We start from the raw sequence: 57,671 nt of genomic DNA, 5'->3' as shown, positions 1-57,671 counted from the left end.
TCACGCCGGGGGCGCTTCGGTCCTGGCCGGTCAGGAGCCGGATGCCGCCCGCGAGCCTGGCGCGCTCCACGCGGCCGCGCCCCGCATCGAAGGGATCCCGGGAGATCGAAGCGAGCGGCTGGTCGATGCGCGCGCGGCGCTCCTCATCGGTGCTCGCCGTGGCGAGCGGGCCGCTGCGGTAGGTGCCCTGGTACAGCGAGAGCTTCTCCTGGAACCGTTTCGGGAACTCCTTGGCGATGCCGAGGCTGTCGGCCGTGCGCCGAGACATCATCTCGACGACGGCGCCGTTCTTCCAGTCGAGATACTTGCGCGCGACTCCGGACAGGTCCTCGGGCCGCACCGCGCTCACGCGCTGCGCGTACACCTCGTCGGCGCCGGGACGCCCCTGGTAATAGGCGAGCGCGGTGGCGCGCCCCAGTCCCCAGAGCTCCGAGCGCGACATCAGCTCGCGCGTGAGAATGGAGCGGATGGCGGCCTGGCACTCCTCGGCCGTGACCGGCTGCGCGCGAATCTTCTCGATCTCCTGAACCAGGATCCCCTCCGCATCGGGCATCCGCGCGGGGTCTGCCGAGAGGACCAGGGCCACCGACCCCGGATCGGGTCCGAACGAGCGCTGGGCCGCGGCCGCTCCGAAGTCGTTGCCCCCCTCGCGCAGCCGGCGCTCGAGCCGCGAGCCGGGAGCGTCGACGAGCACGGCGAGCAGGACGTCGAGCGCGGTTGCGTCGGCGGTGCCCCAGAGCGGTGCGCGGAATCCCGCGGCCACGACCGAGCCGTCGGCGTCGGGCGGGTTGGGCACCGAGCGCACGATGGGATCCTTGAGCTCCTTGGGCGGGGCGACGCGCGGGTGCGGGCGCGACTTGCCGGTGGGCACGTCCTTGAAGGCCGCCGCGATCTGATCGGCCACGGGTTCGGCCTCGATGTCGCCGACCACGACCACCGTGATCCTGTCGGCGACGAAGTTCTCCTTGTAGTAGCGCTGGACGATCGGGAGCGTGAGCGCCGCCACCTCCAGCTCGGGCGCATGGAGCGGCGTCCCGGGAGGCGTGTCGCCGTAGAGCGACTCCCGGAGCGTGTTCAGGCTGACGCCGCCGGCCGCGCTCAGGACGCCGCGGGACTCCCGGCGCGCCTTGGCCACCGACTGCTCCAGCGTGTACTGGTTGAAGGAGGGATGGAGGACGGCGTCGCTCAGGATATCGACCGCCCGGCTCAGGTACCGCGCGGGCACCGTCATGTTGTAGATGATGCTGGAGTAGCCCGACTCGCTTCCCAGGGTGCCGCCGAAGGACTCCGCTTCCTTGTGGACTTCGCCGCGCTTCCGGGCGGAGGTCTCCTCGTACGGAAGATACGAGAGCACCGAGGCGGCCCCCCGCTCGCTGCGGGTCTCGTCGCGGCTTCCCGCGTCGATCCAGACCTGGACCGTGGCGAGCGGGCGCGAACGGTTCTCCCGGACGATGACCGTCATCTTGTTGGGAAGGGTGCGGATCAGGTTCGGCGCGGCGACGGCGGGACCGGCGGGTCCCAGGGCGGCGGTCGCGATCAGGACGGCAGCCGTGGTCAGGGCGATGGGAGCAAAGCGCATTCGGTTTCGAATCCTCCGGCGAGATGGTTGGGGGTACCCGAAAACTCTACTCTATCCGCGCCAAAAAACGAACCCCGGCGGGAGCGCGCCGGGGTCCTGGACCATCGTCGTCGTGCGGCGGGGCTTCCCCCGCCGGCCTTCTAGTGCTGCACGCGGACCACGTTGGTGGCCTGCTTGCCTCGGTTCTGATCCTCCGTCGGGTCGAACTCGACGACCTCTCCCTCGTTCAGCGTGCGGAAGCCGTCGGCGACGATCGCGGAATGATGGACGAAGAACTCTTCTCCCGAATCCTCCTGAATGAACCCGTAACCCTTGGACTCGCTGAACCACTTGACTGAGCCGCGGTGTCTCAAGTTCGGGGCCCCTCCTTTCGGCGTGAAAACGATCGGGATGAGGGTATGACGTGGGTGAAAGGTCGTTCGCCTAGACGTTCATGCCTCGCGTGGACCGGACGTTCTGAAAGCAGTCCCTGCAGTATACCGGCTTTCCCGGGGTGGGACGGAATGGAACCTGCGTCATCTGGCCGCAGGACGAGCAGACGGCCTCGTGGAACTCCCGAGGGGCCGCGTTCGACACCGGGGCAGCCGATACCGGACCGCCGGAGGCGCGCTTCTTCTCGTCCCGGCAGCGGCGGCACCGCGTGGGTTCGTGCTGAAAGCCACGATCCTTGTAGAAGTTCTGCTCCCCAACCGTGAAGACGAACTCTTCACCACAGTCGCGACATTTGATTACCTTGTCCACGTCAGCCATGAAGCCTCCGAGACGCACTCACTGCTGGATGAAACAAAAACGCCCCCACCGGGTGAGTACCGTGGGGGCCTCCTGCGGGAACCGTGGGCTTTTGGCGTACGGAAGCATGACGGGAGTTGGGGAGATGACTGCATTGTCACTCGTAGCTGCCGATACTCCGCCGAGCACGGACCGACTGAGCCTTGCCAACTGTAACTATAGGGAGAGGCGCGACTTGTGTCAAGCCATTTGAGGCGTTTGCCCGCAGCCGGAACTCCGTATCGCTGCTTAATTTTCGGGTTTGCGCTGACCGCCGCGGCCCTGATTGCCGCGGCAGCGCCGGGCGCGGCCTTGCCGGAATCCCCCCCGCGCCCCATCGCGGACTCGCTCGTCGTGCTCCATTCGAACGACGTGCACTCCCATCTGCTCCCCTTCCATCGCAGCGAGGCGACGCTGGTCGGCGGAGCGGCCGCGCGCGCGGCGCTGATCGAGCGCGAGCGGATGCGCGACCCGGACCTGCTCCTGCTGGACGCGGGCGACATCGTCCAGGGGACGCCCGCCTATAACCTGTTCCGCGGCGTCCCCGACACCCGCGCGATGTCCGCAATGCGCTACGACGCGGTCGCCCTCGGCAATCACGACCTCGACGACGGCCCCGCGGCGTGGCTCGCCCTGCGCCCGCTCGCCGAGTATCCGGTCCTGAGCGCGAACGTGTTCGCCGCGGCGGACAGCAGCTGGGCGTCGAGCCTGGGAGACGCTCCGCCCCCCGAGGTCCGCCGGGGCGCGCGCTGGATCGGGGGCGCGCCCGTGTCGAGCACGGCGTCGCTCCGGTTCCTGGCCAAGCCCTACCTCATCCGCTCGTGGCGCGGGAAGCGGATCGCGATCCTCGGCCTCACCACGGGGAGCCTCGTCAACATCGTGCGCATCAGCGCCAACCGGGGCGTCGCCGTCTCCGATCCGATCGAGGCCGCGCGATGGTTCGTGCCCCTCCTTCGCGGGCAGGCGGACTACGTGATCGCCCTGACGCACCTCGGCGTGGACGCCGACCAGGAGCTCGCGCGGCGCGTCCCCGGCATCGACCTCATCGTGGGGGGGCACAGCCACACGCGCCTCGACGAGCCGCTCTTCGCCGGGAACGGAACGGCTCCCGGACTCGCGGGCGTGCCGATCGTGCAGACCGGGGCCTGGGGCGATCGTGTCGGACGAAGCGTCCTCTACCTCGCCCAGGGGCGGCCCGCCGGGTTCTCCTACGAGCTCCTGCGGGTGCGGCCCCAGGATGGCGAGGATTCCACAATCGCGGCGCTCCTCCGGCCGGTGGCCGACTCGGTGACCGTGGCGATGGGGGCCACGGTGTACGAATCGAGCGTGCGGGTGCCGACCCCGCAGCGCGACGACGTGGAGACCGCGATCGGGAACTTCGCGGCCGAGGTCCTTCGCGAGACGGCGGGCGCCGAGGTCGGCATCATGAACACGGGCGGGATCCGCGCTCCGATTCCGCGGGGGCCGGTCACCGTGGCGGACGTCTACTCCACGTTCCCCTTCGACAACACGATCGTCGTCGTGCCGATGCGCGGCGACGACCTCCGGCGGCTCCTGGATTTCGCGGCGCGGCGCCTGGGCAAGAGCGACTTCGCCCAGGTGAGCGGCGTGCGGTTCTCGATCAGCGGCGACTACGCGTCGGACATCCGCGTGAACGGCCATCCGCTCGACGACGACCGCATCTACCGGGTCGCCACGATCGACTTCCTCTACGAAGGGGGCGCCGGCTATACCCTCTTCCGGAAGGCGGGTCCCGCAGAACCCACGGGGGTCTTCCAGAACGAGGCCGCGGTTTCCTTCCTGCGCCGCCATCCGCGCTACCAGTTCCGCACCGACGGGCGCATCGCGTGGGAGGGCGCCGCCCGCGGTCTGCGCTCCCTCCAGACGCGTTGAAGACGCATCGCGATACGCGCGCGCCGGTGGGTCCGCTCGAAGTCGAAACTTTCGGTTTGACAGCCCCGGAGGGCGGGTCTACGGTCCGTCGCGTCCGGGCCCTTGGCGCGGCCCGGCAGGACAACGCTTTGAAATCCTGCATCAGTGTTGCCTCGCACTCGTCATCCGGCTTCAGCGCTGGCACGCGGCACGATTCAAAGCACGACCCGGTGCACGAACGCTGAAGCGAAATCCGAAGGACGCACCGAAGACGACTAGGCTGGCCGACGGTCCGGAGCCGTCGCGGGGGGATACGGCTGTGCCCCGCGACGGCTCCTGGCGTATTCGGCGCGGCGCAAGGGGCGCTTCCGCGTCCCTCGGAGGGAGGTGAACGCTCGATGCGCAAGCGGGGAACGGTGAAGTGGTTCAACGAGGCCAAGGGATTCGGATTCATCCAGCAGGCCGGCGGCGAGGACGTCTTCGTCCACTACTCGGCGATCCAGGGTGAGGGCTTCAAGACCCTGTCCGAGGGGCAGGTGGTGGAGTTCGAGATCGTGGAGGGGCCCAAGGGAAAGCAGGCCGCCAACGTGACTCCGGTCTGAGCCGAACGCCCCCTGTAACCTGACGCCCCGACGCGGGTAGCGCCGGGGCGTGTTTTTATGAGCCCGGCGGGTGTAGGATTCGCCGCTTATATATGCCCGAGCAACCCCACCAGGAAGAACCGGACCCGGGACACCAGATCCCCGCGCTGCCGCCTGAGCCTCCGGTCGGCACGATCGTCGAGCCGGCGCCCATCCGTTTCGCCAAGCGCTTCTTCGCGGCCATCATCGGACCCGCGCGCGCGTTCACCGACCCGGCGCTGTTCCACAAGATCTCCCTTGCCGCCTTCCTCGCCTGGGTCGGACTGGGCGCGGACGGCCTCTCGTCGTCGGCGTATGGCCCCGAGGCGGCGTGGCTCGCGCTGGAGGGGAATGTCTTCCTGGCGATCCCCCTGGCGCTGCTCACCGCGTTCACCGTCTTCGTGATCGCGGCCAGCTACCAGCGGATCATCGAGCGCTTCCCCGCCGGCGGCGGCGGCTACGTGGTCGCGACCAAGCTGCTCGGACCGGGGGCCGGGCTCGCCTCCGGAAGCGCGCTCCTCGTGGATTACGTGCTCACCGTGGCGATCTCGCTGGCCAGCTGCAGCGACCAGCTCTTCAGCGTGCTCCCCACCCAGTACCAGTTCGTGAAGCTTCCCTTCACGTTCCTGCTCCTCGGCGCGCTCACGCTCCTGAACCTGCGCGGCGTCCGGGAGTCGGTGTCGCTGATCTCGCCGATCTTCCTCCTCTTCATCGTGACCCACGCCGCGGGTCTGGTGACGGGGATCGTCTCGAGCGCGCACCAGGTGCCGATCGAGTGGAACCACCTCCACGAGCAGTCCTCGGTGGCGGTCCAGCAGATCGGCTGGGTGGGTCTTCTCATGATCCTCTTCCGCGCCTTCACCCTGGGCGGCGGCACGTACACGGGGATCGAGGCGGTCTCGAACGGCGTGCCGATGCTGCGCGATCCCAAGGTCGAGACCGCGAAGATCACGATGCGCTACATGGCGGTCTCGCTCGCGCTCATCGCGGGCGGGATCCTGTTCGGCTACCTGCTCTACCAGGTGCGGCCGGTGCCGGGCCGAACCCTCAATGCGGTTCTCTTCGCCGCGATCTCGGGCCAGGTCTTCCCGCCGGGGAGCAGCCTGGGCCATGCGCTGGTCGCGATCACGCTGATCTCCTCGGGCGCGCTCCTCTTCGTCGCGGCGCAGACCGGCTTCCTGGGCGGGCCGCGCGTCCTGGTCTACATGGCGTTCGACCGGTGGGTACCCTCGCGGTTCTCCAGCCTCTCCGAGCGGCTGGTCACCTCGAACGGCGTGCTCTTCATGGCCATCTCCGCCGCGATCGTGCTGGCCGCGACCCAGGGGGCGGTCCACCTGCTGGTCGTGCTCTACTCGATCAACGTCTTCCTGACCTTCTCGCTCGCGCAGCTCGGCATGTGCCGGGACGCCCTGAATCTCCGGCGCGAGGGGCAGTCGTGGAAGCGCGCCCTCTTCATCAGCTCGCTGGGCTTCGCGGTGACCGGGCTCCTCCTGTGCGGCACCGTTTACTTCAAGTTCACCGAGGGCGGCTGGGCCACGCTGCTCACCACGGCGATTCTGGCCATGGGGTGCGTCCTGATCCGCCGCCACTACGTCCGTACGAACCAGAGCCTGCACCGGCTGGACCAGGCGCTCACGACCGTGCCGCTGCCCGCGAGCGAGCCCACGCAGGCGCCGCTGAAGAAGAACGCGAACACCGCGGTGCTCACCGTGACCTCGTTCGGCGGGCTGGGGATTCACACGCTCCTGAACCTGTTCCGGGTCTTCCCAGGGCAGTTCAAGCAGGTGATCTTCATCTCGGTCGGCGCCATCGATTCCGGCCAGTTCAAGGGCGCCGAGGAGATCGAGGCGCTTCGCGCCAGCACGGAGGCGGAGCTCCGGAAGTACGTCGAGTTCGCGCGGAAGCTGGGCATCCCCGCCGAGCAGCGCCTGGCGCTCGGCACCGACATCGTGGACGAGCTGGAGCAGCTCTGCATCCAGGTCCAGGAGCAGTTCCCGCGCAGCGTCACCTTCGCCGGCCAGCTCGTGTTCCAGAAGGAGGGGAGCATCGTTCGCTGGCTCCACAACCAGACCTGCGTCGCCCTCCAGCGGCGTCTCGCGTTCCACGGACTGGCGATGGTGATCCTGCCGGTGCGCGTGTACTGATCCACCGCGGCCAAAGGCCGCGGAAGCGGGCGTGAGCCGCTGATCCCGGATTTGATCGCGGCGGGGCCCAGGCGTGATGGCTGGTGGAAGGTGGGACCGGACCCTCGCCGCGCGCTGCCCCCGCGCGGACTCCCTCGGCGCAAGGCGGCAGGGCAAACCCATCCCGCGAGCCTCCGTCCCTCGGCAGAGCCTCCCGGTTGCGGCGCGCGATCCCTTGCGACGCGAGCCGCTTCCCCAATCCAAGCCGCGATGCCGCCGTTCCGGCGGGTCGCGCCGTGCCGTACGCGCAAGCAGGGGCGCGTCGTGGCGACGGAGCGAGCGGGACGGAAAGCAATCGACGGGCCAGTGGCGGTACAAGGTAGCGGCAGGGTTTAGCGGGAGAAACGAAGACGGCGGGGTCCCGACGTCGAGTCGAACCTTCGACGACGTCGGCCCCGCCGCTTCGGCGTCAACGGACGGATACGGTTACTTGGCGGCTTCCTTGGCGTTCCGCGGATCCTCGGAAGGATTCAGGTAGGTGATCGAGAACGGCCCCATGCCGTGGATCTGGACCGTGGCGCCCTTCTTGGTCCAGGCGAAGTGGTGCATGCCGGCCGGAAGCGACGTGAAGCCGCCCGAGCTCATGACATCGCCCTTCGCCATGTCCAGGGCGTCGCCCATGCCGATCCCAAACTCGCCGGCGATCACGGTGACGTTCTCATCGGCGGCGTGGAAGTGCGCCGGGATCTTGTAGCCGGCGGGGAACATCGCGCGAATCGTGTAGATCCCCGGCGCCATCGGGTTTCCGGCGAGAACCGTGAACTTGGCGCCCGCGGGGAGACCCGGGGGGCCATCCATCCACTTGAGGTCCTTGGCGGCGTAGACCACGTGCTGGGCCGCGGCCGGCTGGGCCATCTGGGCTGCGTTGTCCGGCTGGGCCGGGGTGGCGGCGTCGTCGGCCAGCGCGGGGGCCGCCGACATGGCGAGAGCGAGGACTCCCAATGCAAGCAGATGGCGTTTCATGGGGGAAGACTCCTTCCGGGTTGTGGGGTGACGCGATCGTACTTCGATGGAACGAGGACCTGCCGTGGTTCCTGGGTTGCCGAGATTCGGTACGCATGAAAGGATAATGTCGTGACCGAGTCGATCCAACTCCAAACCGAGCGCCTCTTCCTGATCGCCTCCACCCCGGCCATCGCCCGGGCGGAGGCGGCCGACCGCGCCGAGCTGGCCCGTCTGCTGGGGGCCGAGATCCACGGGGCCTGGCCCCCCGGGGAGAACGACCAGGAGGGGCGCGACTTCCTCTGCCGCCGGCTGGAGGAGCACCCCGAGGCGGTCGGGTTCCTGGGCTGGTCCTGGCTGGTGCGGCCCCAGGCGGGCGCGCCGGAGCGGCGGCCGCTCCTGATCGGAGGGGGCGGCTTCAAGGGACCGCCCGACCCCCGCGGGACGATCGAGATCGGGTACTCCATCGTGGAGGAGTACTACGGGAGAGGGCTGGCCACGGAGGCGGTGGGGGCCACGCTGGCGTGGGCCTTTAGCGACCCGCGCGTACGCCGCGTCGTCGCCGAGACGCTGCCGGAGGGGCGCCCTTCCCAGCGGGTCCTCGAGAAGAACGGCTTCGTGCGGGCGAACGAGGCCCCGTCCGATCCCGGCTCGCTCCGCTTCGAGCTCACGCGCGAGATGTGGGGCGCGCGAAGCTCCTCCTAGGGACCCCGTCCCGCTCCTCTCCCGCTCCTCGATCACTCGCTCGCGTCGCCGCTCTCTAGTAGATCCCGACATCCGGGTCGAAGATGACCGGCGTCAGCTCCACCATCGCGACCACGTCGAGCAGGTTGTGATGGAACACCGGAAGCAGCCGGTGGGCCTCGCCCCGCTTCACGTAGTCGTGGTAGAGCCCGGGGATCTCCGATCCTCCCACGTCGCCCGCGCGCCTCCGCCGGAGCACCCGCCATTCGATCGTCTTCAGCTTGCAGTCCGGAAGGAGATCCTTCCAGCGCCGGCGCGCCATCCAGAGCAGGTCCAGGTGGGGCATCGCGATCGGCGGATCGAGGCGGTGATGCACGGCGCGGTCGCGAAGAAAGGGCACGTCGAACGCCTTGCCGTTGAAGGTCACGAGGAAGTCGTGCTCCCCGGCCAGGCGCTTGAGCTCCACCAGGAGCGCCCGCTCCTCGGCGTAGTCCCGCGCGAAGAGCTGGCGCAGGATGAGATTCCGCTCCCCCACCATGCAGAGCCCGACCAGGAACACCGGCGCCGCCGAGAGCCCGCACGTTTCGATGTCCAAGTAGAGCACGCGCCGGTATCCGAACCGGCGAAACATCCCCTGCTCCGGAGGGTCGTGAAGGCCCGTCGCCTCCGCCAGATCCCGCGGCCGGCGCCGGCGCGCGCGCGCGCGTTCCGGGAGCGCGGGATAGGGGCAGTCGACGCCGGGGATCTCGACCCAGTGTGGACCCGTTCCATGGCGCTCCGGCGCGCACCCGGGGTAGGCGCAGAGCTCGGCCAGCCGGCGGAGGAGGGGTACGGGACGCTCTCCCAGATCGGTGTAGAGCCGCTCATGCGCGAAGACGGTCCCCTGCGCGGTCTCGATCACGCCGCCGGGAAGGATCTCCTCGATCCCCGTCGCGACGAAGTGGCGACGCGGCTCGGGGGTGAACAGCGGGGGCGCGGCCGCATGGCCATTCGAATCTCCGTTCCCGTGCGGGACCGGAATGTCCAGAGCGCCTTGCCGGAGCAGCCCCCCGATCCTGTCCCGGAGTGTCTTGGAGAGCATCGGGCCTGTCTCCGGCGCGCGGCGCGGCGCGCGTCAGGCCCCGAGAAGGCGCCGGAGCAGCGCCTCCGTGGCGGCCTTGTTCGGGATGGGCCAGCCGCCGTGCAGGTCGTAGTCCTGCTGCTGCGCGGGGCGGAGGACCGGGAGGCCGACGCACGAGGGACACCCGATCTCGCAGGGGCAGTCCTCGATCATGCGGAGCGTCGCGCGCAGGAGGTCGTCCACGATGGCGTAGCCGCGCTCCGCGTAGCCCAGCCCGCCCGGGTAGCGGTCGTAGAGGAAGATCGCCTGCTCGCCGAGGTTCGCGCTGTCGAGGACGCCTCCCAGGTCCGGCCGGTCGCACATGGCGTGAAGCGGAAGCAGCGTGACGAGCAGATTGCGGAGTCCCGACATCCCCTCGGCGGGATTCATCCCCTTCACGCGCACCGCCGCGCGCGCCGACTCGTCGGGGCGGATCCAGAGCGCCACCGTGTCCAGGTTCAGGCGGGGGAGATCGAGCGGGTGATAGCCGATGGCATCGAGACTCCGAAAGCGGATCTTCTTGAAGGCGACGGTGGCCCAGGAGACGTTCGCTGTCCCCAGGCCCACCTCGCACTCGCCGCAGCGCTTCGTTTCGCGGGTCTCGGTCAGCCGCAGCCGCGTGTCCAGCACCGGCTGCGTGTAGTAGTCCACCTCCTGCCGCTCGACGTAGGCGACCTTCTGCTGCAGGTCCAGCTCGCGCACGAACCAGGTGTCTCCCTCGTGCAGATAGATCGCCTCGGGGTAGATCAGCTCCGGCGCGCTGATCGCGTCCACCGTGGCCAGGGTCCTCGCCTCCGCTTCCGGAGCGCCGGGCTTCCGCTCGAGGATGGTGTAGGTGTCGTCGGAGATGGTGCGCAGGTTGACCCGCCCCGCCGGATATTCGGACGAAGACCAGTAACGGAGGCCGTCGAGCGACTTGACGGTGCCTTCCTCTTCCAGCAGGCGCCCGAGCGCCTCGGCCCTCGGCCCGAACCAGACCTCGTCGGCGCGCGAGAGCGGCAGCTCGTGCGCGGCGCAGGCGAGGTGCGACGCGAGCACGTAGGGGTTGGAAGGATCCACGACGGCGCTCTCCGGCGATTGCGCGAAGAAGTACTCGGGGTGGCGCATCAGGTACTGATCGATCGGATCGTCGTAGGCGACGACGATCGCGAGCGACGGCGCCTGCGAGCGGCCCGCGCGCCCCGCCTGCTGCCAGGTGCTCGCGATGGTGTTGGGGAAGCCGACGAGCACGGCCGCGTCCAGCGACCCGACATCGATCCCCAGCTCGAGCGCGTTCGTCGAGATGACGCCGAGGAGGTCCCCGTCGAAGAGGCGGCGCTCGATGGCGCGCCGTTCCTCGGGAAGGTAGCCGCCGCGGTAGGGACTCAGCCGGTCGGCGAGCGGGACCGCCCCGCCCTCGGCCTTCTCGGCGCGGCGGCGCCCCCGCTCCTCCAGCTGCTCGCGCGCGTAGCGGTAGATCAGCTCGGCGGAGACGCGCGACCGCGTGAACGCGATCGAGGCGACCTGCCGCCGGATGAGCGAGACCAGGATGCGCTCGGCTTCGATCGACGTGGAGGTTCGCGCGCCCGCCTGCTCGGGACCGGCATGTCTGGGATTCCAGAACGCGAAGAGCTTGGGTCCGCGGGGCGCGCCATCCTCGTCCACGACACGGACCGGCTCCCCGACCAGCGACTCCGCCAGCTCGCGCGGATTTCGAATGGTGGCGGAGCTCAGAAGAAAGCGGGGATCGGCGCCGTAGTGGCGCGCGATCCGCTTCAGCCGTCGGAGCACGTTGGCGACGTGGGACCCGAACACGCCGCGATAGGTATGCATCTCGTCCACCACGACGTAGCGCAGGTTGGAGAAGATCCGGCTCCATCGGGAGTGGTACGGGAGGATCCCCTGGTGGAGCATGTCGGGGTTCGTGAGGATCGCGTTGGCGCGCTCGCGGAGCTTGCGGCGCGACTCGCCGGGAGTGTCTCCGTCGTAGGTGCCGGTCGCGAGCGCGCGCCCGAGCGCTGGAGACGCCGCGGCGAAGCGCAGGAGGCCGCGCAGCTGGTCCTGGGCGAGGGCCTTGGTCGGAAACAGGTAGAGCGCGGTGGCGCCCGGCTGGAGGAGGAGCCGCTCGAGGATCGGCAGGTGATAGGCGAGCGACTTCCCCGACGCGGTGCCCGTTGCGACGGCGACGTTCGCGCCGGAGCGCGCGAGATCCACCGCCTGGGCCTGGTGGGTGTAGAGGCGTTCGATGCCCGCCTCGCGTAGCACGCCCTGGAGCGCTTGCGGCAGAGGCTCGGCGAGGTCGCCGTACACGGCGGGCCGGGCCGGGAGGCGCTCCAGGTGCACCAGCTCGTTCGGACGGCGGCGGAGCCCGTAGGGACCGTGGACAAATCGACGGTCCCGCGAGGTGAGCGCCTGCAGGAGCGCCTCGTACTCGTCCAGGGTCTCGGGAGCGCCGGAACGCGGCCCGCGCTCGCCGCGCTCGGCGTCGAAGAGTCCCGGCCCGTGGACGAAATCGCTTCCCCCCGCGACACCCCCGCCCGTCATGTCCCCGCTCCGCTCGCGCCCCGGCTCACAGCATCCCCTCCCCCTCGAGCAGCTTCCGCATCAGCTTGGCGCTGGTCGCCGCCTGCCCCACGTGGCAGTTGTTGAAGAAGACGAACGTCTTCTTGGCCTGCTGCGTCATCTCACGGATCTTGTCCATCCACTCGCGCAGCTCCTCTTCGGTGTAGGACCAGTCGTAGCGCGTGCTGGACGTGCGCGGCTCGGAGGCGGGCGGAGCCGGCAAGGGTGGCGCCTCGGCGGGATGGTCGGGAGTGCCGCTGAAGAGCGGGCCCAAGTCCGCACCGGCGCGGACTCGCGTGCGGGCCTTGCCCCTGTCATCGGGCGTTGCGCTCTTCGCGGCATCCCGCTTCACTCCCGGCCCGTCGGGCGCCCCTCGATCGCGCGACTCGGCCCCCCACCACTTCTCCTTGTTCCGGCCATGAAAGCGGACGTACCCGATCGGCCCCGTGCGGCGCGCGATCGGCGGGACCAGGCCCGGAAGGTCCGGCTCGTCCACGCTGACGTAGCCAAGGCCCTCCTTCTGGAGATCCTGAAAGACGGCGTCGTCCACCCAGGACCGGTGGCGGAACTCCACGAAGAGCGGTACCCATCGGCCGAGGAGGTCGGGCAGGGCGTGAAGAAACTCCTCGTTTTCACGCGTGCGCCGGAACGCGTAGGGGAATTGCGCGAGGATCCCCGTGAGCTTCCCCGCCTCGAGCAGCGGCTGGATGGAGCGCTCGAAGTCCCGGTAGAGATCGGGCTCGCGGGAGCGCAGGTGCGTCATGTCGTGGTGCGTCTTCACGACGATCTCGAACCCGGGAGGCGTCTTCTTCGCGATCGCCTCGAACGTGCGCCAGTGCGGAATCCGGTAATAGGTGGAGTTCACCTCGACCGCCTGGAACTCGCCCGCGTAGTAGTCCAGCATGTGCGCCCGATTCGTGCCGGGCGGATAGAAGGGCCCCACCCAGTCCTTGAAGGACCATCCCGAGGTGCCGAGCACGATCTTGGGTCGGTCGCTCATCGTCGCTCGTCGGCGAGGACCCGGACGAGACTCCGACTGGCTCCCTCACGAGAGAGGCGCTGCGTGTCGCCATGATCCAGCGCTCCCGCCCGCACCAGGACCGCGTCCCCGAACTTGTTCCGCAGCGAATCCGCAGCCTCGGTCATTCTTCGCCGGCGCTCGTCGGTGGAGAAGAGATCGTGCTGATGGAATCCCTGCGCCGAGACGAGGTCCGACACCGAGACGCCGACCAGGCGCAGCGGCTTTCCGTCCCAGTTCTCGTCGAGGAGGATGCACGCGGTGCCATAGATGACGTTCTCGTCGTCGGTCACCTCGGCCAGCGCGCGCTGGCGGATGGTGGTCTTGAAGCGCGCATTGCGGAACTTCACCGCGATCACACGGCCCAGGTATCCGTCGACGCGAAGGCGTCGGCCCACCTGATCGCTCAGGCGGAGGAGGTGCGCGCGGATGCGCTCGCGATCCGACACGTCCTCCGGCAGCGTGTACTCGTGCCCCATCGACTTGACCGGCACCCCTTCGAAGTAGGGCACCACCTCGGATTCGTCGTCGCCCCGCGCGGCATCCTGCATGTGATCGCCGCTCAGCCCGAAATGATAGGTCAGGAACTCCCGGGGAAAGCGGGCGAGCTGCCCCGCCGTGCGGATGCCGAGTGTGGCGAGCGAAGCCGCCGTCTTCTCTCCGATCCCCCACAGCTCGTTGACCGGCTTCGATTCGAAGATCTCGCGAAAGCGGCGGATCGAGAGCACCGTGAGCCCGTTCGGCTTCCGGAGGCCGCTCCCCATCTTGGCGACGTACTTGTTGGGGGCGATCCCGATCGAGGCCGTCAGCCCCACGCGCCGATGCACCGCGCGCTGGATCGCCTGGGCGAGCGGGATCGCCGCGTTCAGGCAGGTCTCGTGGTCGCCGTCTTCCGTTCGAGGACGAAGACGCTCCACCGCGGTCAGGTCGAGGAACGCCTCGTCGATGCTGAACGGCTCGACGATGGGGGTGAAGTCTTTCAGCGTGTCGAGGATCTGGAGAGAGATGTGAACGTACTTCCTGGGGTCGCCTTCGATGAAGGCCGCTTCAGGACAGAGGCGCACCGCCTCGGCAATCGGCATGCCGGCGTGGATCCCGTACGGACGCGCCGCGTAGTTGGCCGCCGAGACGACCCCGCGGCTGTCCCTGGACCCTCCCACGACCAGCGGCTTTCCCGCGAGCCGCGGGTTCAGCTTCTCCTCGACCGAGGCGAAAAAGGCATCCATGTCGATGTGCGCCACGATCCGCACGGAAGGTCACTCCCAGGGCTCTGCGTTCCACGATCGAGGACTGGCGAGGCGCCTCAAGCAGGTCACACGACTACGATATTGCACATTTGTGCAGTTGTCAAGATGGCGCCCGCAAGGGGCAAGTAAACTGTCGTGATGACCCCCGAAGACGTCTGGGCCGCGGGCGACCTCTACGAGCCCTTCGTCGGCCGATGGAGCCGTCGCGTGGCCCCCGAATTCCTCGCGTGGCTCGACGTGCCGCCGGGCAGGGCCTGGCTCGACGTCGGGTGCGGCACCGGTGCCTTGACCCAGACCCTTCTCGATCGCTCCAGCCCCCGGTCGGTGCGGAGCATCGACGCCTCCCCCGCGTACGTCGACTACGCCCGTGCGCGCATCGGGGAGCGCACGGTCGCGACGTTCGAGGTGGGCGACGCCCGATCGCTTCCGGTCGAGGACGCCTCGGTGGACGCAGCGGTTTCCGCCCTGCTCCTCAACTTCGTTCCGGAGCCGGCACTCGCCGTGGGCGAGATGTCTCGCGCGCTCCGCCCCGGAGGCGTCGCCGCGGCCTATGTCTGGGACTACTCGGGGCGCATGGAGCTGCTCCGGCATTTCTGGGACGCCGCCATCGCCCTCGATCCCGCGGCCCGCGAGCTGGACGAAGGGACCCGATTCCCGCTCTGCCACCCCGAGGCGCTCGCCGATGTATTTTCCGGAGGGCACCTGAGCGACGTCCGGACGCGTGCGATCGACGTCCCGACCGTGTTTCGCGATTTCGACGACTACTGGTCCCCCTTCCTCGGCGGCCAGGGCCCCGCGCCGGGCTACGCCATGTCGCTGGAAGAGGCGCGCCGGGGCGCGCTGCGGGACCGAATCCGCTCGCGGCTGCCGGTCGAGGCGGACGGCTCGATCCACCTGATCGCGCGCGCGTGGGCCGTGCGCGGGAGCAGGGCTTGAGACGGCGCCCGTGACCGGAGCCCTTCCCAAGGCCGTCCTCCTCGATCTCGACGACACGATCCTCGACGACAGCGGCAACGTCTCCCACTGCTGGTTGGAGGCCTGCCGCGCCCACCGCGACGAGCTGGGCGCGGTCGATCCCTCCGCGCTCCACGCCGTCATCGAGAAAACGCGCGCGTGGTTCTGGTCCGATCCCGAGCGCCATCGGGAGGGGCGCCTGGACCTGGATGCCGCGCGGCGGGAGGTCGTACGCGCTTCGCTCGTGGAGATCGGGCTCGAGTCGCCGGAGCTGGCCGAGAAGATCGCGGAGCACTATCGCGCCCAGCGGCACCTGGGCCTCCAGCCGCTGGAGGATGCGATCGAGACCGTGCGCTGGTTCAAGCAGAGCGGCCGCAGGCTGGCCCTCCTCACGAACGGCGCCGCGGCTGCCCAGAGGAGCAAGGTGGTGCGCTTTCAGCTGGCCGAGCTCTTCGATTTGGTTCTGATCGAGGGGGAGCTGGGTTACGGCAAGCCCGATCCGCGCGTGTACCGGATCGCGCTGGACGAGCTGCAGGCCGCGCCGCACGAGACCTGGATGGCCGGGGACAATCTCGAATGGGACGTCGCCGCCCCGCAGCGCCTCGGGATCTACGCCATCTGGATCGACCGAGGAGGCGCGGGGATCCCATCGGGCAGCGACGTACGCCCCGATCGCATCGTGCGCAGCCTGTCCGAGCTGCGACATGCCCCGGGGCATGTCGACGAGGGCGCGATCCCTTGAAGCACGCGCTCACCCTGACCGAGCAGACCCGCCGGGTCGCGACGCTCCTGGCCGCGCGTCTACGGGCCCTTCATCCGGAGCTGGACCCGAGCGTGGATTCCATGACGGTCCACATGTCGGTCCGTCTGCCGGTGCCGGGCCGCCCCGGACATGAGCTTCGCGCCGACCTCTACGAGGAGGGGGCGACGATCGCCTACGACGACGGCGTCCCTCCCGGTCCCGCCGAGAAGATCCTGGTCTGGGGCGCGGCGTCCGATGGAGCCATCCTCGGCGCCGTCATCGGAGCGCTGGAGGAGATCTTCGCCGGCCGTGTCGTTCTCGTTCGGGAACCGCTGTCGGGGTGGGTCCGCTTCATCCGGCGCCAGGACTGCGACAGCCTGCTCGGGTTCGTTCCGTCCGAGGAGTTCCGCCGCTGGCCCGGGCGCCGGCGTGAGCGCCTGCTCGGCTCGTGGACGTGGAGCGGGGCTACCCCTCCATCCACACCCGCGTGAGCTGCCAGGTCATCTCGCGCGCGTCGTAGCGGATCTCGTAGTAGTCCGCGTTGTCGGCGAGAAGCGCGAAGTAGTGGACCTTGTTCTCCCCCTCGTGCCGGACCCAGTCCCCCGTCACCTTGGCGATGCGCACGGTCTTGTTCTTCCAGCGGAAGCGGATCGGCTTCATCGTTCCGCCGGAGAACATGGTGATGACCTCGATGGGGTCGTGGATGGACTCGATCATGAAGTAGCCGTCTCTCTCGGATGGAAACGATCGCGCATGGAGCATCAGCCGAGCCTCCGAAATACACCCACCACCTTGCCCGCCACCCGCACGTCGGGATCGGCCGGACGCACTTCGATCGGTTCGTAGTCTTCGTTTTCAGGAAATAGCAGGAGCTTGTCGCGCCGCGGAAAGAAGCGCTTCACGGTGGCTTCGTCGCCGATCAGCACGACGGCGATCTCGCCGCTCTTCACGGGAGTGTCGTGCCGGACGATGACCACGTCGCCGTCCAGGATCCCGGCGTTCTTCATGCTGTCGCCGCGCACCCGCAGGGCGAAGTGCTTGCCGCCGGGCCGCACCATCGCCGGGTCGAGGGTCAGGGTGTCCTCGATGTGCTCTTCGGCGAGGAGGGGCGCGCCGGCGGCGACGTGGCCCAGGAGGGGGACTTCAAGGAGATCCCGTTCAAGGCCACCGGGGACGCCAGCCACAGTCCCTCGAGGAACGTTGGCTCGGCGAAACGCGGGCGACATGGAGGGCAAGGTGTCCATATGCGTCGCGCCGCGCCCGCCGGCCAACTGTACTTCGATGCCTCGACTGGTGAATCGATCCCGCCGGATCCTGCCTTCCCGCTCCAGCTTATCGAGGTGGTAGCGGACTCCATTGGTGGAGGCGATCCCGAAGACGGCTCCGATTTCCCGAATCGTGGGCGGGCGGCCCGTATCGCGAAGCGACTCCTCGATGTAGGAGAGGATCGCCTCGGGAGAGGGCGTGCGCGTGGGGGGCCGCTTTCCCCGGGCCCCGCTGGGGTTGGGCTTCTTCTTCATGGCTGAAAAGGAAGATAGTGAACGTTTGTGCAGTTGTCAAGGGGGCGGCTCAGCCGAGGAGTATCCTCAGCCGTTCTTGTCCTTTTCCCGAGGAGTGGAGCATGGCCGACGACCCCAAGAACTACCCTTACGACACGCACATGGACGTGCGCTATGAGCCCTTGGAGCTGATCGACGTTTCCGCGCTCGCCGCCGCCTGCACCCATCCCTGGTACAACCAGACCCTCTGCCAGGTGAACGATTCGGTCGTGCGACTCGGCGTGATCCGAGGGGAATACCACTGGCACAAGCATGACGAGGAGGACGAGTTCTTCTTCGTGGTGGAGGGCCGGCTGCTGATCGACCTGGAGAGCCGCACGGTGGAGCTGTCGCCGCAGCAGGGATTCGTGGTGCCCAGGGGCGTGGTGCACCGGACGCGCGCCCCGGAGCGCACCGTGATCTTGATGGTGGAGCGACGTGGGATCATTCCCACGGGCGACGCGTAGCGGACGGGGCCCTACCGCGCGGGCTGCATCTGCCGCACGACCTGCTTTCCGAAACTCACCATCTGCGCGAGCTGCTTCGATTCCCTCATCCACTGCGCCGTCCACTCGTTGCTGCTCATCCCGGTGGTGTCGTGGCGCAGCCAGTCCTGCCACGTCAAGGGACACGCGGCGCGGATCGAGGGGATCTCGTCCGCCACGAACCCCTCCTCCTCGCCATCCTTCACCAGCACGCGCGGCCCGACCCAGACCCGATGCGCGTCGTCGGCGACCGGCGTCAGGCCGTAGTAGGCCAGGGTCCCCAGGTAGCGCACGCGCGCCTCGCCCGATGCGGGGATCGACGTGGGCGCCCAGTGGCCGCGGTGCGCGATCAGGCTGGCCCATTCCTCGACGGCCCGGAAATCGGCGCTCTCGAGGTGCACGGTGTCGTCGGCCGCTCGCAGCGCCGAGTAGGTGAACTCCAGCATGGCGATCGCCTCGCGCGTGTAGCCCGCGGCGTCGAGCCGCCGGGCCTCGTCATGGATGAAGTCGTTGCTGTCGGCCAGCGCGAGCCGGAAGAAGTTCGTGTAGATCCGCTGGGTCTCGCGCGCCGCGGCGAACCGCTCGGGGTCGCTCTCGTGCCCCATCACCACGGGCTCCAGGAGCACGCGGCGCCAGGCCTCGCGCGTGATCATCCGCCCGACGCCCGCGGTCGACAGCACCCGCTTCTGCACGGCGGGATTGGCGAGCGAGGTGCCCCACGTGCCGGCGCGGTATCCGACGGAATAGCCGGAGAGCGTCCCCGCGATCGAGGCGATGACCGACACCGGTTTCACGTAGTCCAGCGTGGTCTGGTACATCTCCTGGAACTGGTCGGGCAGGATCTCGGGGCTCTTCTGGTTGGACAGCTCCAGCCAGAAGCCGCGGTCCACGTGGCCGCGCACGACGAGCGGCTCATAGCGAGTGGCGCCGATCATGCGCCGGTAGTCGCGGCCGCGGGCGGGCTCCACGAAACGCTGCTCGTCCACGTCGTACTCGCGGAAGACCTTGCCGCGCGCGGACAGCTCGACCATGAAGTGCGAGGCCGAGTCCGAGGGAGAGTCGCGGTAGGATACGACGCTCAGGTTCTCGAACAACTCCTCGAACGGCGCGCCGGTGGGATCGGGCTCGGACTGCTTTCCCGCGATGAACCCGAGCACGAAGAGTCCCACGAGCACCATGAGGAGCTTGCTCTTGAGGGCCCCCTTCGCGATCCGGCCCACGGCGGGGGGCAGCGATATCCTGAACGAGCGGTGCTTCTTGCCCACGGTTTCGCTCCGGTTGCAGGGTGGGTCGCGGCGAGGGCGCGCCACGCGGAGCCCCGGCCCCCGGCGCGCTACCAAGGTATCGGCGCGCTCAGAGAATTCTTCACCGCCGGGAAGGGCCATGGCTGGAAGCAGCCCTTGGCTTCCGGCCGGTTCCTGGGCCAGAATCGCCGCCCACACACCACCTTGCGGAGGAGCCGTGGCCAAGACCTACAGGAAGGGACCCGTCGGCGCGTTGATGGACGAGTACGAGCGCGCCTCGGCGGAGCTGATCCGGATTCTGGAGGGGATCTCGGATGAGGAGTTCGATCGGGTCCGCGACACCACGACCCAGGACGAGGATTGCCGCTCGATCCAGACCATCATGAGGCACGTGGTCCGAGCCGGGTACGGCTACGCGAACTACATGCGGACGCACTGGAAGAAGGAGCCCGTGGTCCGGTGGGACGAACCGGTCCGCCGCGCCGATACGCCGGCCGAGATGCGGAAGACGCTCGCCTACATGGCCGAGACCCTCGAGGGCCACTGGGAGATGACGGACCAGGAATGCACCGAGATGAAGATGACCGTTCGCTGGGGACCGATCTATGACTTCGAGCAGCTCTTCGAGCACGCGATCGTGCACGTGCTGCGGCACCGCCGGCAGATCGACAGGTTCCTGGGCCGATGACGCGGCGCGCCCTCTAGATGCGCACGGTCGCGGCCACGCGCTACGTGACCCCGCTCCGCGAGGGAGGCTCGCTGCCCGCGATCGTCGAAGCCGACGACGACGGCATGTACGTGCTCAAGTTCCGCGGCGCGGGACATGGCGCCAAGGCGCTGATCGCGGAGCTCGTGTGCGGCGAGATCGCGCGCGCCGCCGGGCTTCCCGTTCCGGAGATCGTGTTCGTGGAGCTGGACCCCGACCTCGCGCGCACGGAACCCGACCCGGAGATCCAGGACCTGATCCGCGCGAGCGGCGGGCTGAACCTGGCGCTCGACTACCTGCCGGGCTCGATCATGTTCGATCCCGTGGCGGAGAAGCCGGATCCGGGGTTCGCATCCCTGGTGGTCTGGTTCGACGCCTTCGTCACGAACATCGACCGGACGCCACGCAATACCAACCTGCTCGTGTGGCACCGGCGCACGTGGCTCATCGACCACGGATCGGCGCTCTACTTCCACCACACGTGGGAGCACTGGCTGGAGCGGAGCCGCGATCCCTTCCCGATGATTCGCGACCACGTGCTCCTTCCCGCGGCCTCCCGGATGGAGGAAGCCGATGCCGCGCTGGACAAGCGGGTCACTCCGGACGAGCTGCGGCGCATCGTCTCGCTGGTCCCCGACACCTGGCTGGTCGACGCACCCTTCGCGACGGCCGCCGAGCATCGCGATGCCTACGTGAAGTATCTGGCGCGCCGCCTGGAGACGCCGCGGCCCTTCCTGGAAGAGGCGATCCGTGCCCGAGCCTAGCCCGTACGATTACGCCATCGTCCGCGTGGTCCCGAAGGTGGAGCGGGAGGAGTTCATCAATGCCGGAGCGATCGTCTCCTGCCCGGCGAGCGACTTCCTGGAGGCCCGCATCGAGCTGGACGAGGGCCGGCTGCTCGCGCTGGACCCCGGCGCCGACCTTGCGACGATCCGCGCCCACTTGGCGACCCTCCCCGCGATCTGCGCGGGCGGCCCCTCCGCGGGACCGATCGGGGCCCTCTCGAAGCGGGAGCGCTTCCGCTGGCTCACCGCGCCGCGCAGCACGGTCATCCAGACCTCGGCCGTCCACACCGGCGCCTGCACGGACCCGGCCGCACTCCTCGAGCACCTGCTCGAGACGATGGTCCGGACGCCGCGGCGAAGCTGACCGCGGATGCGGGGCGTGATCGCAGGCTCGCGCCCCGAACCTTCCCTGATCGCGCTCGTGCGGGAGCGGATGATCGCCGTCGAGGACCCGGCGACTTCCTCCCTGATCGAAGCGGTGCGTCCCGCGAACGTCCGCGGCTACCTCACGAGGGGGGAGCTGATCCGGATCTGCCGCTGGAAATCCCCGCGATCCACGGGACTCGTCCGCGAAAACGGCGCGCGCCGCGTCCGCACCGCCACGGAAGCGGCGATCCGGAGCGTGGAGGAGCGGGAGCGCTTCGAGCGCCTGCTCTCGCTGAGGGGCGTCTCCGCCCCCTCGGCCTCCGCGGTGCTCACTATGCTCGAGCCCGGGCGCTACGGCGTGATCGACATTCGCGTGTGGCAGCTGCTGCACGCGATGGGCGCCGTGCGGGGCAATGCCCGGGGCGCCGGGCTCACCCTCGATCAGTGGTTCCAGTTCCTCCACGTGCTTCGGGGCGTGGCGGCGGAGCTCGACGTCACGGCGCGAGCGGTCGAACGAACGCTGTTCGCGGCCCATCGGGAGCGCCAGGTGGGCACCCTCTATCCCGCTTCCAAGCCGCCCCGCCCATAGGCGACAATCGAGTTACGATCCGATTCCGACCCGGGAGCAGCCCCCGGCTCCGATCGATCGCGAACTAGTCTCTTCCCGTCCGCGCCCCGGGCGCGGCGTTAGGAGCCTGCCCCATGGCGACCATCACCCATTCCCATAAAGAGCAGTTCCTGGCCGTCTACGAAGACGAGCACCAGCGCACCATGCGTATCCTCCACGCCTACCCCGAGGACAAGCTGGATCTCCGGCCCCACGCCATGTCGAAGACCGCGCGCGAGCTGGCCTGGGTCTTCAAGCTGGAACGCGGCCTGGGCGTGATGCTCATGAACGACGCGTTTGCGAGCAGCGCCCCCTCGGGCAACCCTCCGCCCGCGCCCAGCTCCTGGTTCGAGCTGATCGAGGCCGTCGAGGACGCCCATCGCGAGTTCGGCAACCTGATCCGGTCGATGCCGGAGGAGAAACTTCAAGAGACGGTCCGCTTCTTCGTCGGCCCGAAACAGATGGGCGACATCCCGCGCATGAACGTCTGCTGGTTCCTGCTCCACGATCAGATCCACCATCGAGGGCAGTTCTCCATCTACCTCCGCATGGCGGGAGGCAAGGTGCCCTCGATCTATGGACCGACCGCGGACGAGCCGTGGATGTAACCGGGAAGCGTGTGACGGAGCTTCCGGAGCACGTCCTCCACAACCGGACGTACTGGGACCAGAAAGCGAGCGATTACGTCGCCTCGGGCGAGCGCCACTGGGCGGCGCGCGAGCCGACCTGGGGCATCTGGAACATTCCCGAGCGAGAGATCGGAATGCTTCCGGACGACCTCTCGGGCCGCGACGCGATCGAGCTGGGATGCGGCACGGCGTACGTTTCCTCCTGGCTCGCGCGCCGCGGCGCCCGCGTCGTCGGCATCGACAATTCCGAGACGCAGCTCGAAACCGCGCGCCGGCTTCAGCGCGAGCACGGCCTCGAATTTCCGCTGGTCCATGGCAACGCGGAGTCGGTCCCCTATCCGGACGCATCGTTCGACTTCGCGATCTCCGAATACGGGGCGTGTCTCTGGGCCGATCCGGAGCAATGGGTGCCGGAGGCCGCGCGACTCCTCCGACCCGGCGGGCGGCTCCACTTCCTGACCAACGCGTTCCTCCTGATGCTCTGCATGCCGGAGGATGAAACCGAGGCGGCCGGCGAGCGACTTCTTCGCCCCGCGTTCGGGATGGGGCGGATCGCCTGGCCCGGCGATTCGGGCGTCGAGTTCCACAAGAGCCACGGCGAATGGTTCCGGATCCTGCGCGGTGCCGGATTCGAAGTGGAGGACCTCGTCGAGGTGCGCCCGCCGGAAGGCGCGACCACGCGCCATCCCTTCGTCACGGCGGAATGGGCGCGACAGTGGCCGTCGGAGGAAGTCTGGAAAGCCCGCAAGCGGCCCTGAACGCCATCGCATGACCGCGTTCGCTCCGACGTTTCGCTTGCGTGAGTGCGTGCGCGCGCTGATCCTGACGCCCGATCCCGCGCTGCTCCTGATCCACCTCGTCGTTCCGGACCGGAGGCTCTGGATCACGCCGGGAGGGGGCATCGCCCCCGGCGAGACGCACCGCGAAGCGCTGCGCCGGGAGCTGGAGGAAGAGCTGGGACGAGGCGATCTCGACATCGGCGCCCAGGTCTGGGTCCGTCACGGCCGCTACCGCTGGGCCGGCCAGTGGGTGAATGAGCGCGAGCACTTCTACCTGGTCCGCGCCGATCGGTTCGAGCCCGACACCTCGCGCAATCCGGTGCCGTCCGAGCGGGAGGCGATGGCCGAGCTCCGCTGGTGGCCCCTCGCGGAGCTCCCGGCCGAATCGAAGGAATTCGCCCCGATGCGGCTGGGATCGCTGGTCGCGGACCTGATCGAAGGAGGGTTGCCGTCGGAGCCGATCGAGACCGGATTCTGATGCGCCCCAGCCTCGAGCAGTGGACCGTCGCCTTCTTCGGTTCCGCGCTCGCGGCCGCCGTGATCGTCCCGATCGCGGCACGGGCATCGGTCCCGCTGGCCGTCGCGGCCCTGATCGCCTGCTTCGCCGCCCTCCCGTGGGGCGCCCGCCGTCTTCCGGGATCGCTGCGCGGAGCCATCCGGCGGCGCCCGCTCGTGGCCGCGGCCTGGCTTCTCCTCGCGCTCGTGGCGATCGCGCAGATGGGCCGCCTCTCCGCCTTCATGGCCGACTCCTCGAGGCTCTGGGGCTCCACGATTCCCGACCCGCTCGTCTCGAACCACCAGTGCCTGTCCGCCTACGTGCACGCCGCCGATCTCGCGCGCCGGGGCGAGGAGAACATCTACGACCCGCGCTGGTATCCCGCCTTCACGGCGCCGGTCGACAGCGCGCCGGGATTTCCCTCTCCGGTCGCGGGGCTGAGCCGCTGGATCGAGGACCCGTACGAGTACCCGTCGCCCTTCCTGCTGCTGCCGCGCGCGGCGCTCGCGGCCACGAACTCCTTCGACGCGATTCGCGCCGCGTGGTTCGCGCTCCAGACCGTGTCGCTGATGGCGGCCGTTCTCCTCCTCGCCGCGTGGGTCGGCGGACGCTACGGGCTGACGGCGGGGCTGCTTTTGCCCCTGCTCTTCGCCTCGATCCCGACGATGTTCGATCTCCAGTTCGGGCAGTTCCACATGATGGCGGTCGGCCTCACCGTGGTGGCGATGATCGCGTTCGAGGAGCGGCGCGCGGCACTGGGCGGAGCCCTGCTCGCGTTCGCGATCCTCGGGAAAGTCTTTCCGGCGATGTTCCTTCTCTACCTGGCGCTGCGCCGCCAGTGGCCGGCGGCCGGGTGGAGCGTCGCCTTCCTCGCCGGGTTCACGCTCCTCTCGATCCCGGTCGTGGGGTGGAAGCCGCTCCTGGACTTCTTCACGTTCCAGGTGCCGCGCATCGTCACCGGCGAGGCGTTCTCCTTCGTGAACCGGCCCGGCGTGCCTGTCTTCTTCCTGTCGCGGAACTTCTCGATCGCGAGCGTGGTCCCGAAGCTGGCCCTTCTCGGCCTGCCGGGGATGAGCCGGGGGGTGGGCCTCGCGTTGGTCTGGCTCTTCACCCTGGCGATCCTCGCGCTCAATCAGAGGGCCGCTCGCGGATTCCGGAGCCGTGTGGGCGAGGCGCGCACCTGGCTCGCGCTCCTGACGATCGCCTCGTTGCGGGCGCCGTTCGCCCCCTCCTCCTACGTCACCGTCACGGCGCTCTGGCTGCTGACGTACCTGGCGGGAGGCATTCGCGGCCGCGTTCCGCTGGTGATCGCCTTCGCGCTGGCGTGGGCGTTGATCGTGGGGGCGCCCCCGCTGCCGGATCGAGCCGACCTCATGGTGGGGCTGGTCGGCCAGGCGCTCTCGTTCGGCATCGCGATCGCGACGCTGCTCCGCCGCGACCCGGGACCCGACGCGGAGCTCATTCCGGCCGCAACGACCTTCCCGAGACCCCTGGAGAGCTGACCCCATGACGGGCGACGAAAGCGGCAGGGCGGCCGGCGCCGGAGACGCTCCGGAGCCAAGGGTCGTGAAGGGCGACCAGAAGTTCGACCTGGATCGCGAGACCTTCCGGGCGCGCATCCTGGCGCGCGCCTACGACCCCGCGTTCGAGAAGATCCCGGGCGAGCTGGAGCGCGTCATCGACGTGGCGTGGCAGGCCTACCACGAGTATCGCAAGAGCCCGCGCACGAAGCCGGCCGGCCCGGAGTTCGCCGACCCGAGCTTTCCCCTTCCCGTGGAGTGGCTCGATGCGCGGCGCCGCGTCCTCGAGGCTCAGAAACGGCACGACGACCCCGCCGGCGCTTCGCGCATCCTCGTCATCAACGCCTCGGCGCGCACCGACCAGACCTGCCCCGGCGAGATCTCGAAGACCTATCGCCTGACGAAGATCGCGCGCGAGGCGATCGCCGGCGAGCCGGGCGTGGAGGTGGACTTCCTGGATCTGAGCCGCCTCACCGCCGAGGCGCATCTGGTGATCTATCCCTGCAAGGCATGCGTCTCGACGGCGCAGCCGCTCTGCCACTGGCCGTGCTCCTGCTACCCGAACCACGCGCTGGGCCAGGTGAACGACTGGATGGCGGACATCTACCCGATGTGGATCGCCGCGCACGGCGTGATGATCGTGACGCCGGTGAACTGGTACCAGTCGCCCAGCGTGCTCAAGCTGATGATCGATCGCCTGGTCTGCGCCGACGGAGGGAATCCCGATCCGACGACGACCCGCGGGAAGGATGCCGCCAGGGCGAAAGCGATCGAGCTGGCCGGGTGGCCCTACCCGAAGCATCTGGCCGGGCGCGCGTTCTCGGTGGTCGTGCACGCGGACGCGGCCGGCGCGGAGAACCTGCGCCGGATTCTCGTGGACTGGATGACCGATCTCGAGATGATCCCGGCCGGGCCCGTCGCGGGAATCGATCGCTACGTCGGCTACTACGAGCCCTACGCCACCAGCCACGACGACCTGGACCGCGACGCGGCATTCCAGGAGGAGACGCGGCACGCCGCGAAGGAGCTGGTCGCGATGGTGCGGCAGATCCGGAGCGGAACCTACCGGCGGCCGGACGAGGGGCTGGAGGAGCCGCGGAAGAAATAGCCCCGCACTCATTTAGGGCCTCGGAATCGCTGAATCGCGCCCGGTCGCGATTCCATCCAAACAGGTTGGGCCACGCGCCCGCCCGGTTCCGAACCTGTCCATCGGTGGTCTCTCGCATGTTCCCGAATGCCCTCGATCGCTGCCTTCGCCGCATCGGCGCCGTTTGCGTCCTCTGGATCGCGGCGATTCCGGCCGGCGCGGCCCCGGCGTCGCCCGCCGATGCCCGGGCGCACGGGGGCGTCCCCGATTCCATCCTCGAGCGCCCCGTCGGGCTGCGTTCCGGCATCGGCAACTCGCATGAGCCGGTCACCACGACGTCCTCGGAGGCCCAGGCCCTCTACGATCAGGGGCTGGACTACCTGGAGTCGTACGTCTGGGTGGAGGCCGCGCGATCGTTCCACCAGGCGCTCCGGCTCGATCCTCGCCTCGCCATGGCGCACATCGGCCTGAGCCGCTCGTTCACGGGGCTGGAGGACGCCTCGGCCGCGAAGCAGGAGCTGGCGGCCGCCCGGACGCTGCAGTCGGAGGCGAGCCCGCGCGAACGGCGGCGCATCGCGATCCGCGCGAAGCAGCTCGAGGCCATGGACGATCCCAAGAACGAACGGAAGTTCCGCGCGTACAAGAAGGCCCTGGATGAGGCGCTCGCATCGGATCCCGACGACATCGGACTCCTCCTCTTGCGCGGGAACGCCGAGGAGCCGAGCCCGGCCGGTCGCGGCCAGCTGGGGACCGAGGCCTCGATCTCCTATTACCGGCACGTGCTCCGGCTGATCCCCGACCACGCCTCGGCCCACCATTTCCTGACGCACACCTACGAGGGGCTGGGGATCGCCGACAGCGCGCTGGCTCACGGCGCGGAATACGCGCGCCTCGCGCCGTCGATCCCGCATGCCGCGCACATGTGGGGGCACGCGCTTCGGCGCGCGGGACGGATCGCCGAAGCCGTCGCGCAGTTCCGGAGGGCCGACGCCATGGAGCGCGCCTACTACCGGAACGAAGGCATCGAGCCCCGCTACGACTGGCACCACAGCCACAATCTGAATCTCATGGCCGCGGTGGCCCAGGACGAGGGACGTCGGACGGTGCCACCACGAGCGCGGCCGGATGCGCCGGACGGGGTGGTCTCCACGCTCCTCGCGCGCGAATCGCTCGAGCTGCCGGGCGACCTGATCGCCGCCGGGCGCTGGGCCGAAGCGCTCCGGCTGGCCCGCGCGATGACCCGCGATCCCTCCTCGGCAACCCGGGTCGCGGGACACGTCCGCGCCGCCTGGGCGCTGCGCGCCCTGCGGCGTGACGAGGAGATGCGGGGCGAGATCGAGGCCGCGCGTCGCGAAGCGCTGGCGATCCCCGCGGCGACGGGCGCGACCGTGCCGCGCGCCGACGCCCTGGAGCAGGCCGTTCGGGACGCGGCCGCCGGCGCGCCCTCACGCGGCGATCCGGCGCGCGCGCTCACGCTCTTCGAGCTGGAGTGGGCGGGCCGCCTCGCGCGCGAGGCCGGAGCGTGGGAGGTCGCCTCCGACGCCGCCGAGGCGATGCTGCGCGTGGACGCCGCCTACGAGGGGAGCCATCGCGCCGAGGCCCTGGTGCTGGAGCACGAGGGCTATGCCTCGGCAGCGTCCCGGGAGCGCGACCTCGCTTCCCGGCTGGGCCGTCGCGCCGAGCCGGCCCCGTCGCCGCGCGCTTGACTGGCGCGTCATCATGACCCGCGGCGCGCGGATCGTCGTGAACGACCGGATGCAGCGAGGATACGCCTACCATCGCACCGAGCCGATGGGGCGGAACTTCCATCCCGAGTTCCGCCCGGAGCTGACCCCCAAGCAGCTCCTTCGGCTGGGCGTCTTCGGCGGACGCTACATGACCGACTGTCTCGCGGAATTCCCCGCCGACTGGTTCCGGTTCGCCAAGCTCTGTCCCGAGCGGCACGATCCGGCGCTCAACTACTTCGGCGTGAACGCGTCGCAGCCGCTCTCGGTCTGGAGGAAGAAGGGGTGGATCTACCGCGAGGATCCGCGCGGCTGGTTCCAGTGGTACTGCCGCTACTACTCGGGGCGTCGCTGCCCCGACGACGAGCGGCAGATCCGGCGCTGGCGCGCGGTGCGCCGGCACGCCGCGCAGATCGAGAAGAACTGCCGCCGCAGGGACCTCTCCTGCCGCCCCCGGCAGCGGCAGGCGCTGCTCCACTGGGCGTACGACTCGCGGAGGATCTAGCGGCCGCACCCCGGGTGCCTTCCTCGCAGAAGGGCCGTGCGGACGCTGGCACGGCCCCCGATCGCCTGCTACCGTAGCCGCGCATGGCTTCCCTCACGCTCGCCGCGCTCACGCTGACCTATCCCAACGGCACCCGCGCCGTGGATGGCGTGGACCTCGCGCTCGAGGACGGCGCGTTCCTCGCGATCCTCGGTCCCTCCGGGTGCGGCAAGTCTAGCCTCCTTCGACTCATCGCGGGTCTGGAGATGCCCACGTCCGGCTCGATCCGCATGGACGGGTCCGACGTGACCCGCCTCGAACCCAAGGACCGCGACGTGGCGATGGTGTTCCAGGGGCTCGCGCTCTACCCGCACATGACGGTCGCCGAGAACCTGGGGCTGGGGCTCCGCGCGCGGAAGACGCCGGAGGCGGAGACCGATCGCCGGGTGAAGGAAGCGGCGGAGACGCTGGGGCTCACGCGCTATCTCCAGAAGCGTCCCCGCGAGCTCTCCGGCGGCGAGCGCCAGCGGGTCGCGGTGGGCCGCGCGCTGGTGCGCCGCCCCAGGCTCTACCTCTTCGACGAGCCGCTCTCCAGCCTGGACGCCCAGCTCCGCCAGGAGCTCCGCGAGGAGCTGGCGCGCCTCCACCGGCTGACGCGCACCACGTCGATCTACGTCACCCATGACCAGAAGGAGGCGCTGTCGCTGGGCGACCAGGTCGCCGTCATGCGCGCGGGGCAGGTCCGGCAGATCGGGGCGCCGCAGTCGGTCTATCGCGACCCGCGCGACCTCTTCGTCGCGCGCTTCGTGGGGGAGCCGCCGATCAACCTCATCGAGGGCGAGGTGGTGCGCGGCGCGGGCGGCGCCTCGTTTCAGGCGAGCGGCTGGCGCCTGGACCTGGGAGCGGCCGCGCGTCCGCGGGCCGGGCGCGCTCTGCTCGGCCTCCGCCCCGAAGGGGTCGCGCTGTCCGGCGGGGACATGGCGGCGCGCGTGGAGCGGGTGGAGCACCTGGGCGGGGAGTCCCTCCTCCACGCGGGCGGCGACTGGGGGAGGATGGTGATCCGGATTCCGCCCTCCGAAAGCGCCCCGGCGCCGGGGGCGGCGATCCGGCTTCGTCCCGATGCCTCCCGTGCTGTCCTCTTCGATCCCGAGTCGGGGGAGCGGCTGGCCTAGCCCGGAGCGTTTTCCCGTCGCGTCGGCGTGCGGCGCACGTATGCTAGAATTGATGGACATCTCGTTCCGCGCCGAGTGCCGCCGTCCCCCCGGATCGCACACCGCAGCGGGCCCGCAACGCGCCCCGACCTTCCGCGGAGGACGCATGATCCGGTTCCGGTGGATTGCAGACAGCCTCTCGACCGCCGTCCTGATCGTCGCGGCGCTCTCCCTCCTTGCTCCTGCCCCCGCCGTCGCGCAGTCGTGGCTCTGGGAGATCCCGGTCGGGCTCGAGCCCGGATTCCACCAACCCGGATACGTCCCCGGCGAGCTGCTCGTGCAGTTCAAGGGATCGGTCACGGCCGCACAGCGGCAGGCGGCAGCCGCGTCCGAGGGCGCCCAGCTGGCGAGCGACGTGACGCCGGACGGTCTCGTGAAGATCCGGCTCGCCCCGGGGCAGACCGTCGACGACATGCTGGACCACTGGAACGCGCGTGCCGACGTGGACTACGCGGCCCCGAACCTCTACGCGCGCGGCTTCTTCACGCCCAACGACACGACCATCGCGCATTTCGATCTCGCCTGGAACCTGCGCGCGGTGCACGCCTATGACGCCTGGGACGTCGTGACCGGACATCCCGACGTCGTTCTCGCCATCATCGACACCGGCGTGGCGTACGAAGATCACGAGATTCCCGAATACGAGCGCCCCTTCGTCAAGCCGGGCGTGACCATGTACCGCCGCTCGCCTGAGCTTCCGGGGCCCTTCCTCCCCGGCTGGGACTTCGTGCATGAGGACGCCCACCCCAACGACGACAACGGGCACGGCACGTTCATCACCACGATCGCCGCGGGCGCGGCCAACAACACGGCCGGCAGCGCGGGGATCGCCTTCGGCGTGACGATCCTGCCGATCAAGGTGATCGATTACCGGAACGACTCGGACATGGAGTGGATCATCAAGGGGATCCGCCTCGCGGCCGACCAGGGCGCCGACATCGCCAACCTGAGCCTCGGCTTCCCGCCGGTGCGCCTGTTCCGGGCTCTCGGATACCGGGAGAGCTTCCTGGCGCACATGTTCAACCCGCTGCAGGACGCGGTGACCTACGCGCAGCGCCGCGGCACGATCCTCGTGGCCGCCACCGGCAATTTCGGCGCGCCGGAAGTGAGCCTGCCCGCCGGATACCCGGGCGTCATCGCCGTCGGCGCCACGGGCCCCGACGACACGCGCGCGGCCTACTCCTCGTACGGGCCCGACGTCGACTTCATGGCCCCCGGAGGCGATTTCGGCGACGTGAACGGCGACCATGTCCAGGACGGCATCTTCGTGCTGAGCATCAAGCCCTACCGCTCGGCCGGGTCCCTCGCGAATCCCGATTCGTTCGACGTCTTCGTGCAGTTCGGCACGTCGAACGCGGCACCGCACGTTTCGGGTGCGGTGGCGCTCCTCCGCTCGCTGGGGCTCCGCGACCAGGGCGCGATCGAGCAGACGCTCCGGGCCACGGCGGTGAACCGGTTCCAGACGACCCGGGCCTTCGACCCGCTCTATGGGAACGGGTTGATCCAGCTGGACCAGGCCGTGCGCCACCCGGTGGGACCGACCGGCCTCGCGGCCGCGATCGACGGCGGCCCCCTCGCGGCCCGCATCGCTTCCGGAAATCCGGCGCGCGGCGCGGCGAGCATCGCCTTCACGACCCGAACGAGCGGCCCGGTCCGGGTCCAGGTCTTCGACGCGCGCGGAGCGCTGGTGCGCACCATCGAGCAGCGGATCTCCGAGCCGGGCACCCACGCGCTCACCTGGGACGGACGCGGCCAGGGCGGCTCGCCCGCCGCGAGCGGCGTCTACTGGATGCGTCTCTCCACGCCCGAAGGGTCGGCGGTCCGCAAAGTCGCGTTCCTGCGTTAGAGTCCCGGGACCGAGCCGTTCCACTTCCAGGGAGGATCTCGACATGCCCGTTCGCTCGCACGTGATCGCCGCGCTGCTCCTCCTGGCCACGGCGCTCCCCGCGCAGGCCGCCGCCGGCGTCGCGACCAAGGAGACCGCCCTGCAGCGCATCCAGCGCTCCGTGGCGCGCATCGACCGCGAGGCATCGACCCCCGAGGGCGAGGCCAGGGTGGTGAAACAGCTGGCCGCCCAGCTCGCCATGCCCGAGGACACGCTGCGGGCGAGGCACGACGGCTGGGCGCTGGGCTACGGCGAGATCGCCATGGTGTACGGGTTCGCGCGCGCCTCGAGACGCCAGTCGGCCACGCTTCCCGACCAGATCGTGGAGATGCGCCGCGATGGCCAGGACTGGAAGGCGATCGCGAAGCAGGTCGGCGTCTCGATCGACGCCGTGGCTTCGCGGATGCGCCGGAACGAGCCTCCCCGCCGGGTTCGCTAGACGCAAGGACGTCATCCGATGCACTCGTCGGTTTCCATCTGGATCGCGGCACCCCCCGACCGCGTGTTCCCGCTGGTCGCCGCTCTCGACCGCTGGCCGATGCTCCTCCCCCACTACCGCTACGTCCGGGTGACGGGGCGCAGCGGCAGCGTCGTGCGGGCGCGCATGAGCGCGCGCCGCGGCCCGATCCCGGTCTTCTGGGAGGCGGAGCAGACTCCCGACGCCGCTTCCCGCACGATCCGCTTCCGGCACGTGGGCGGCGTGACCCGCGGCATGGACGTCCTCTGGACGTTCCAGCCCGAGCGCGACGGCGCGCGGGAAGGAACCCGCGCGACGATCACGCACGATCTCGAATTCCGCTTCGGCCCCCGGCCGATGGGCCGTTTTCTCGCCGAGCGCGTCCTCGCCCCGCAGTTCATCGAGCCGATCGCGGGCGCGACGCTCCGCCGCTTCAAGTCGCTCGCCGAGGCGCCGGAGACGGGCCGGGGCGCGCTTCCGGCGGACGCCCAGGCGCCCGCATGATCGCCCCTCCGCCGGCCCATCGCTGCGCCGTGACCGGCTTCGGCCTGATCACGCCGATCGGCACGGGGCGGCCCGCCTTCTGGCAGGGGATCCGCGAGGGCCGCCGCGGCGTCGGACCGATCACCCGCTTCGACGCCTCGCCGCTCCGGACGCGCATCGCGGGCGAGGTGCCCGACTTCGATCCCGGCGCCCATTTCGAAGGAAAGCGACGGCACCGCCTGGACCGGTTCGCGCAGTTCTCCGTGGCCGCCTCCCGCATGGCCCTCGACGACGCGGGGATCGCCGTCGGGACCGGGCGCGGGGCGGTGCACCCCGAAGACGCGGCCGTCGCGATCGGTTCCGCTCTGGGGGGTGTCCCCTCCGCCGAGGCCGACCACGCCCAGTTCCTCCAGGCGGGACCGCGATCGGTGCCGCCCAGCCTGGCGCTCCGCGTCTTCGCCGGCGCCGGCGCCTGCCAGGTGGCGATCGAGATCGGCTCGCGCGGCCCCGCCATCGGCAACTCGAACTCGTGCGCCTCCGGCTCGATCGCGATCGGCGAGGGGCTTCGGCTGATCCGCGACGGACTGGCCAAGGTGGTCCTCGCCGGAGGCGTCGAGGCGCCGCTCGCGCCCCTCACCTTCACGGCGTTCGCGGTGATCCGCGCGATGTCGACCTCGAACGACGAGCCCCCGGAGGCCTCGCGCCCCTTCGACGCCCGGCGGGACGGATTCGTGATGGCCGAGGGCGCCGCGGTTCTCGTGCTCGAGGAGATGGGCCACGCCCTGGCGCGGGGGACGCGCATCTATGCCGAGGTGGCCGGATTCGGCACGACCAACGACGCGTATCACATGACGGCGCCACACCCCGAAGGGCGGGACGCCATCCGCGCGATGCGCCTGGCACTCCGGGACGCGCGGCTGTCGCCCGAGGAGATCGAGCACGTGAACGCGCACGGCTCCTCCACGCCGATGAACGACCGGGTCGAGACGATTGCGATCAAGGAAGTCTTCGGCGACCGGGCCCGCCGCATCCCGGTGAGCGGCACCAAGGGGATGCATGCCCACGCCCTCGGCGCGTCGGGCGCGTTCGAGGCCGCCATCGCCTCCCTCTCGCTGGCGGAGGGGTACCTTCCCCGCACCGTGAATCTCCGGGTCCCCGATCCGGACTGTGACCTGGATTACGTTGCCGGGGGCGGGCGGAATGAGACGATTCGAACCGTGATCTCCAATTCGTTCGGGTTCGGAGGCACCAACGCGTGCCTCATTTTCCGCGCTCCGTAGGAGCGGGCTCACAGGGGAAACCATGAAGCCATCGAAGCGTTTCAGGGGAATGGGGAGCGTGGCCACGGTCGCCCTGGCCCTGACCGCGGCGCTAGCCGGGTGCGGTACGTCCGGAGCCAAGATCGGCGTGCGGGAAGCGACCGCCCGCGCGGATGCCGACGGCGTGCAGCGCGTGGACGTGAACGTCCACTCGTTCTATTTCGATCCCAACCGCATCACGGTCGAAGCGGGGAAGCCGGTCGAACTGACGCTCCACTTCAAGCCGCTCTTCACCCCGCACAACATGACGTGCGACGCGCGCGACGCCGGCATCGACATCGACCGGAGCGTCGGGATCATCTCGTTCAACCACACGAAGCACGTGCGCTTCACGCCGACGAAGCCGGGGGAATACGACTTCTACTGCGGCGTGGACAGCCACATGAAGAAGGGGATGACCGGAACGATCGTGGTGCGCTAGCGGACGGCGGTCGCCGTCCGCGGGTCCCGTTTCGCCTTGGCGCGAAGGGTCGCGGCGGTGACGTTCTTCGCCAGCCAGATGTCGTGATCCTTCCCGTTCACGCGGACGAACCAGATCGATTTGCCGTCCGGCGACCAGGTCGGTTTTCCCGCGTTGCCGAAGGAGGTGACCGGGTAGAACGTGCCGGTCGCCACTTCGTAGACCCAGACGTCGTCGGTAGGCCCCACGCGGCGCTGCACCGCGATCCACTTCCCGTCGGGCGACCAGGTCGGCCAGATCTCCTCGGTCGGCTGCGACTCGGTGCCTATGCCGGTGAGCTGCTGCTCGGCGCCGCCCCCCGCGGGCATCTTCCAGAGGTGGTACGCGGTGAACATCGGCCCTTGCTGCATCGTCATGCCCGGCCCCACCTGCACGACCTTCGTCGTATCGATCGGCTTCGCGACGTAGGCGATCCACTTGCCGTCGGGAGACCAGGTCGGATGCCCGGGGCTGCCGTTGTTGCTCGTCAGCCGCCGCGCCGGGCGCTCCTTCGCCTTCTCCCCCGCCGCGTCCATCACGTAGAGGTCGAAGCCCCAGATCTGCCCCGGCTTCTGGCGATTGGAGGGGAAGACGATCTCTTTTCCGTCGGGGGCGTAGACCGCGAAGCGATTGCTCGCGCGCGCATCCGACATGGCGCGTGCCTCGCCGCCCTCCACGGGAGCGCTGTAGATGTTGTAGTCCTTCGTGCGGGTCGAGATGAAGAGGAGCGATTTCGAGTCGGGCGCCCAGGTCGGCGTCATGGCGCGCGCCGAAGCGGGATCGTGCGTGATCTGGCGGCCGCGGTCGGCGCCGTCGATCGGCTTGACCCAGATCTGGCGAAGGGAATCCTGGCCGCTCGTATAGGCGAGCCACTTGCCGTCGGGCGAGGGCGTGGGATCGGTGTCGACGATTCCGGTGTCGGCCATCACCGGCACGCATGCGATGCTGTCGCCTGCGGCCGCCGCGGGAGGCGTGGCCCGCGCGGGACATCCGAGCACGGCGGCGAGCAGGAGCGGGGCGCACCCGATCAGGACCCTGGAAACCCATTCTTGGTAACGCACGGCTTTCCTCCTCGTCAGGACCGGGGCTGGAACCCCTCGCCCACGGTCAGCACTTCGTAGGACGCGACGCCGAGCGCGTTCTTCCGGATCCGGCTCCAGGGCTGGTCCAGGACGTAGCACTTGAGCAGCGCGAGCACCACCTGATGGCTTACGACGGCGATGAGCCCCTCTTTGCCGGGGTGCTTCGCCACGATCTCCTTCATCGCAAGGACCGCGCGCTCGTGCACGGCCTCGAGCGGCTCGGCTCCGGGGAGGGTGCAGGAGGTCGGATCGTCGCGCCAGCGGCGGTACAGCGCCAGGTCGGGCAGCTCCTCTTCCGCGAGTCCCTCCCACGCGCCGTGATGGATCTCGTTCAGGCGGGGATCCACGTGGATGTTGAGCGAGTGCGGCCCGGCCACGTACGCGGCGGTCTCCTGGGCGCGCGGAAGCGCGCTCGTGTAGACGGCGGCCAGCGGAACTTCCCAGAGGGAGCGCGCCAGCGCCTTGGCCTGGTCCCGCCCGGCGTCGTTCAGCGCGGGACCCTCGGACCCCTGGACCCGCCGCTCGCGATTCCAGTCGGTCTCGCCGTGGCGCACGAACACGATGTCGCGGCCGGCGGTCGTCGTACGCGCCTCAGAGACGGCCGTCACGGACCAGGATTTCCGCATTCAGGATCGCCGCGCCGGCGGCGCCGCGGATCGTGTTGTGCGCAAGCGCTTCGAATTTCCATTGAAGCACCGGGCAGGGACGGAGCCGGCCGACGGTGACCCCCATGCCGCCCGCGCGGTCGGCGTCCAGGCGCGGCTGGGGACGGTCCTCCTCGGTACGAATCACGATCGGCTCCGCGGGCGCGCTCGGCAGGTCCAGCTTGGCGAGCGGGCGGAAGGCGGCCAGGGTCTCGGCGACCTGCTTCCTGCTGGGACTGCCGGAGAGGCGCAGGCTCACCGCTTCGAGGTGGCCGTCGATCACGGGCACGCGATGGCACTGCGCGCTCACCGCGAACGTGGCCGGCTCGAAGCCGCGTCCGTTCAGGCTGCCCAGGATCTTCTGCGTCTCGCTCTCCATCTTCGGCTCTTCCCCCGAAACGAACGGGACGACGTTCCCAAGGATGTCGAGCGAGGGCACGCCGGGATAGCCGGCGCCGCTGGTGGCCTGGAACGTGGTCACGATCACCGCTTCGACACCGAAGCGGCGGTGGAGCGGCGCCAGGGCGAGAGCGAGCACGATCGTGGAGCAATTCGGATTGGTGACGATGCCGCCGTCGCCGTAGGGCTGGCGGTCGAGGATCTCCAGATGGTCCCGGTTGATCTCGGGGATGACGAGCGGGACGAGCGGATCCATCCGGTGGTTCCGCGCGTTGGAGGAGACCAGGTGTCCGGCGCGGGCGAATTGCTCCTCCAGCTCTCCGGCGACCGAGGCGTCCAAGGCGGAAAAGAGGAGGTGCGAGGTCAGGCGCTCGCGCGGTCCCTTCACCCGAAGGGCGCGCGCCGCGGCGGGAATCGCGGTCGGCAGCTTCCAGCGGCTTCCGGCCGCCTCTTCGTAGCGCTTTCCGGCGCTCTGGTCGGAGGCCATGACCTCGGCCAGCTCGAACCAGGGGTGGTTTTCGAGAAGCTGGATGAAGCGCTGCCCTACCGTTCCGGTGGCGCCGAGCACGGCGACCGGAATGCGCTTCGAGGGAGCGCCCCGACGCGCCAAGGGCCTGGAGAGCGGCTTCTTGCGAACGGCCGCCTTGCGCCTCGAAGTCGTTGCCGCAGTTCGTTTTCTTGCCACCATAGACCCTCCATGATACGGTTGGCCGCTCTGGTCCCGCAACCCCATTCCCGGCGCCTCTGAGGAGACGACGCTCCTGATCCGTATGCGTTCCGCCGTTCGGCACCGGTCTCTCCAGGGAGCGGCGTTCCTGACCCTGCTCGCGATGGCGGCGCTCGCGACGCCGCGAGCGGACGCGGCGCCCCGTGGCAGGGCGCCTGCGGTGACCGCACCCGCGCGCGATCACTCCAGGGATATCGGTGCGGAGCGGCCGTTCGCGACTCCGTTCGGGACTCCGGCGGCGCTCCTCCCGAAGACCCCGGCCCTTCCCGGCGCCGGCGCGGCGCTTCCCCCCCGCATGATCGACAGCTATCCGCGCGATGGCGACAACCACGTCGCCGCCAACGCGACCCTCTACTTCGTCTTCGACCAGGCGACCTCCAAGCGCGGCATCTTCTCCGTCGCGGATCTCGATTCCCTGAACGGCGTGCTCCTCAACCTGAACACGCCGACCTGGTCGGCGCTGGGCGACACCGTGTTCATCAAGCCGACCCAGCCGATGACGCTCGGACACCAGCACGGCATGCGCGTGAATCTGATCGTGGGGCCGCCTCCCGATTCGGCCACCGCGGGAGACCAGCCGATCGTCTACTTCCGCACCTTCCCGCCGGCGGTGGTGAAGCGGATCTCCCAGCCCACGTCGCTCACGCTGGTCCCCGGCGAGCCGACCCCGGTGACCACCACCTTCCAGGAAACGTCCGGCAACGCGGTCAACCTCACGTCGGCGCATATCGAGATCTGGCCCACGGCCGATGCGTTGGGCGCTCCGGCGCTCGACGTGACCGTGCCCGTGGCGTTCGTGATCCCTCGCGAGGGGATCGCGACCGTCAGCGTGCCGGTCACCGTCCCCGGCGACGTGGCGCGGCAATCACCCGACGGCCGGCTCGCGCTCCGCATCACCTATCTCGGAGTCGACGAGACGCAGGTTCCCGCCACGCTCGACGCGTTCAACGGCCCGGTCACCGTCGCCCTCACGCCGGCACTGGCCGGAAACGCCGTGATCCGCTCGGCCGTCCTCGAATGGCCCCTTCCGGGCGCGGTTTTCGGCGCGGGCGACACGCTGAAGCCGCGCGCCGTGGTGATCGGCGACGGGACGGGGTACTTCCGCTCGGTCTTTTACCTGGACGGCGAGGCGGTGGCGTTCGAGGAGGGGTTCATGGAGTCGGGGCGGCCGGTGGTCGTGGAGACCCGCGGCTCGATTCCTACCCGGCGGTTCGGCGAGCATCGTCTGCAGTTCGTGGTCGAGTCGCCGCAGACGGTGGCCGCCCAGCCGATCACGTTCCTCTCGGCGCCGCCCGCGAACGGGCTCACGCCTCGCGGTCCCGCGCCCCCGGCGGCCCTCCCCGACACGTCGCGCGTCAGCCTGCAGAGCACGTGGCTCGCGGACGGCCGGTCCGAGTTCCGCGACGAAGGGAGCGCGGTCACCGGCTGGGCGTCCTTCCGCGGGCACTATGGGCTCTCCGCGACGAAGAGCCTGGAGGCGCGCGTGACGAGCCGCGTCCGCTTCGACGACGTGCAGAACGGGAGCGCGTCGCCGGAGCAATTCCTGGCGCGGTACCAGTCGACGCACGCCGCGGTGGAATGGGGCGATCTGGCTCCCGCGCTCGCTTCGGGGGCGCCCCTTCTCGCGAGCCCGGTTCCGCGCCGCGCCTCCCAGGCGATGCTCACCAGCCCCACCCTCGGCACGTTCGAGGGCTACATGGCGCTCGAATCGCACCCCCGCTCGGCGGGCGGCCCGCTTCGGGACGCGCGGTCCGATCTCTACGCGGCGCGGCTCACGCGCGTGCTCCTGCCCGATCGTCTGCGCGCCTCGCTCTACGGCGGCTACACGCACGAGGACGCCACCCCGGGCGGCGCGGAGACGGCCACCCACGCGCGGGTGATCTACGGCGGCTCGGCCTCGCTGATCCTGGCGCGGTGGAGCCTCCTCGCCGACATCGCCAGCGTGCGCCACCGGACGATCGCGGGCGTGGAGACCGGACGCACGCGCACCGGGGCGCGGGGCGAGATCACGGGGACCGTCGCGCGGTTCCAGGCGCGCGCCGAGGCGTTCCGCTACCAGCCCTCGCTGGCCACCGCCCTGAACCCCTACGCCATCTCCGACCGCAAGGGGTTCGCGGTGGACCTGGCCCGCCCGGTCCTTCGCTGGAAGGCCTTCGCCAACTATCGGCGCGAGCGCCCCGAAGACGCCTCCTCGGGCGCGCCGCCGGTCACGGCCGAGCGGATGAGCGCCGGGGCCACGTTCTCGCTCAACCAGGACAGCTGGGTCTCGCCCTCGATCATCCGCATCCGGCAGACCGGATCGCAGACCGACTTCACCCAGACCCGGCTCGCCACCGAATTCACGGCATCGGAGCCGATGGGCGGACGGACGACCGCGCGCTTCGACGTGGGGACCTTCGACGACGAGAAGGGCGTCAACGTGAAGCGCCGCGTGCTCGCGGGCTCCGTCGTGTCGATGCGGCGCCATCCGGGCCGCGTGACGAGCACGATCTCGGGCGGCATCGAGCGCGACGAAAACCGCGACCTCCACTTGAGAGACATGACGATCCAGGGAACCCTCGAAGTGCGCTGGGAGGCGTCGCCGAGCCGCCTCCTCGTGACACCCTTCCTCTCGTACATCTCCCGCGACTACGAGCTGCAGGGTCGCAGCGAGGACCGCGCGGGCGGCCGGCTCCAGATCTCCTTCCTGCGCGTGCCCGGCCTCGGCGATGCCGCCCTTTCCATCCAGGGGCGGGTGGAGCGCATCTGGCGGCTCATTCCCGAAGGGACGCACGACACCGACGAGGCCGTCGAGGTCTCGCTCGGAAAGCGGATCTCGATCCTCCCCTAGACTCCGGCGCCGTCAGGGCTCCGACGCGCGTGCCCCGCGCGGCGTCCCGCGTCTCCCGCCGACTGCCGGCACAACCTCAAGGACGCACGCGCTCGCGCCGGCCGGGCGGGTCCGTGTTCGCCTCCCTCCTCTGGAACGTTTTCTGCTCTCGCGCACTCGTCTCCTCTTCACTCTTCGGCGCCACTCCGCGCGCATGCCGCGCGACAGGAAAGGGGTGCCGTATGAGAAGGGTTCACCTGGAAGTCTCTCGCGGACTGGTCGCGGGAGTGGCCGCGGTCCTTCCGCTTCTCCTCCTCACGAGCGCGTGCTCGAACAAGGGGGAGCGGCGGATCGCGGCGCCGGATCTGCCGTCCGACGCGCCGCAGGTGAGCGGCGCGCGCTGGGTCTGGGAGCCCGCCGCGCTCGCCGGCGCGGTGCAGGCGGCGGGGAGGAATCCCCTGGTTCAGCGCGCGCTGAGCCAGGCGCCGATCGCGGGACTCAAGCCCCGATTCGATCTCGCGGTGCGCGCCGTCGGCGAGGTCGAGGACATGGGGCCGCTCGGACTCACCATTCTTCCCTTCGCGGTGAACGGCGACCCGACGCGCGCCGTGTTCGTTTCCGTGGCCGAGGGGAACGATCAGCAGGCGGCCGAGTTCGCGGAGATGATCATGGGCCGCGAGCCCAACGCCGACGAGATCGGATACCACTCCGTCGTGTGGGGAAATCAGATCGCCTGGGTGCGATCGGGCGACGCGTGGGTCCTTCCTGCCGGAGGCGCGCACCAGGCGCCGGTGCGCCGGCAATGGACCAAGCTGTTCGACTGCATCGCCCAGCGGATGCCGACCGGCTGCGCCGCGGGCGCCACCATCGCCGAAGAGCTGGTGCCCGGCTCGCCCCACGCCGCGGCGATCGGATGCGGCATCGGCGCGGCCGCCGGCGGCGTCTCCTGCGTCGCCGACTTCCTCCGGGACAAGTGACCCATGGCCCCGCGTGTCGCGATGCTCGTGATTTCGGCGGCCCTGGGGCTGGCCCTCGCGCTCGCCGCGCCGCGCTCCTGGGGCGTCGCGCCCTTCCACGGCATTCTCCTCGGCGCCGCGATCTACGTCGCGGCCCTGAGACACGGAAGGGCCGCGGCGCTCCGGACCGCGGCGTTCGTGGCGCTCGCGGCCGCCCAGGCGTGGGTGGTCTTCGTGGCGGCGCCCGGCGCGGACGTCCGGGCGACCTTCGTCATCCTCTCGACCTGGATCGTGCTCGAATCGGTGGGAGGGCGATCCGTGGAGGCGCCCGCGCGGTGACGTCGGTCCGGTGAACCTGGCGGCGGCGCGCGGCGGGCGCGCGGCCGTCGTGAAACGCGGGCAGCTACCGGGAACGATGAGGCGGGCGCGACGCCGGTCCGTTCCGGCCGTTCTTACCGCGCGCCGGCTTGCCGTCCTGCGTGGCGCCCGCAGCCTTGGGGAGGCGCGCGCGTCGCGGAGCCTTGCCGTTGCTCCGCCGCGCCGCCTTCTCCTTCGCCGCCTTCCCCTTCCTCGCCTTGAGCGCCTCGCGCGCCTTGCGCCGCGCCTCGAGCTGGGCGATCCGCTCGGCCACGCCGGCGAAAGCGTGCTGGAAGACTTCGTCCACGGTGCTCACCGCGACGAAGGTGAGCTTGGAGCGGATCGACTCGGGAATCTCGACCAGGTCCTTCTGATTGTCCGCGGGGAAGACGACCGTCTTGATCCCCGCGCGATAGGCGGCCATGACCTTTTCCTTGAGTCCGCCCACGGCGAGCACCTTGCCGCGGAGGGTCACCTCTCCCGTCATCGCCACGTCGTTTCGGATCGGCGCCTCGGCCAGCGCCGAAGCGATCGCCATCACGATCGTGATCCCAGCCGAGGGACCGTCCTTGGGAACCGCTCCCTCCGGGAAATGGATGTGGAGATCGTAGTCGTCGAACAGCTGCGGGTTGATCCCGAGCAGCTCCGCGCGCGCGCGAACGTAGGAGTGGGCGGCCTGCACCGACTCTTTCATCACGTCGCCGAGCTGTCCGGTCACGATGACGCGCCCGGCGCCGCGCATCTTGAGCGCCTCGATGAGGAGCAGGTCTCCACCGGTCGCCGTCCAGGCGAGGCCGGTGGCCACGCCCACCTCGGCGTGCCCCTCCGCCACGTCGGGAACGATGTAGGGAGGGCCCAGGATCGGCTCGACGTCCGCGACCGAGAAGCGCCAGTCGCCGGTGTACCCGGTCGTGCGCTGCCGCGCCGCCTTGCGGCAGAAGGTGTCGATGGCGCGCTCCAGCTGCCGCACGCCCGCCTCGCGCGTGTACTCGCGGATGATCTTGATCAGCGCCGCGTCGTCGAAAGCGATGTCGGTCGCGGCCAGCCCATGCTCCTTCGATTCCCGGGGCACCAGGTGGCGCCGCGCGATCTCCAGCTTCTCCTCCTCCATGTAGCCGGGGATGGTGATCACTTCCAACCGGTCGAGGAGGGCGCCGGGGATGAAGTCGAGCACGTTGGCCGTCGTGATGAAGAGGACATCGGAGAGGTCGAAGGGGATCTCGATGAAGTGGTCCACGAAGTGCTGGTTCTGCTCCGGGTCCAGCACCTCGAGCAGCGCCGACGCGGGGTCGCCGTCGGAGTCGTGCCCCAGCTTGTCGATCTCGTCGATCATGAACACGGGGCTGGAGGAGCGCGCGTCGCGAAGGGATCGGAGGATCTTCCCGGGGCGGGATCCGACGTAGGTGCGCCGGTGCCCGCGGATCTCGGCCTCATCGCGCACGCCGCCCACGCTCATCCGCACGAACGAGCGCCCCATCGCGCGCGCGATCGAGGCGCCGAGGGAGGTCTTGCCGGTGCCGGGGGGTCCCGCGAAGCAGAGGATGGGACCGTGCATGTCGTTCTTCAGCTTGAGGACGGATAAGTACTCGAGGATCCGCTCCTTCACCTTCTCCAGGCCGAAGTGCTCCTCGTTCAACCGGCGCTGCACGTCCTCCAGCCGGATGTCGTGCGGCTTGTCGCGCGTCCAGGGGAGCGACAGGACCCACTCGACGTAGTTCCGGATCACTCCCGACTCCTGCGCGGTGGGAGGCAGGAGGCGGAGACGGCTCGCCTCTTCCTGGACCACCGACCGCACGTGGGAGGGGAGCGCCAGGCTGTCCGAACGGTCCAGGATCTGGCGGACCAGCATCTCCTGGGGGTCGTCCTCGCCCAGGAGCCGGCGGATCTCCATCAGCTGCTGGCGGAGGAAGAACTCGCGTTGGGTCTTCTCCATCTGGGCGCTGGTGCGCCGGACGACGTCCTCGGCCACGCTCAGGCGCGCGATCTCGGAGTCGATCGCCTCGGCCACCAGGGAGAGGCGCTCCTGGACATCGAGCGCCTCGATCACCCGCTTCTTGGTCTCGAGCGGGAAGCGGACGATCGAGGCAACGGTGTCGGCGAAGAGCCCGGGGTCTCCCAGGTTCATGCTGAAGATGTTGTCCAGCTCGGCCGGGTAGCCCGAGTCCACCTGAGACAGAGTCCGCAGCGCTTTCAGGATGCGCTGGATCAGGGTGTGCACCTGCTCGGGGTCCCGGACCGGCTCCTCGGGGCAGGTGACTCGGGCGACCAGGTAGGGCTCCACGCGCAGGAACTCCTCGACGGCGACCCGGCGCAATCCCTCCAGCGTCACCTGCACGTTTCCGCCGGGGAGGTTGAGAATGCGAATGACCCGGGCCGAGAGTCCCACCCGGCTCAGGTCTTCCGGCCGGATCTCCTCCTCCCGCTTGGCCGGGCTGTAGACCAGGGCCACGAGCGTGTCGGGGTCGGAGTGGTCGCGAAGGAGGGCTTTGGACTGCTCGATCCGGACCTGGATGGAGGTGACGCCGAGGGGAAAGACGATGGTGCTCATGAGAGGGAGCACCGGAATTTCGGAGGGGACATCGCATTGCAGCATCAGCCCGATTTCGGCTGCGGTACGTTTGCTCAACGGCGGCGCCCCTTTTTCGCGGTGCGTGTTCGGTGGCTGGGAGACGACCGGCCACGGTATCATACGCCCCCGCCGCTGGCCAGCCGCCCCCCTGGATTCCATTCCGCCACCGAACGCGAAACGACGGGCCACCAGGGGGGCTACTTCCGATGGCCCATCGGTCCGCTCAAGCGCCCACAGGGGTTCGCCCTTCCCTGCGGACGGCGCCGCTACGTTGCGGCGCTACCGCTTACCAACCTGCCTTACCTCCGTCCGTGTTTCCGAGCGCCACGATGAAAGCGATCAGAAGGAGAGTTGCCACTGTTCCACCTCCTCTCTTGGGTTGGGGTCCGCTGCGTTGGAGCTGCGCTTGGGATCGAGCTGCTTACCAGCCGGCCTTGCCGCCGCCGTCACCGAACATCGAAATCACGAACGCGATCAGAAGGAGAGCTTCCATCTCACACCCCATGTTGGTTTGGGTTTTCGGTTTGCGTCGCTCGCGGTCTGCGAGTGCCTCGACGGAGACATGCTTGAGCAGCCGCCGTGCCATTTGCACGGCCCCGTCGAATTGGGGCTACAACTTGCTATATGCCAGGCACATGCCGAGCATGCAAAACGAGATCCCCGGGTACCTCTACGGACCAGGATCTGTCGCCTGTAATTGACGATTCGGGGAGCGATTCGTTATCTTGCGGAAGTGCAGCGGATTAGGCGTGTAGTCTAGAATTTACGACATCTGTCTTGGCCGGTTGACCTATGCGGCCTGGTCCAGCGATCCCTCGGCCGGAATCGAGATCGTGAACGTGCTCCCGCGCCCCAGCTCGCTTTCCACCCGGATCTCGCCGCCGTGCGCTTCCACGATGCCGCGGGCGATGGAGAGGCCCAGGCCGAGTCCCGAGGAGTTGAACTCCGTCGTTCCCGAGGAGTGCAGGTTCACGTCCTTCAGCTCCACGATCTTCGAGAAGATGCGCTCGAAGTCGTCCTTCGAGATCCCGATGCCCGAGTCGGCGACGTAGATCTCGATGGCCGCGCCGTTCCGGCGGGCACCGATCTCGATCGAGCCGCCGTCGCGCGTGAAGCGCACGGCGTTCTGGGCGATGTTGGTCAGCGCCTGCCTCAGGTAGTCCGCGTCCACGCGGGGATGGAGCAGCTCGGGCTCGATCGACAGGGAGACGGCCTGGCGCCGCTCGGCGGCGAGCGCGATGGTCCGCACCGCCACCTCCTCGGCGACGAGGCCCAGGTCGGCGGAAGCGAGCCGGAGCGGAAGGCGCTTGCGGTCGATCAGCGACATGTTCGTGAGGTCGCGCGCCAGCCGCGTCAGCGACCCCGCGGCCTCGCGGATCGCCCGGAACCCTTCCCGCTGCAGCTCGGTGTCGTTCGCGGCGGCCCCCTCGCCCATGAGGTCGGCGAACGCCCGGATCGTGGTGACCGGGGTCAGGATCTCGTGGGAGGCGATCGCGATGAAGTCGGACTTCATGCGGTCGATCTCCTCGAGGCGCTCGATCTCGTGGCGCTGCGCCGCGCGCATCGCCTCGAAATGGGCGGCCAGCGTCCCCATCTCGTCGGCCGACCGGATGTCGAGGGGAAGGTCGTAGTTTCCGCCGCGCATCGCGTTCGCGGCCTCGACGATCCGCCGGACGGGCCGCGTCACGCCGGTCGAGACGAGAATGCCGACGAGGAGGGCGACCACGATGAGCGCCGCGCCCGCGATCGTGAGCTCGCGGCCCACGCGTCCGAGGACCGCGGTCTCCTGGTCCAGGGACCGAAGGAGCGCGAAGCCGACACGTCCGCCGGCGGTCGGCCCTTCCAGCCGGCCGGCGAGCGCGAGGAAGCGATGCTCGCCGTCGGCCACCTGGACCACGCCCGGGCTCTGGGGAAGCGCGGCGAGCCGCCCGGCCAGGGAGCTCCGGAGCGTCGTGCGGATCGAGGCGGTTCCGTTCACGACGAAGACCACGTCGCTGCGCGTGGTCGCCTTGAGGCGCTCGGCCAGCGCGGCGTCGATGGTGCGCCCCAGGGTCAGCGTGCCAGCGAGCGCGCCATCCACGACGATGGGGACCACGGCCACGCGGTAGGCGCGCTCCCCTTCCACCAGATATCCCCGCGCGGCGCGCCCCGCCAGCGCCTCGCGCACCAGCGGCCATCGGGACCGGTCGGCGCCCGCGCCGGGAGCTCTGCCGGCGGCATCGTCGCCCTGCCCGGCCCTCGCGAGCAGTGTCCCGTGCTCGTCGGTCACGTCGAAGAGCGGCGCCTCGGCGTCGTGCTGGAAGTCCCGCGCCACGCCGAGCAGCGTGGCCTGGAAGTCGGCGTCCTTCCGGTCTCCGCGCGGAAGCGTGAGGAGCGCGAAGAACTTGGGATCGCGCGCCACGACCACGCCGACGCGCTCGAGGTTCTCCCCCTCCCGCTCCATCTGGTTCTCGAAGGCGAGCGCGGCGCGCTGGAGGTCGGCGGCCACGTTCCGGTTCACCTCTCCCGCCAGGCGATGGTTCACGAGGAGGAGCGCGGCCATCATGATGCCGAGAATCGGAAGGGAGGTGAGGACGGTGATCTTGAGGAGCAGCGAGATCCGCGGTCGCGGTGTCACGCCCGGGGCGTCGACGTTCATTCCGGCAACGCCTCCGCTCACTCGGCCCCGATCGCCAGGGCGGCGGTCCCGTTCGCGGGCACGTCGACGTCGCTGCTCCGCTCGCCGCGCCGGGGCAGCCAGACGACGACGGTGTGCTTCCCTTCCGGAACATCCTCGATGCGGAACCGCCCCAGGGCGTCCACGTAGCCGAACCGGCGGCTGGGCGCGACGACGATGTCGGCGCGCATGTCGGAGTGGATGTCGCAGTAGACCTGCACCAGCCCCGGCTTCTGGAACGTCAGCCGCTTCGACCTTCCGCGCGGATAACGGCCAAGGTCGAACTTCTTGGGAGGCGAATAGGAGAACACGTTGTGGAAGATGTTGTCGCTGTTCCGGAAATCCACCGCCTGCCCCGCCACGACCGCGAGGATCCGCGGGATGAACCGCTGCCCCTTCTGGTCGAGGAGCGCCGGGCTCGTCGAGATCCCGGCGGTGTCGGCGAGGTCGGCGAGATAGGCGACGCCGTAGGTCGTATCGGACGGATCGGACGTTCCCATCCGCGCCATGCTTCCGCTGAGCTGCCCGATGTAGGCGCCCGGCTTCATCCCGCCGCGGAAGGAGAGATCGGCCGGCGTCAGGGTCACGGCGCCCTCGATGGTGGCCGCGCGCCCGAGAGAGGCCGAGCCGAGGACCAGGAGGAGCGCCGCGGCGGCGGTCCGGCGGGGGAGAATTGGCATGCGTCTCCTATCGGCCCCCGGACGGGCTACCCTAAGCCCGTTCTTGGGCTTCGAGCTTGGTGTAAACTCCTCGGCGTGACCCACCGCGAGGGCTCCCAGGTGACCCCCGAAGTCGATCCCGTCCCGGCACAGGAATTCGCCGATTCCGGCCCCCGCCCGAGCCCCGCCGCGACCGTCCGGCGAGGCGACCGGCTGGAGCTGGAGGTGACCGGGCTCGCCTTCGGAGGAGCGGCGCTCGCGAAGGTGGACGGTTTCGTGATCTTCGTCGAGAACGCGCTGCCGGGGGACCGCGTCGCCGCCACCGTCTTCCGCCGAAAGCGCCAGTACGCCGAGGCGCGGGCCGAGGCGGTCCTCCGTCCTTCCCCCGCGCGCGTGACGCCGCGCTGCGAGCACGTGCCGATCTGCGGCGGGTGCCGCTTCCAGGACCTCGACTACGCGGAGCAGCTCCGCCACAAGGAGCGGCAGGTGGAGGAGTGCCTCGCCCACCTGGGGGGCCTCACGGCCGCCGTGCGCCCCGTGGTCCCGGCGCCGGAGCGCTTCCACTACCGGAACAAGATGGAGTTCTCCTTCGGCAGCGACGCCTCCGGCGCGCTCACGCTGGGGCTGCATCGCCGCGGGTTCTTCGACCGGAGCTTCGACCTCGGCCGCTGCCACATCGCCCGGCCGGTCGCGAGCGAGATCGTCGCGGAGACCCGCGCCTGGGCGCGCTCCGAAGGGCTCGAGCCCTACGACACGCGCCGCCACACGGGACTCCTCCGATTCCTCGCCGTGCGCGAGGGGATCCGTACGGGGCAGGTCATGGTGAATCTGGTCGCCTCGGCGCCGCACCCCTCCTTCGCGGGATTCGCCGAGCGGATCACCGCCGGCTTCCCGTCGATCGCCAGCGTCGTGCTGAACCTGACGCGGCGGAAAGCGCAGATCGCGGTGGGCGAGGAGGAGCGCGTGCTTGCCGGGCGGGACCGCATCGAGGAGCGCCTGGGGGATCTCGTCTTCGAGATCTCCTCCGCCTCCTTCTTCCAGACCAACACCGAACAGGGGGAGCGCCTGCTGGAAACCGCGATGGAGGGGCTGGAGCTTCGCGGCGACGAGCGGGTGCTCGACGTCTATTCGGGGACCGGCACCTTCACGCTGCCGATCGCGCGCCGTGCCCGGGAAGCGGTCGGCATCGAGTCCTCCGAGGCGGCGGTGCGCGACGCGCGGCGAAACGCCGAACGGAACGGGATCGAAAACGTCCGGTTCGTGCGGGCGGAAGCCGCCGAAGCGCTGCGCGAGGAGCGCGGCTCCCCGGACGCGGTGCTCGTCGACCCCCCGCGCGCGGGACTCCATCCCGCCGTGGCGCGGCGGCTGATCGAGATGGGCGCGCCGCGCCTCGTCTACGTCTCGTGCAACCCGGCGACCCTGGGGCGCGATCTCGCGCTCTTCTGCGAAGAACGGTATCGGCTCTCGTGGGTCCGGCCGGTCGACATGTTTCCGCACACCGCGCACATCGAGTGCGTCGCGGCGCTGGCGCGGGTCTGATGCCCGCGGCGGCGCCGTCCCATGCTACGCTTGAGCGCTGCGGCGCCCGGGAGGATGGAATGCGGCAGGTTTCGAACGTTCGACCGAGCGCCACACCACGGCTTTGCGGAGCGGGACTTCTCCTCTCCCTGCTCGCATTCACGGCGATCCAGGCACCGCCGGCTTCCGCCGGCGCCACTTCTAAAGGGAAACGTTCCATGACAGCCCCAGCGGCGAAGTCGCCCGTGCTCGAGACGACCCTCGACAACGGGCTCACGGTGTTGATCCAGGAGGTTCACACGGCGCCGGTGGCGGCCTTCATGGTCTGGTACAAGGTCGGCTCCCGGAACGAGAGCGCCGGCATCACCGGCATCTCCCATCTGCTCGAGCACATGATGTTCAAGGGGACGCCCACCTACGGCAAGGGGGAGATCTCCCGGCTGCTCCAGAAGAACGGCGCCACGTTCAACGCGGGCACGTCGCTCGACTACACGACCTACTTCGAGGTCCTTGCGAGCGACCGCCTGGAGATGGCGATGAAGATCGAGGCGGACCGCATGATTCACGCGACGATCCCCGACGAGGAGCACCGCCTGGAGATGACCGTCGTCCGCTCCGAGCTGGAGCGGAACGAGGACAATCCGCATCGCGCCCTCTATCTCGAAGCGATGGCGCAGGCCTTCAAGGCGCACCCCTACCACTGGCCCACCATCGGCTGGCGCACCGACGTCGAGCAGATCCGCACGGAGCAGATCCGCGACTACTACAAGAGCCACTACATGCCGAACAACGCGACGGTCGTGGTCGTCGGCGACGTGAGCGCGCCGGCCGCCCTCGCGATGGTGAAGCGGTACTTCGGAGCGGTCCCGAAGGGAACCGAGCCGCCGCCGGTCACCACGGTGGAGCCGCCGCAGATGGGTGAGCGCCGCTTCAAGATCCGGAAGCCGGGCGACACCCGCTACCTGCTCGTGGCCTGGAGAAATCCCGCGGTGACGCATCCCGACACCTACGCCCTCGACGTGCTCGGGATCATCCTGGGCCACGGCCAGACCTCGCGCCTCTACCAGGCGCTGGTGGAGAAGAAGCTCGCGGCCGAGGTGGACGCGAGCAACGACAACGGCCACGACCCGCTCCTCTTCAACGCGCAGGCGACGGCGGCGCCCGGGGTCGAGCTGGACCGCCTGGAAGCGGGACTCCTCGCCGAGGTCGATCGGCTCAAGACCCAGCCGGTCACGCCCCAGGAGCTCGCGCGGGCGAAGAAGCAGGTCGAGGCCTCGTTCATCTACTCCAAGGATTCGATCCGGAGCCTGGCGCAGCAGCTGGGGTACTACAACACCGTGGCTTCCTGGCGCTATCTGGACACCTATGTGGAGCGGGTCCGCGCGGTCACCGCCGAGGACCTGATGCGGGTGGCGCGCACCTATCTCACGGAGAACTCGCGCACGGTGGGCTGGTACGACCCGACGCCGGAAGACCAGGCCGAGGCCGGGAACGGCGCTCCCGCCGAGGCGGCCGGAGCGGCGGGCCCCTCGCGGTGGGTCGACCACTACCGACCCGACGAGGCGGCCGGCGCGCTCCCCGGCCTTCCCGCCTCCGCGGCTCGGGACGAGCGTGGGACGGGTGCGGCCGCTCCGGGCGCGGCCGCCATGCCGGCCGGCGTGATGCACGGGGCGGCTCCCGACCGCACGGTTCTCCCCAACGGGCTCACGCTGATCGTGCGGAACAACCCGGCGAATCCGACCATCTCCCTCCAGGGCCTCGTCAAGGCGGGCGGCATCTACGATCCGCCGGATCGGAGCGGGCTGGCCGGATTCACCGCCGCGATGCTGGATCAGGGCACGGCGAAGCGCACGGCGCTCCAGACCGCCGAGACGATCGAGGGCGCGGGCGCCCACCTCTCGTTCGACGGCGGGTCCGAGACGGTTTCGATCTCGGCCACGATGCTCTCCGCTGATCTCCCGACGGTGCTCGACGTGCTCGCCGACGCCCTCCAGCACCCCGCCTTCCCCGCGGACAAGATGGAGAAGATCCGCGCGGAGCGGATCACCGACTACCAGGTCGCCGAGAATTCGACGGCCAGCGTGGCGGCGCGCCGGGCGAACGGCCTCCTGTATCCCGAGGGGCACCCCTACCACGTGAACCCGATGGGCACCGACAGCACGCTCCGCGCGATCACGCGCGAGGATCTGGCGTCGTTCCACCGAAGCCACTACGGCCCCAACAACACGATCCTGGTCCTGGTCGGCGACGTCGATCCCAAGCGCGCGCTGGAGCTGGTGCGGGCCGCCTTCGGCGGATGGGCCAAGCTCGATCCGGTGCCGCCGTTCCAGGTTCCGAAGGCGGCGGCCCCGGCGACGACGCTCGAGCTGCGCGTGCCGATGAGGGGAAAATCGCAGACCGACGTCGTCTACGCGGTGCCCGGCATTCCCCGCACCGCGCCCGACTACGACGCGGCGATGGTGATGAACTACATCCTCGGCGGGGGCTCGCTCTCCAGCCGGCTCATGAACAGCCTGCGCGACGAGCAGGGGCTGGTGTACGGGGTCTATTCCTCGTTCGCGGCCGGCATCGGCGCGGGGCCGCTCTCGATCCGCGCCGGGACGAATCCCGCGAACGCCGACCGGGCGGTCGCGAGCATCCTCGAGCAGGTGCGCCGCATGGCGGAGCAGGGGCCGACCGACGCGGAGATGGAGGACGCGAAGGATTATCTGACCGGGGTGTTCCCGGTTCGTCTCGAGACCAACGCCGGCGTCGCCTCGCAGCTGGTGGCGGCGGAGGTCTATGGATTGGGGCTGGACTACATCGAGCGCTACACTTCGATCGTGCGCGGCGTGACGCGCGAGGCGGCCGCCGCGGCGGCGCGCGCCTACCTGCGCCCCGCCTCCGGCTACGCCCTGGTGGTGGCGGGGTCGGTCACGGCCCCGGGGAGCGCGGTTGGCCCTTAGGCGCCGTGCGACGCATCCGCTCCGCCGCCAGAGCCGCGCCTCGAGCGCGACCGCGCTCGCCGTGCTCCTTCTGCTCGCGCTCGTTCTGACGGCCGCCGCGCCGCGCCACGCCCCGGCCAAGCGACGCCCCGTTCCCCGCCAGCACAAGACGCTGCAGGCGGCGATCGACGCGGCGGCGCCGGGTGACACGGTCTGGGTCGCTCCCGGCGTCTACCGGGGGCCGTTCACCGTAAGGAAGAAGATCGTGCTCTACGCATTGGGGGGCGCCGAGAAGACCACGCTCGACGGCAGGGACAGCGTTCGGGTCCTGCATGTCGAGGGGGTCACCGGCATGAGCATCGTGGGCTTCACGATCCGGCGAGGCCACTCGAACAGCGGCGGCGGCATCTACTGCCTTCGCGACAGCATGGTGCAGATTTCCAACTGCGTCTTCACGGGCAACTGGGAGTCGGCCGTCTCCATCTGGGACTCGCAAGGGGTCGCCATCGGCAATTGCACCCTGCGGGAGAACAAGGGGAGCGCCATCGACGCCAACAACTCGGTGGTGGGTGTCTTCGAATCGAAGTTCTACGACAACGAGGGGCACGAAGGGGGCGCGATCTCGCTCAGCCATACGCGGCTCCTCATCCCCCTCCGCAACCTCGTGTTCGAGCGGAACCGGGCGGTCGGTTCCATCGGCGGCGCCGTCGCCGCCGAGGATTCGAGCCAGGGAACCGTCGTGAGCTGCTCCTTCAAGGAGAACAGCTCCGACGTGGCGGGAGGCGCGATGGGCATCGCGGGCGGCTCGGAGTTCAACGTCTCGCGGTCGACGTTCGAGAGGAATCAGGCCGGAACGGCCGGCGCGATCCAGTGCGATCACTCGCGCATGAACGTGGGACTCTGCCTCTTCAACCAGAATTCGGCGCTCTCGGCCTCCGCGGCGATGGGGATTGCCGGGCGCGGCATGAACAACGTCAATCCGGTGCTTCAGAGCAACACGTTCTTCGTGAACAGGGTCAAGGGAGACGGCGCCACCCTCTTCTTCACCGACGTCTCTCCCGAGGTGCGCAAAAACATCTTTGTGGTGGATCATGGTCAGCGCGCCGTGACGGGGCTGCAGACGTCTCCTCGATATGACTGCAACCTCATCTGGGATCCGTCCGGAGGGGCCATCGGCGCGCTCCCCTCCGTCAACACGTGGGTCGGGGACCCGCTCTTCTGCGACGCGGAGCACGGCAACTTCGCCCTCCGCGACCTGTCGCCCGCGCTTCGCGCGCCGTGTGGTCCGATCGGCGCCTTCATCGGAAAGGCGGGCTGCTCGACATTCCGGCTCCAACCGGCCAACTAGTTCCACCGTCCAAGGAAGGGCGGGAACTTCGGCCGGTCCTCGCGGTAGACCGGAGTGAGGCGCGGCGCAACCCCATCCCTATTTTTCGCTACGGAGGAACACGATGAGATTGCCTCGGTTCATGCGGCCGGTCTGGAGCCTCGCGGCTCTCGGCCTGGCGCTCACCCTCCTGACCGCCCCGGTGGCGGCGCGGGCGGATGACGACGACGACGACAATACCGACAACGGCCGGCAGGGCACGGTCCGGATCTATGGCGGCGACGACGCGCAGGGCGGCTATCTGGGCGTGCAGGTCCAGGACGTCACGCGCGCGCTCCAGCGGGCGCGCAGCCTTCCGACCGACGAGGGCGCCCTGGTCAGCCGCGTCGAGGAGGACAGTCCCGCGGATCGGGCGGGGGTCCGCCGCGGCGACGTGATCACGGAAGTGGACCGCGAGAAGATCGAAAGCTCCCAGGACCTGATCAAGGTCGTGCGCGGGCTCTCGCCGGGCAGCCGGACCCGCATCACGCTCTGGCGCTCGGGCTCGCTCCGCACGGTCAACGTCCAGCTGGGCGAGCGGCCGCAGGGGATGCCGGGGATGGGCATGCCCAACCTCCGGTTCCCGAGCAACGACGACCACCCGATGCCGCCCCAGATGGAGGACCGGGACGTTCAGCAGCAGATCCGGGACCTCCGGGACCAGCTCCGGGAGCTCCGGCAGGAGATCCAGTCCCTGCGGCAGGAACTGCAGCGTTCGAACGGGCACGATGACGATCATGACAACGACCGCTCGAAGGACAATGACAGCGACGACGACGATTAGGAGCGGAACGGCCTGAGACGCGAGGGGCCGTAAGGGACTGTACCGCATGAGAATGACGCGGCGCGCGCCACCCACGCGCGCCGCGTTTCTTCATTCCGTGCTCCGATGCAACCGCCCGGTAGACAGGATGGCAGGACCCATGCTATTATCTTGTCCAGTAGGGGCTTCCGAGCCCGTCAGGCTAGAACTTCCCCTTCAGTTCTGCCTGCCGCATCCGATAACCCTGAGAGAGGCGCCTTCCCCGTCTCTCCACCAACCGTCATTCAGGGAGTAACTCACGGATGAGGGCAGACCGAGCTATGACTTCTCCGCACCGCCTTCGAAAGATCGCTGTAATCGCCTGTGTCGCAATTGCTTTTGGGCTTGTTGCCGAGACCGGTGATGCCTCCGCGGCTGCCCGCTCCTCGCGGTCTTCCCGGCGGGCGCGCATCAGCGCGACGGCCGCCAGGTCGGCCCGCCACCGGCTGAGGGTTCGCCGGCGGCGCCAGGTCGCCATGCTCCGTCTCCCGGCGATCACCCCCTACGGCATCCCCCGGCTCCACGTCAAAGCGGCCTACGTCGAGGACGCCAGCGGCCAGGTGCTCTTCCAGAAGAATCCCGAACGGGTCTATCCGATCGCCAGCCTGACCAAGCTGGTCAGCGCCCTGGTGCTGCTCGATACCACGCCCGATTGGGACCGCGTCGTCGAGGTCCTTCCGGAAGACGTTCGCAATTCCAGCCGCTCGCACATCCGTCCGCACGAGGAGATCACGGTGCGCGACCTGATTCACGCCATGCTCATGTCGTCCGACAACGTGGCCGCCAAGGCGCTCGCGCGCACCTGCGGTCTCGACCGCAGCGAGTTCGTGCGGCGGATGAACGTGAAGGCCGACTCTCTCGGCCTTTCCGGCGCGCGCTTCGTCGAGCCCACGGGACTGAGCGAGCAGAACGTCGCCACCGCCCAGGCCGTGGCCAAGCTCCTGCGCGCCGCCGCCAGCAATGAGATCGTCAGCACGATCATGCAGAAGGAGCAGTACACCTTCACGTCCAACCGCCGCCTGCACCTCCTGATCAACACGAACCGGCTCCTGCGCAGCAAGTGGCGCGTCACGGCGGGCAAGACCGGGTTCATCCAGGAAGCGGGCTACTGCCTCGCCACCAATATCCAGGCACCGACCGGAACGGAAATCACGGCTGTCGTCTTGGGAGCGCCCAGCAACGCCCTTCGGTTCGCCGAAGCCAAGCGGATTCTCGACTGGACCATCCGCTTCGCGCTCCATCGCGATCTCGACCCCGCCGTGGAGAACCAATAGGGTTGCCGCCGGCGCGGCGCACGAGAACGCCGGCCGCTCGTGACCGGGGGCGCGGGACGCCCTCGCGGGTCACGCTTCGGGCCGCGCTCATTCTCGTCGCCGCGTCGGTCGGCTTCGCTGCCTGCGTTCCACCCGCGGCGCTCGCGGCCGACCACGCCGCCTCCTCCAACGCCGCATCGCGCGCCGAGCCGATCGCCGGCGCCTTCGTCTACCCCGTCGGCGACGAGCTCGACTTCACCCAAGCCCATCCGGGCGAGTCCGCGGGCTTCACCATCTCCGATTCCTATCTCGTCGTGCGCGACGGAAAGCACGGGCAGCGCACCCACCAGGGGGTGGATCTTTCGTGCGGACACGGCGGATCGCCCGTCCGCGCGGTCGCTTCGGGGGTCGTCGTGGTGGCCGATGCGCGGGCGATGATCCGGGAGCGGAGCGCGAAGAACGTCAAGGTGACCCGGGTCGTGAAGAGGAAGCGGGTGACCCGGTGGGTGACGCGGTACCGGACCACGACGCGGTGGCGCACGGGATGGGGCAACTACGTCGTGATCCGCCACACGCTCCCCGACGGACAGATCGTGCATTCGCTCTACGGCCACCTGAAGTCCGGCTCGATCCGGGTCCGCGGGGGCGACGCGGTCGCCGCGGGCCAGGTCATCGCGCAGGTCGGAAACACCGGACGCGCCTCGTCGCCCCACCTCCACCTCGAGATCCGAAGCGCCGAGCCCGCCCCCTCGGCCGGCGACGACTTCGACCCCGAGGAAGCGGAGAACGCGACCGTCCAGGACCGCACCTTCGCGCTGCTCGCCACGGTCGACCCGGTCGCGTTTCTGGAGCATCACGTCCGCCGCTTCGAGGACCTGGATCCGCGCGGGTGGGAAACGCGCTACGCCCTGGCCGCCTGCCGCGACGGCATCCTGGCGGGCGAGGGGAGCCGCTTCGAACCCGACGACGCGATCACGCGGGGCGACTTCTGCCGGGCGCTTGCCTCCCTGTTCGGCGCCGCCGGGACGGCCGTCCTGAAGGCGGAGGGCCCGGAACGGTCGGACGACGCCCTGACCCGCTCCGAGGCGCTCGAGCTCCTGCTCCGCTGTCTCGACATCTCCGCCGCGCGCGGGCAGAACCTCGCCTCGTTCGAGCGGCAGGAGCTGAGCTCCGATTTCAATCGCGTGTTCGCCGGCGGCGAGGCCGCCGAGCGGGCCGACCGCCAGGCGCGCGCCGCCGCGCTCGCGGAGACCGCGGCGCGCCGGAAGGCCGCCGAGGCGGAGTACGCGCGGGCGCTCCGCGCCGCGAAGGCGATGCACGGCCGCTCCCACAGGCGCGTGAAGCGCGCGGTGGTCGTTCCGGTCGCGCCCGCGGCACGGCTGGATCCCGGAGTCGAGGCGCTCGCCCGGTCCGACCATCGCCTCACCCGCGCCGAGAGCTGCCTCCTGCTGGCCTCCGCCTTCCGCCTGGGGCACGAGCGCGCCTCCGCGCTGGAGCAGGCGGCCGCGCGCGTGACCGCCACCTCTTCGTCCGAGGCCTCTTCGCGCTAGCGGTTCGTCCCTTCGGGCGGGGCCCGGCGACCTGGAAAGGGCCCGGCCGCCGCGAGGGCTGGCATCCGGCGCCGTTCGCTGGCATCCTCCCGACGTGAGCACGAGGCGCCACCCGCGCACGCCGCATCCGCCGCGGCCGAAGCTGGTCCGCGCCGAAGGGATGCGCGTCTGGGACTCCGAGGGGCGCCGATACCTGGACGCCACCTCGGGCGCCTTCTGCATGCAGCTGGGCTACACGCGTCCCGACCTGAGCGCCGCGATGGCGGAGGCCGCCTCCAGCCTGCCGCACGCCCGCCCCTCCCTCTTCGACAGCGAACCCGCCTCGCGTTACCGGGAGGAGCTGCTTCGGGCCGCCGGGCCGCCGTTTACGCGCGTCCTTCTCGCCACATCGGGAAGCGAAGCGGTGGAGATCGCGATCAAGGTCGCCTGGTGGTGGCAGCGCGAGCGCGGCGCCGCCGACCGGCGCGCCATCCTTTCCCTCTCGGGCCACTACCACGGCTCCACGCTCGCCGCACTCGACGCGACCGGCTGGCCGGCGCGGCGCTCGCCCTACCAGCCCTGGCTTCCGGAGCGCGCCTTCGGCCCGGCCGCCCACTGCGCGCGCTGTTTCCGGGGACTAAGTTATCCCTCGTGCGGCCTCGCCTGCGCGGAAACGGCCCTCGAAGAGGCGGAGACGGCGGCGGCGCTTTTGGCCGAGACGGTCCCCGCGGCCGGGCTCGCGGCGGCGGTGCCTCCGAAGGGGTGGCTCGCGCGGATCCGCGCGCGGTGCGACGAGGCGGGCGCGCTCTGGATCGCCGACGAGGTGCTCACCGGCTTCGGGCGGACGGGCGCGCTCTTCGCCTGGTCGCGCCTGGCGGAGCGGGACGGGGTGGACGCGGCGCCCGACCTGGTCGCGTTCGGCAAGGGA

Annotated in this window: 53 protein-coding genes (1 of these 53 running past the window's edge); 35 read left to right on the top strand and 18 right to left on the bottom strand. The window is 69.8% G+C overall.

The features are described from left to right. From VE326_10300 to VE326_10290, 3 genes are all read right to left on the bottom strand, one after another. Positions 1–1,579, bottom strand: the 5' portion of a protein-coding gene (locus VE326_10300) for an insulinase family protein (protein ID HYJ33598.1). It extends 1,187 nt beyond the left edge of the window; 1,579 of the gene's 2,766 nt are visible here — the first part of the coding sequence; its start codon is at positions 1,577–1,579; its stop codon lies off the left edge, out of view. A 140-nt stretch (positions 1,580–1,719) separates the two neighbouring features. Beyond that, positions 1,720–1,932 (bottom strand): cold shock domain-containing protein, encoded by a 213-nt coding sequence (locus tag VE326_10295; GenBank protein ID HYJ33597.1) that lies wholly within the window; start codon positions 1,930–1,932, stop codon positions 1,720–1,722. Positions 1,933–2,002: 70 nt separating this feature from the next. Then, positions 2,003–2,329: a zinc-ribbon domain containing protein gene (locus VE326_10290; GenBank protein HYJ33596.1), complete on the bottom strand. Its 327-nt coding sequence runs from the start codon at positions 2,327–2,329 to the stop codon at positions 2,003–2,005. 330 nt (positions 2,330–2,659) lie between these two features. Here VE326_10290 and VE326_10285 point away from each other — a divergent pair, with 330 nt between their 5' ends. The 3 genes from VE326_10285 (at position 2,660) to VE326_10275 (ending at position 6,983) form a co-directional block, all read left to right on the top strand. Next, positions 2,660–4,240: a bifunctional UDP-sugar hydrolase/5'-nucleotidase gene (locus VE326_10285; GenBank protein HYJ33595.1), complete on the top strand. Its 1,581-nt coding sequence runs from the start codon at positions 2,660–2,662 to the stop codon at positions 4,238–4,240. Between the two features lie 377 nt (positions 4,241–4,617). Next, positions 4,618–4,821: a cold-shock protein gene (locus VE326_10280; GenBank protein ID HYJ33594.1), complete on the top strand. Its 204-nt coding sequence runs from the start codon at positions 4,618–4,620 to the stop codon at positions 4,819–4,821. A 92-nt stretch (positions 4,822–4,913) separates the two neighbouring features. Next, positions 4,914–6,983, top strand: a complete 2,070-nt coding sequence (locus VE326_10275; protein HYJ33593.1) for an APC family permease — start codon at positions 4,914–4,916, stop codon at positions 6,981–6,983. Positions 6,984–7,448: 465 nt separating this feature from the next. Here VE326_10275 and VE326_10270 read toward each other — a convergent pair whose 3' ends face one another. Continuing rightward, positions 7,449–7,985: a cupin domain-containing protein gene (locus tag VE326_10270; protein ID HYJ33592.1), complete on the bottom strand. Its 537-nt coding sequence runs from the start codon at positions 7,983–7,985 to the stop codon at positions 7,449–7,451. Positions 7,986–8,096: 111 nt separating this feature from the next. Between VE326_10270 and VE326_10265 the strand changes: the two genes are divergently transcribed. Then, positions 8,097–8,669 (top strand): GNAT family N-acetyltransferase, encoded by a 573-nt coding sequence (locus VE326_10265; GenBank protein ID HYJ33591.1) that lies wholly within the window; start codon positions 8,097–8,099, stop codon positions 8,667–8,669. A gap of 55 nt (positions 8,670–8,724) precedes the next feature. Here the strand turns inward: VE326_10265 and VE326_10260 are convergent, their stop codons facing one another. From VE326_10260 to dinB, 4 genes are read right to left on the bottom strand one after another with little or no spacing between them, the layout of a single operon-like run. Further along, positions 8,725–9,729, bottom strand: coding sequence for a ribonuclease H-like domain-containing protein (locus VE326_10260; protein HYJ33590.1), 1,005 nt, complete (start codon positions 9,727–9,729; stop codon positions 8,725–8,727). 33 nt (positions 9,730–9,762) lie between these two features. Further along, positions 9,763–12,270, bottom strand: a complete 2,508-nt coding sequence (locus VE326_10255) for a DEAD/DEAH box helicase (GenBank protein ID HYJ33589.1) — start codon at positions 12,268–12,270, stop codon at positions 9,763–9,765. 25 nt (positions 12,271–12,295) lie between these two features. Continuing rightward, positions 12,296–13,288 (bottom strand): DUF72 domain-containing protein, encoded by a 993-nt coding sequence (locus VE326_10250; protein HYJ33588.1) that lies wholly within the window; start codon positions 13,286–13,288, stop codon positions 12,296–12,298. Beyond that, positions 13,285–14,556, bottom strand: coding sequence for a DNA polymerase IV (gene dinB / locus VE326_10245; GenBank protein HYJ33587.1), 1,272 nt, complete (start codon positions 14,554–14,556; stop codon positions 13,285–13,287). Before dinB ends, VE326_10250 begins: the two co-directional genes overlap by 4 nt. 135 nt (positions 14,557–14,691) lie before the next feature. On the opposite strand from dinB, the gene VE326_10240 reads away from it, so the two are divergent. The 3 genes from VE326_10240 to VE326_10230 are packed head-to-tail and all read left to right on the top strand — an operon-like array spanning position 14,692 to position 16,740. Continuing rightward, positions 14,692–15,489 carry a class I SAM-dependent methyltransferase gene (locus VE326_10240; protein ID HYJ33586.1) on the top strand — a complete coding sequence of 266 codons (798 nt, stop codon included), beginning with the start codon at positions 14,692–14,694 and terminating at the stop codon, positions 15,487–15,489. A 10-nt stretch (positions 15,490–15,499) separates the two neighbouring features. After that, positions 15,500–16,249 (top strand): HAD family hydrolase, encoded by a 750-nt coding sequence (locus VE326_10235; GenBank protein HYJ33585.1) that lies wholly within the window; start codon positions 15,500–15,502, stop codon positions 16,247–16,249. Beyond that, entirely contained in the window at positions 16,246–16,740 is a 495-nt protein-coding gene (locus VE326_10230; GenBank protein ID HYJ33584.1) for a hypothetical protein, read from the top strand. Before VE326_10235 ends, VE326_10230 begins: the two co-directional genes overlap by 4 nt. On the opposite strand, the gene VE326_10225 is transcribed toward VE326_10230, so the two are convergent. After that, complete coding sequence (locus VE326_10225) at positions 16,715–17,011, bottom strand: DUF6504 family protein (GenBank protein HYJ33583.1); 297 nt, start codon at positions 17,009–17,011, stop codon at positions 16,715–16,717. The two genes, VE326_10230 and VE326_10225, sit on opposite strands and share 26 nt — an antisense overlap. Beyond that, positions 17,011–17,769 carry a transcriptional repressor LexA gene (gene lexA / locus VE326_10220; GenBank protein HYJ33582.1) on the bottom strand — a complete coding sequence of 253 codons (759 nt, stop codon included), beginning with the start codon at positions 17,767–17,769 and terminating at the stop codon, positions 17,011–17,013. The genes VE326_10225 and lexA overlap by 1 nt, the downstream gene beginning before the upstream one ends. Before the next feature lie 101 nt (positions 17,770–17,870). On the opposite strand from lexA, the gene VE326_10215 reads away from it, so the two are divergent. After that, positions 17,871–18,254 (top strand): cupin domain-containing protein, encoded by a 384-nt coding sequence (locus tag VE326_10215; protein ID HYJ33581.1) that lies wholly within the window; start codon positions 17,871–17,873, stop codon positions 18,252–18,254. 11 nt (positions 18,255–18,265) lie between these two features. Here VE326_10215 and VE326_10210 read toward each other — a convergent pair whose 3' ends face one another. Then, positions 18,266–19,537, bottom strand: a complete 1,272-nt coding sequence (locus tag VE326_10210) for a hypothetical protein (GenBank protein HYJ33580.1) — start codon at positions 19,535–19,537, stop codon at positions 18,266–18,268. Between the two features lie 196 nt (positions 19,538–19,733). Between VE326_10210 and VE326_10205 the strand changes: the two genes are divergently transcribed. The 17 genes from VE326_10205 (at position 19,734) to VE326_10125 (ending at position 34,475) form a co-directional block, all read left to right on the top strand. Beyond that, a complete protein-coding gene (locus VE326_10205) occupies positions 19,734–20,204 on the top strand; it encodes a DinB family protein (GenBank protein ID HYJ33579.1) in 471 nt (156 codons plus the stop codon). A gap of 17 nt (positions 20,205–20,221) precedes the next feature. Next, complete coding sequence (locus tag VE326_10200; GenBank protein ID HYJ33578.1) at positions 20,222–20,986, top strand: HipA family kinase; 765 nt, start codon at positions 20,222–20,224, stop codon at positions 20,984–20,986. Next, a complete protein-coding gene (locus VE326_10195) occupies positions 20,973–21,371 on the top strand; it encodes a DUF3037 domain-containing protein (protein HYJ33577.1) in 399 nt (132 codons plus the stop codon). Before VE326_10200 ends, VE326_10195 begins: the two co-directional genes overlap by 14 nt. A 15-nt stretch (positions 21,372–21,386) precedes the next feature. After that, positions 21,387–21,962 (top strand): hypothetical protein, encoded by a 576-nt coding sequence (locus VE326_10190; protein ID HYJ33576.1) that lies wholly within the window; start codon positions 21,387–21,389, stop codon positions 21,960–21,962. Between the two features lie 113 nt (positions 21,963–22,075). Next, entirely contained in the window at positions 22,076–22,588 is a 513-nt protein-coding gene (locus VE326_10185) for a DinB family protein (protein ID HYJ33575.1), read from the top strand. 11 nt (positions 22,589–22,599) lie between these two features. Further along, positions 22,600–23,367, top strand: a complete 768-nt coding sequence (locus VE326_10180; protein HYJ33574.1) for a class I SAM-dependent methyltransferase — start codon at positions 22,600–22,602, stop codon at positions 23,365–23,367. 49 nt (positions 23,368–23,416) lie between these two features. Further along, positions 23,417–23,866, top strand: a complete 450-nt coding sequence (locus tag VE326_10175; GenBank protein HYJ33573.1) for an NUDIX domain-containing protein — start codon at positions 23,417–23,419, stop codon at positions 23,864–23,866. Continuing rightward, positions 23,866–25,386 (top strand): glycosyltransferase family 87 protein, encoded by a 1,521-nt coding sequence (locus VE326_10170; protein HYJ33572.1) that lies wholly within the window; start codon positions 23,866–23,868, stop codon positions 25,384–25,386. The genes VE326_10175 and VE326_10170 overlap by 1 nt, the downstream gene beginning before the upstream one ends. Before the next feature lie 4 nt (positions 25,387–25,390). Then, on the top strand, positions 25,391–26,512 hold the full coding sequence (locus tag VE326_10165) for a flavodoxin family protein (GenBank protein ID HYJ33571.1): 1,122 nt from the start codon (positions 25,391–25,393) through the stop codon (positions 26,510–26,512). A 116-nt stretch (positions 26,513–26,628) separates the two neighbouring features. Then, complete coding sequence (locus VE326_10160) at positions 26,629–28,197, top strand: hypothetical protein (GenBank protein HYJ33570.1); 1,569 nt, start codon at positions 26,629–26,631, stop codon at positions 28,195–28,197. Positions 28,198–28,210: 13 nt separating this feature from the next. Next, complete coding sequence (locus VE326_10155) at positions 28,211–28,720, top strand: hypothetical protein (protein ID HYJ33569.1); 510 nt, start codon at positions 28,211–28,213, stop codon at positions 28,718–28,720. Positions 28,721–28,803: 83 nt separating this feature from the next. Beyond that, complete coding sequence (locus VE326_10150) at positions 28,804–29,871, top strand: ABC transporter ATP-binding protein (GenBank protein HYJ33568.1); 1,068 nt, start codon at positions 28,804–28,806, stop codon at positions 29,869–29,871. Positions 29,872–30,016: 145 nt separating this feature from the next. Next, positions 30,017–31,756, top strand: coding sequence for a S8 family serine peptidase (locus VE326_10145; protein HYJ33567.1), 1,740 nt, complete (start codon positions 30,017–30,019; stop codon positions 31,754–31,756). Between the two features lie 43 nt (positions 31,757–31,799). Next, complete coding sequence (locus tag VE326_10140; protein ID HYJ33566.1) at positions 31,800–32,234, top strand: hypothetical protein; 435 nt, start codon at positions 31,800–31,802, stop codon at positions 32,232–32,234. A gap of 18 nt (positions 32,235–32,252) precedes the next feature. Next, positions 32,253–32,756, top strand: a complete 504-nt coding sequence (locus VE326_10135; protein HYJ33565.1) for an SRPBCC family protein — start codon at positions 32,253–32,255, stop codon at positions 32,754–32,756. Continuing rightward, positions 32,753–34,015, top strand: a complete 1,263-nt coding sequence (gene fabF / locus VE326_10130) for a beta-ketoacyl-ACP synthase II (GenBank protein ID HYJ33564.1) — start codon at positions 32,753–32,755, stop codon at positions 34,013–34,015. Before VE326_10135 ends, fabF begins: the two co-directional genes overlap by 4 nt. 22 nt (positions 34,016–34,037) lie before the next feature. Then, positions 34,038–34,475, top strand: coding sequence for a cupredoxin domain-containing protein (locus tag VE326_10125; protein ID HYJ33563.1), 438 nt, complete (start codon positions 34,038–34,040; stop codon positions 34,473–34,475). On the opposite strand, the gene VE326_10120 is transcribed toward VE326_10125, so the two are convergent. The 3 genes from VE326_10120 to asd are packed head-to-tail and all read right to left on the bottom strand — an operon-like array spanning position 34,472 to position 37,228. After that, complete coding sequence (locus VE326_10120) at positions 34,472–35,554, bottom strand: hypothetical protein (GenBank protein ID HYJ33562.1); 1,083 nt, start codon at positions 35,552–35,554, stop codon at positions 34,472–34,474. The genes VE326_10125 and VE326_10120 overlap by 4 nt on opposite strands. A 14-nt stretch (positions 35,555–35,568) precedes the next feature. Continuing rightward, on the bottom strand, positions 35,569–36,183 hold the full coding sequence (locus tag VE326_10115) for a histidine phosphatase family protein (GenBank protein ID HYJ33561.1): 615 nt from the start codon (positions 36,181–36,183) through the stop codon (positions 35,569–35,571). After that, a complete protein-coding gene (gene asd / locus VE326_10110) occupies positions 36,167–37,228 on the bottom strand; it encodes an aspartate-semialdehyde dehydrogenase (GenBank protein HYJ33560.1) in 1,062 nt (353 codons plus the stop codon). The genes VE326_10115 and asd overlap by 17 nt, the downstream gene beginning before the upstream one ends. Positions 37,229–37,388: 160 nt before the next feature. Here asd and VE326_10105 point away from each other — a divergent pair, with 160 nt between their 5' ends. The 3 genes from VE326_10105 (at position 37,389) to VE326_10095 (ending at position 41,449) form a co-directional block, all read left to right on the top strand. After that, the gene (locus VE326_10105; GenBank protein ID HYJ33559.1) at positions 37,389–40,175 is read left to right on the top strand and encodes a hypothetical protein; all 2,787 of its coding nucleotides are present in this window, start codon (positions 37,389–37,391) and stop codon (positions 40,173–40,175) included. Between the two features lie 221 nt (positions 40,176–40,396). Continuing rightward, complete coding sequence (locus VE326_10100) at positions 40,397–41,131, top strand: hypothetical protein (GenBank protein ID HYJ33558.1); 735 nt, start codon at positions 40,397–40,399, stop codon at positions 41,129–41,131. Positions 41,132–41,134: 3 nt separating this feature from the next. Further along, positions 41,135–41,449, top strand: a complete 315-nt coding sequence (locus VE326_10095) for a hypothetical protein (GenBank protein HYJ33557.1) — start codon at positions 41,135–41,137, stop codon at positions 41,447–41,449. 64 nt (positions 41,450–41,513) lie between these two features. Here the strand turns inward: VE326_10095 and lon are convergent, their stop codons facing one another. The 4 genes from lon to VE326_10075 all read right to left on the bottom strand — a co-directional run bounded on the left by lon (position 41,514) and on the right by VE326_10075 (position 47,372). Continuing rightward, entirely contained in the window at positions 41,514–44,060 is a 2,547-nt protein-coding gene (gene lon / locus VE326_10090) for an endopeptidase La (GenBank protein HYJ33556.1), read from the bottom strand. A gap of 397 nt (positions 44,061–44,457) precedes the next feature. Continuing rightward, positions 44,458–44,622: a hypothetical protein gene (locus VE326_10085; GenBank protein ID HYJ33555.1), complete on the bottom strand. Its 165-nt coding sequence runs from the start codon at positions 44,620–44,622 to the stop codon at positions 44,458–44,460. A gap of 204 nt (positions 44,623–44,826) precedes the next feature. Next, entirely contained in the window at positions 44,827–46,674 is a 1,848-nt protein-coding gene (locus tag VE326_10080; GenBank protein ID HYJ33554.1) for a HAMP domain-containing sensor histidine kinase, read from the bottom strand. A 17-nt stretch (positions 46,675–46,691) separates the two neighbouring features. After that, positions 46,692–47,372 (bottom strand): hypothetical protein, encoded by a 681-nt coding sequence (locus VE326_10075; GenBank protein ID HYJ33553.1) that lies wholly within the window; start codon positions 47,370–47,372, stop codon positions 46,692–46,694. A gap of 75 nt (positions 47,373–47,447) precedes the next feature. Between VE326_10075 and rlmD the strand changes: the two genes are divergently transcribed. From rlmD to VE326_10040, 7 genes are all read left to right on the top strand, one after another. After that, positions 47,448–48,890 (top strand): 23S rRNA (uracil(1939)-C(5))-methyltransferase RlmD, encoded by a 1,443-nt coding sequence (gene rlmD / locus VE326_10070; GenBank protein HYJ33552.1) that lies wholly within the window; start codon positions 47,448–47,450, stop codon positions 48,888–48,890. A gap of 197 nt (positions 48,891–49,087) precedes the next feature. After that, entirely contained in the window at positions 49,088–51,814 is a 2,727-nt protein-coding gene (locus VE326_10065) for a pitrilysin family protein (protein HYJ33551.1), read from the top strand. Continuing rightward, a complete protein-coding gene (locus tag VE326_10060; GenBank protein HYJ33550.1) occupies positions 51,804–53,141 on the top strand; it encodes a right-handed parallel beta-helix repeat-containing protein in 1,338 nt (445 codons plus the stop codon). The genes VE326_10065 and VE326_10060 overlap by 11 nt, the downstream gene beginning before the upstream one ends. Positions 53,142–53,244: 103 nt before the next feature. Beyond that, positions 53,245–53,943 (top strand): PDZ domain-containing protein, encoded by a 699-nt coding sequence (locus VE326_10055; GenBank protein HYJ33549.1) that lies wholly within the window; start codon positions 53,245–53,247, stop codon positions 53,941–53,943. Positions 53,944–54,437: 494 nt separating this feature from the next. After that, positions 54,438–55,235, top strand: a complete 798-nt coding sequence (locus VE326_10050) for a serine hydrolase (GenBank protein HYJ33548.1) — start codon at positions 54,438–54,440, stop codon at positions 55,233–55,235. A gap of 2 nt (positions 55,236–55,237) precedes the next feature. Next, a complete protein-coding gene (locus tag VE326_10045) occupies positions 55,238–56,764 on the top strand; it encodes a peptidoglycan DD-metalloendopeptidase family protein (protein HYJ33547.1) in 1,527 nt (508 codons plus the stop codon). A 94-nt stretch (positions 56,765–56,858) separates the two neighbouring features. Continuing rightward, positions 56,859–57,671: aminotransferase class III-fold pyridoxal phosphate-dependent enzyme (locus tag VE326_10040; GenBank protein ID HYJ33546.1), on the top strand; the 813-nt coding region annotated here is incomplete at its 3' end.

It is taken from the genome of Candidatus Binatia bacterium (assembly GCA_035631035.1).
Lineage (GTDB): Bacteria > Eisenbacteria > RBG-16-71-46 > SZUA-252 > SZUA-252 > DASQJL01.
This window is presented reverse-complemented; position numbering and strand designations above follow the sequence as displayed.

What these genes read in the sequence shown, in the direction of transcription:
- VE326_10225 (HYJ33583.1), bottom strand. Translation starts at nt 17,011, where the DNA reads ATGCTCCATGCGCGATCGTTTCCATCCGAGAGAGACGGCTACTTCATG.
- VE326_10165 (HYJ33571.1), top strand. Translation starts at nt 25,391, where the DNA reads ATGACGGGCGACGAAAGCGGCAGGGCGGCCGGCGCCGGAGACGCTCCG.
- VE326_10260 (HYJ33590.1), bottom strand. Translation starts at nt 9,729, where the DNA reads ATGCTCTCCAAGACACTCCGGGACAGGATCGGGGGGCTGCTCCGGCAA.
- VE326_10155 (HYJ33569.1), top strand. Translation starts at nt 28,211, where the DNA reads ATGACCCGCGGCGCGCGGATCGTCGTGAACGACCGGATGCAGCGAGGA.
- VE326_10200 (HYJ33578.1), top strand. Translation starts at nt 20,222, where the DNA reads ATGCGCACGGTCGCGGCCACGCGCTACGTGACCCCGCTCCGCGAGGGA.
- VE326_10050 (HYJ33548.1), top strand. Translation starts at nt 54,438, where the DNA reads ATGCTCCGTCTCCCGGCGATCACCCCCTACGGCATCCCCCGGCTCCAC.
- VE326_10065 (HYJ33551.1), top strand. Translation starts at nt 49,088, where the DNA reads ATGACAGCCCCAGCGGCGAAGTCGCCCGTGCTCGAGACGACCCTCGAC.
- VE326_10290 (HYJ33596.1), bottom strand. Translation starts at nt 2,329, where the DNA reads ATGGCTGACGTGGACAAGGTAATCAAATGTCGCGACTGTGGTGAAGAG.
- VE326_10055 (HYJ33549.1), top strand. Translation starts at nt 53,245, where the DNA reads ATGAGATTGCCTCGGTTCATGCGGCCGGTCTGGAGCCTCGCGGCTCTC.
- fabF (HYJ33564.1), top strand. Translation starts at nt 32,753, where the DNA reads ATGATCGCCCCTCCGCCGGCCCATCGCTGCGCCGTGACCGGCTTCGGC.
- VE326_10140 (HYJ33566.1), top strand. Translation starts at nt 31,800, where the DNA reads ATGCCCGTTCGCTCGCACGTGATCGCCGCGCTGCTCCTCCTGGCCACG.
- VE326_10160 (HYJ33570.1), top strand. Translation starts at nt 26,629, where the DNA reads ATGTTCCCGAATGCCCTCGATCGCTGCCTTCGCCGCATCGGCGCCGTT.
- VE326_10255 (HYJ33589.1), bottom strand. Translation starts at nt 12,270, where the DNA reads ATGACGGGCGGGGGTGTCGCGGGGGGAAGCGATTTCGTCCACGGGCCG.
- VE326_10240 (HYJ33586.1), top strand. Translation starts at nt 14,692, where the DNA reads ATGACCCCCGAAGACGTCTGGGCCGCGGGCGACCTCTACGAGCCCTTC.
- VE326_10075 (HYJ33553.1), bottom strand. Translation starts at nt 47,372, where the DNA reads ATGCCAATTCTCCCCCGCCGGACCGCCGCCGCGGCGCTCCTCCTGGTC.
- VE326_10215 (HYJ33581.1), top strand. Translation starts at nt 17,871, where the DNA reads ATGGCCGACGACCCCAAGAACTACCCTTACGACACGCACATGGACGTG.
- VE326_10085 (HYJ33555.1), bottom strand. Translation starts at nt 44,622, where the DNA reads ATGGCACGGCGGCTGCTCAAGCATGTCTCCGTCGAGGCACTCGCAGAC.
- VE326_10170 (HYJ33572.1), top strand. Translation starts at nt 23,866, where the DNA reads ATGCGCCCCAGCCTCGAGCAGTGGACCGTCGCCTTCTTCGGTTCCGCG.
- VE326_10250 (HYJ33588.1), bottom strand. Translation starts at nt 13,288, where the DNA reads ATGAGCGACCGACCCAAGATCGTGCTCGGCACCTCGGGATGGTCCTTC.
- VE326_10185 (HYJ33575.1), top strand. Translation starts at nt 22,076, where the DNA reads ATGGCGACCATCACCCATTCCCATAAAGAGCAGTTCCTGGCCGTCTAC.
- lon (HYJ33556.1), bottom strand. Translation starts at nt 44,060, where the DNA reads ATGCTGCAATGCGATGTCCCCTCCGAAATTCCGGTGCTCCCTCTCATG.
- VE326_10125 (HYJ33563.1), top strand. Translation starts at nt 34,038, where the DNA reads ATGAAGCCATCGAAGCGTTTCAGGGGAATGGGGAGCGTGGCCACGGTC.
- VE326_10280 (HYJ33594.1), top strand. Translation starts at nt 4,618, where the DNA reads ATGCGCAAGCGGGGAACGGTGAAGTGGTTCAACGAGGCCAAGGGATTC.
- VE326_10145 (HYJ33567.1), top strand. Translation starts at nt 30,017, where the DNA reads ATGATCCGGTTCCGGTGGATTGCAGACAGCCTCTCGACCGCCGTCCTG.
- VE326_10100 (HYJ33558.1), top strand. Translation starts at nt 40,397, where the DNA reads ATGAGAAGGGTTCACCTGGAAGTCTCTCGCGGACTGGTCGCGGGAGTG.
- VE326_10080 (HYJ33554.1), bottom strand. Translation starts at nt 46,674, where the DNA reads ATGAACGTCGACGCCCCGGGCGTGACACCGCGACCGCGGATCTCGCTG.
- VE326_10150 (HYJ33568.1), top strand. Translation starts at nt 28,804, where the DNA reads ATGGCTTCCCTCACGCTCGCCGCGCTCACGCTGACCTATCCCAACGGC.
- VE326_10105 (HYJ33559.1), top strand. Translation starts at nt 37,389, where the DNA reads ATGCGTTCCGCCGTTCGGCACCGGTCTCTCCAGGGAGCGGCGTTCCTG.
- VE326_10095 (HYJ33557.1), top strand. Translation starts at nt 41,135, where the DNA reads ATGGCCCCGCGTGTCGCGATGCTCGTGATTTCGGCGGCCCTGGGGCTG.
- VE326_10270 (HYJ33592.1), bottom strand. Translation starts at nt 7,985, where the DNA reads ATGAAACGCCATCTGCTTGCATTGGGAGTCCTCGCTCTCGCCATGTCG.
- VE326_10275 (HYJ33593.1), top strand. Translation starts at nt 4,914, where the DNA reads ATGCCCGAGCAACCCCACCAGGAAGAACCGGACCCGGGACACCAGATC.
- lexA (HYJ33582.1), bottom strand. Translation starts at nt 17,769, where the DNA reads ATGAAGAAGAAGCCCAACCCCAGCGGGGCCCGGGGAAAGCGGCCCCCC.
- VE326_10135 (HYJ33565.1), top strand. Translation starts at nt 32,253, where the DNA reads ATGCACTCGTCGGTTTCCATCTGGATCGCGGCACCCCCCGACCGCGTG.